Source organism: Paenibacillus sp. SC116, assembly GCF_024733555.1.
GTDB lineage: Bacteria > Bacillota > Bacilli > Paenibacillales > Paenibacillaceae > Paenibacillus_B.
Genome location: NZ_JANIOF010000002.1, coordinates 346,028 through 403,698, shown reverse-complemented (window position 1 = coordinate 403,698; position 57,671 = coordinate 346,028). Strand labels below are relative to the sequence as shown.

Genomic DNA, 57,671 nt, shown 5'->3' with positions numbered 1-57,671 from the left:
ACTATAAAGGAACCACCAAAATGCATGCTAAGAATCAAGATATGGCATTCGTCAATGATACGCTGGAACAAGCGAAAACAGCCGTTCCCTTTCAACAAAAACCAAAGAAGACGGATTAGTTGCATCGAACTCTAATCTCGAAATTGCTGCCTCAACGTCCAACGATAGTATGCTTATTAGGCGCATAACGAAAAAACCTCGAACGTCTACTTATCACGTTCGAGGTTCCTTTTTATTCGTACCTACCTACAATTAATGAATTGTAGCTGCCGCCGTAGGCAAAAGAGCTGATCATGGCGTGACGAACCGTCACATCATGCCGCTCGCTTGTAACAAAATCCACATCGACGCCTTGCAATGGCTTATTCAAATGCAGCGTAGCCGGTATACGACCGGTTTGTATGGCATTTAACGCTGTCCATAAACCGATAGCTCCCGCTGTGCTATGTGTTTCACCAAAGTAAGACTTAGGCGCACTAACAGGAACCGAACCAGCAAACATACGATTAAGTGCATGTGCCTCCGCATAGTCAAAAATACGGTGTCCACAAGCTGCTGCTGCCACGTAGTCTATGTCCGAAGCAGACAATTCCGCATTATGAAGAGCAACGCGGAAGCTATCGGTCCATTCTGTGCCTCGTGGATTGATACCCCCTAGCAAGCGAACATCTGATGTCATGCCAAAGCCCTTCAATTCAGCTCGCACATTTGCCTGCCGCTCTAGAGCCGCTTCTTCACTCTCAATGACGTAACAGAAGCTGCCGCTCCCTAATACAGCTCCGTCTCGATGTTTATCAAACGGACGAATGACACTTTTACTCAAATAACCCGAAATACGCTGGTATCCTGCCAATAATGGTTCATTGAACTCATCCGATGAAACAACAAGCACCGTCTTGCATTGGCCGAGCTGGATCATGGCATTCGCATAATAAAGCGCATTGATAAATGAAGTACCGCCTGCCGCGATCGTAGAAGTGGGCCCTTTTATGTTGAAATTCAATCCAATATGGCCTGCAGGAGCATTCGTTACTGTATTCGGGAACAGCTTCGCATTTGCTGCTTTAATACCATCATTTATAATAGCGCGATTAAAGGCATCGACCGTCTCAATGGGACCTGTCCCCGTCGCAAATATAACGCCAATTTGCTCCTGATTCGCACGATTGACAACAATCCCCGCGTCCAGCAGTGCCATTTTCACAGCCGCTACAGCTTGCTTGCTAATCGTATCCATTTTGCGAAGTAGATTAGGATTGATCATCTTCGCATAAGCAAGTTCAGGGACTTGGCCAGCCTCATGAAGCTGATAAGGACTTGAATCGAACAATCTAATCGGACTAATTCCACTTTCTCCACGGTCTACAAGGTCCCCCATTTGCTGAAGGTTAGCAGCATTTCCTGCTAGTCCGCCAACCCCTGTTATAAGAACCTTTTTGCGTGTAGATGATAAACTTTTTCCAGATGGATCTTTAGACTTCCCTAGCAAAATGGTTGCATTATTTCCACCGAATGCAAATGAATTGGAGAGTGCCACCTGTACCTCTATTTCACGGCCCTCATTGGGAATAAAGTCCAAATCAAATTTTTGATCGGCAGCGTTAAAATTGATCGTAGGCGGTATAAAGCCATCTTGTATGGCCAATGCCGACACAATGGATTCAGCTGCTCCAGCAGCACCAAGCATATGCCCTACCATCGACTTGGTAGACGATATGGGAACGTGCTGATCCTGAATGAGGGAACGCATAGCTTTCGGTTCAGAAGAGTCGTTGGCAGGCGTCCCTGTGCCATGTCCGTTAATATAGCTAATATCCTCTACCGTAACACCAGAACGCCTAAGCGCACCTTTCATAGAGCGCAACGCACCGGCCCCACCCGGTTCAGGCGCTGTTTGATGATAGGCATCAGCGGAAAGATCATAGCTGAGCACCTCGGCAATAACGGTAGCACCCCGCTGCAAAGCGATATCCATACGCTCTAGCACAAGGATGGCGCCACCCTCACCCAAGTTCAATCCCGCACTCGTACTGTATGGCGCACAAGCTCCAGCACTCAATGCCTGCAAGCTATTGAAGCCGCTGTAGGACAGACGAGCCAGCGGATCAACGCCGCCAGTAAGCATAATATCTGCCGTCCCCATACGAATCATGTCAGCTGCATATCCGATTGAATTCGTACCAGCCGCACAGGCGTTGGCAATTACGCTTCGCGGTCCTTTTAATCCGAGATCATGAGCAATATTATCGCAAGGAGCATGCATCGGATATTTCATAAGTAAATGTTCTTCTGTATGTTCTAACCCTTGGCGAATCCATTGTTCATGAAACTCTTCCCCGCTTCTCAACCCACCCAAGCATGTGCCTAATACGATGCCAAGTCGGTAAGGATCATAGCTTGCTATATCGAGCCCCGCTCTTTGCACGGCTTCACGTGCTGCAATGACTGCGAACTGACCTGAACGATCCAAGTGCTGAAGTTCTTCCGCAGAAAAATAGTCTTCAGGACGAAAACTATCCACCTCGCCGCCTAGCTTAGCATCAAGCTCTGCCGTATCGATCGTCGTAACGAGCCGTATCCCGCTCTGACCAGCTGTCACATTGCGCCAGAACTGATCAATATTTTGTCCATTTGCACAGATGATGCCTACACCAGTTATCGCAATCCGAACCTGATCGTTTGCCATAGGATCACCTCATATCATCTTAATGGACCATGATTTTGGAAGTACATATGGAGAAGATACTGTATTTAGCACAACCGATTCTCCAGCTTCATTGATACCTTCCAACTCAATTCCGGATACAGCACATGCATCATCCAGCAAAGCCAAACCAAGCTTCTTCTCAAGTGTAGGACTATAAGTGAGCTGAACGATACGACCCACCTTATTACTGGACAACATAACAGCGTTCCCGATTTCAATAGTTAAAGCATCGGCTGCTGTAAAACCAACGAGATGCTGCTTGTTCTCCTGTTGGAGCTGCTGCTGCAAAGCAGCATGACCTACATATTCTTCCTTATGATAGCTTACAAACCATTGCACAGCGGCTTCATATACCGACAATCCGTTAGCTTCAATTTGAGCACGAGGTTGACGCACTTCTAGCATGGCAATCTCAAGCGCCTCGAAACCAACTGGCTCTACCAATACATCTTCCTCTTTCCACTCTTTCAATTGTTTCCACGTAGGAATCGCTTGATCATGCGGAACGATGATCTTATATCCATATTCACCTGTGAATCCACTGCGGATAAATACGATCGGCTCTTCCTCCAGCTCGATTTCTACGAATGCTTGATAAGGCAGCGAAGAAATATCAAATGGTACAATGGTTTGCGCAAGCTGCCAAGCGTACGGCCCCTCGAATCCGATCATCGTTCTTGTAGCATTCCAATTCTCAATTTCAACGCCATCACTTTTACGCTCAGCAAGCCAAGCTCCAACTTTATCCCTTCTTGCTGCAGATGTCTCAATAAGAATGGACTGTTCCAAACGATATACACTTACCATATCGATGATATGACCATCTTCATCCAACATGAGACTAGTCAATGTTTTTTCTATATCAAGGAAATCAATATCCTTTGTTAACAAAGAACTGACAAACTCAACAAAGTCTTCCCCACTTATCAAATAAAGACCTGATGCGGACAAATCAATTAGGCCAACATGATTGCGCAATGCACGATATTCATGCTCTGCACCTTGGAAGGCAGCAATTACACCGTATCCTGATTCATCACGAAGTACCCCGTGCTCAGCTAAACTTTTTGTTAATTCGGACATGTTCAATACATTTATCATGTGATCACCCGATTTCATCATAGTATGAGCGTTAATCTGTTACCGTTGGAAGACTGCATAATTTTCTATTAAGAAGCAGCTTTCGTATTAGATACAATATAGTCAGCCACTTTATTTACAGATCCAAAAACCGCCATGTTATCATCAAATATCGTTACGCCAAATTCATCTTCAATGGCTACTAACAGTTCTAGAGCATCGATAGAATCTAGACCAAGGCCACGCCCAAAAATCGGTTGATCATCCGTAATAAATGCCGGGTCAATATCCATATCAAGTCGCTGTACGATAATCTCTTTAATTTTGCTTGTGAGTGCCATTCTCTCCGCTGCCTGTGCAAAGCCAGCCTCATACGTATTCATCTATGCATTCCTCCCTAGGCTATATACACATATTCAATCCATTTACTGCTTCTGCCATAGCGTGCCGTTATGATACTGCTCAATTCGTTCTCTCATTGTTCCTGGCAATTGATAGATCGTTTGACCATCTGTATTCATCAATGTGTGAACAGAACGTCCTTCTGCCAACAGCTCGCGACCATATTTACGCAGAATACGATATTCAAATTCAAGCAGCGCCTTATCCGGAGTCTTCAATATCGTTTCGATAATGACCGTTTGACCGAAGCGAGCAGATGCTTTGTAAGAACATTGAATATCAATGACAGGGAAGACAAAGCTATTTTTGTTAACAAATGCTTTTCCCCCGATCACACGTATAATTTCAACGCGCCCCAACTCAAACCAAACTAAATACGTACAATGATGCGCTACTCCCATGAGATCGCATTCAATGTAACGGACAGGAACTTCCATCGTTACCGGCTTATAAATAGGAATTCCTCCTTCGTGGAATGAACGATATGAATGCAAACCTGCACGAAAATAGATACAGAAAAATAGAACAGCAAAGTCGAGTACAGGAGTAATCGCTTACAATTCGCCCAATTCATAAATGTGGTGTGTTTCTTAAACATAAAAAGATATAGGGCAGAAAGAAGAAATGAAAAATGAAAAGAATGAATTCGGAAAACTAGATATTAAAAAAGTGTGGACTTGCTTATAAAACGATGTTAGCGATGATGTATGTAGACGTGAAGTAGGTTGGTCTAGCATGAGTGATGATTAAATACAAAATTACATATTGAAATGATTAGGAATATTTCCCCTCCATTCAGATTACAATTGATGACAACATCGGTCATTCAACCCTTTTTTCTGATTAAATAGTCGCATTTTCGACATTTCTTTTATATTCGCTTCTTTCTTGATTTTTCCTTCTCCTTTCAAAAAAATTTTAACGTTTCAACTTTATAGAATGTGGTGATTAATCAGTAGCATGTTCCCCTTAAATATATATAGCGAGCAACCTTGGTCACTTCAAGCGGCTAAGGTTGTTTGTCTATGCACCCTGTGGTCCAATTAAGCCTGATCAACGCGGTGAGAAACGTTCAAGCTGCCTTCAGCTACAGCTTGCTTATCCACCATAGCAGACACCTTTACTTGATAGAGTGCGCCTAACGATCTTCCCACTTGAACTTTCAATAACAACTGGTCACCTGGCACAACTGGCTTCATAAATTTGAAATCCCTTATCGAGGCTAAATAGCCCACTTTTGAAGAAATATCTTCACCTTCTCCAGCCAACAACTTCTGTATACTTTCGCGGCTAACTACTGGTTCACTATTGCCATCGCCCTGCTGCATTTCATATAACGCACCTGTTATGTGCACGAGTGCCGTCATCTGGGCCAATGCCTCTACGATAAGAACGCCCGGCATAATCGATTCTTTTGGGAAATGCCCCTCGAAAAACGGTTCGCTCACTGTAACGTTCTTAATTCCAACACCACTCACGCCTGGCTTCAATTCGACTATGCGGTCGAGCAATAGAAAAGGCCAGCGATGCGGCAGAAGCAAACGAATATCATCAGCATTCAGTATCGTTTTCAATTATGAATCCCCCTTGTATGTATAACAATTATGGTTAGTTGCTCATGTCGTGCGTCTATCCGTTAACCATCCCGCCATCCACCGTGTACACTTTCCCGGTAATATAGGAAGCTCGGCTTGAGGCTAAAAATGAGACCAAATGTGCTACTTCTTCCGGACGCCCCATACGCTTGAGCGGAATATGCTCCATGTATTTTGCTAGTACCTGCTTGTCCATTTTTTTCGTCATGTCCGTCTCGATAAATCCAGGAGCAACTACATTCGCTCTAATTTGGTATGCCGCCGCTTCAGCAGCTAAGCTTTTTGTAAACGCTATCATTCCACCCTTTGAAGCAGCATAATTGGTTTGCCCAGGTGTGCCTGTAATACCGCTAGTCGATGCCACATTTATAATAGAGCCCGACTTATGCTTCATCATTGCTTTGAGCGCCTCACGCGCGCACAAGAATGTACCTTTCAAGTTCACTTGCAGCACTTCATCCCACTTCGCTTCGCTCATGACCGCCAAAAAGCCATCTTGCGTAATGCCTGCATTATTAACCAAAATATCGAGCCTGCCGTACTCTGTCTTCACGATTTGAAACAGTCGTTTGATATCCTGTTCATAGGCAACATTCACTTGTACAGCCTTTGCGTGGCCACCAGCGGCAATAATGTCCGCTTCAATATTTATTGCTGCTTTTTCATTGCTAGAATAAGTGAAAACAACCGTTACCCCTTGGCTAGCCAAATCTTGAACAATCGCTTTGCCAATCCCCTTCGATCCGCCGGTGACAACCGCAACCTGCCCTTGCTCAAACCATGCCATCCTTATGCCCCCTCTTTAAACTTCCGCATCAGTTGCAATACTTTCTCTAGCTCCATAGGAGAGTTTGTAGATTGCCCTTTCCAATGGCCCCCGAATGAGCGCATCATCCCCGTGAGCGTATTTCCAGCGCCTACTTCGATGACATGTTGGACTTCATATTGACCAATAGCTTCAATCGTCTGTCTCCAAGCTACGGGCTGCGTGCATTGTGCTCGAACATCCTCCATAACATCTGCTGCTGTTGTTGTTACTTTTGCCGATTTATTGAGCACAACAGGTATTTGAGCATCGCAGAAGGATAAACCTGCAGCATAGGCCATCAATGGCTCTTCCATCTCAACCATAAGTCGAGAATGGAACGCATGCGATACGGCCAACGGCTTCGTTTTTATTCCTTGAATCGCTTGCAGCTGCTCCAATAGCATAGAAACGATGTGATTTGCGCCCGATACGACGATTTGGCTCGGTGTATTCATCCCGGCAATATCGAGATCCATTTCCTTGATTAAACTGGTCACCTGCGACATATGCTCTGGTTGTGATACAACAACAGCAGCCATCGTTCCAGGTGTCCGCACAGCGGACATGAATTCACCACGCTTGCGTACCAGTTTCACCGCATCTGTAAATGATAGAACACCAGCAGCTACTAAAGCTGAAAATTGGCCTACACTATGACCAGCCACAATATCAGGACACAGCCCTTCTCGAACAAGCACCCGCAAAATACCGCTACTAACTGTCACAATAGCCGGCTGCGCAAATTCAGTCTTCATTAGATCACGTTCCGGACCTGCATAACAAAGCTGCCTTAAATCAAAACCGAGCGCATCACTAGCCTCTTCAAAAATGGATTCAAAGTCTTTGCCAAATCTTCTAGCGTAGTTTTTACCCATTCCTACGATTTGAGATCCCTGACCAGGGAACAAGAAAGCCACTTTTCCCATAGCGCCCCTCCGTACTATGCATTTAGAAATAGGCGTCTGCTTCCTATCTTTCAGCAGCGCTTGTGTATGGCATTAAAGAAGATATGACGAATGAAAGAGAAATGAAGTGAGTTTAGCTTATAAAGAGTACTAGTTGCTCTCTCGAAAATTAGAAAAATGGTTCATGCGCAGGAAATATAAATCCGATAGGTTCAAATCATGTGGATAATATACAGATATTAAAAACTTCTGATCTTGCTTTCCACCTCCTTTATTGCGATTGCATTATAAATGACATAATCGAGAATTCGACAATATTTGTATTCGGCGTCTTCCTTTTTTATCCTCCTATTGAATCAAAAAAATATTCGAAAATGAATATTTTATCCTATTGACAATAAGTTCTATCTTTCGTCAAACGAAGACATGTTTCAACATCGCTATAAGCGGTTATTCCTATATTGAACGACATTCTCCCTTTTTTTATACAAGAACACAAACAACCCCAGCTGCTAATAAGCGACTGGGGTTGTTTGTGTTCTTTGTCTTATTTTACTGGTTCAGGTAGCACAACAATTACATAAGCACTGCTTTGCGCAGGAATGGAGAATGTAGTTGCCAGAGAATGATAAGCAGCTACCTTCGTACCTTTCTTGATCTCTTCTGGCTTCACTGGTGTGCCAACAATGTTAATAATGGAAGTATCCTCGTTGATATGAAGAATCATATCGTTCTCCATTTTCTTGTCGCCTGCCGTATCGATATGGATGCTCTTCGCATCTTTGCTCATATCTTTCGCGACAACACCTTCTACGCGGCTTGTTTCACCCAAGACAACAATCTTTTGAGCTGGGCTGATTGGCGGCAAACTTGCTGTCATCATCGGGCCATAGTGAGCTTCAATACGCTGACCAGCCTTCAGATCGGACTGCTTAAGCACTTTGCCGTTCTTATCTGTGATCACTGTATCTTCAGACAAGTTCAGTACAATTTTGCTATCGCCAACCATAACGACACGATCTTTTCCTGTGGAATCAACGATACCTGTAGATACCATCGCTTTAACCTCCGGACGCTCAACTACGAACTTCTCCGCATTGCCTTTAGCTGGCAAGCTCTTCGTAATTGCTGGGTTATAATAGGCAGTTACCGTCCATTCTTGCTGCAAGGCTTCCACCAAATCAGCTGGTTTGCCATGTTGGTCAACAACTGGCACACTGCTATTAATATTTAGGATAATCGTATCTTGATCTACTGGGCGTACGCCTTCACCTTTAACAAGGACTTGGCTGCCTGTCTTTGTATGTTTAATCTCTTCCAATAATCCTTTTGTAGCAGCTTGTTCAGCTTGGTCTTTCTTGTTTTCGATAACCTTTGCAGTAGGAACTGGTCCTGTTGCATTTACGCTGCTAAGAGCGGATGCTGACAATGGTAGTGCTAGAAGTGTAACGGCTGTTGTAGTTAGGAGAAGTTTATTCCATGCTTTCATAACTAGTACCTCCTCAAAGTTGTGTTGTTGTTTTTGTTCATGCTTCAGACGGGCTATATATGTCGAAGGTTGCACATACACACATTTATTATTTATGGTAATTTTTCTCAAACTAATTTTTGAATAAAAAAAGCAAACCTCCCATACGAAGAAGGTTTGCTTTCTATGTTTTCTTTTCCTACTCAACTAACTCTTAAATGATTCCTGCATACTTGAGGAAGATAAGCACAATTAGAATTGGGGCAATATAGCGCATCGAGAACATCCACGCTTTAAGCCACCATCCTTTCAAACCTGCTTCTTCCCCTGCGCCTTTCCAGACAAAGCCGACTAGAATGGTCACAAACAAGCCACCGAGCGGGAGCATAATATTAGACGTTACGAAATCCAACCAGTCAAACAAATTGCGACCACCAAGCTTGACATCCGTCAACACACCACCTGCTGCTAATGTTACAGGAAGAGCCACCACGTACATCGCAATCATTACAGTTATCGTTGCCTTCTTACGACCATGACCGTACTTGCGCATTAAGTACGCAGCAGGCACTTCAATCAAAGCAAGACAAGACGTGATCGCGGCAATCGCTAATAAGATAAAGAAGAGACCCCCGAACAAATTACCGAATGGCATCGCAGCGAATGCGGCAGGTAGCGCTACGAAAACAAGTCCTGGACCTGAATTCGGTGCAATTCCGAATGTAAATGTCGTCGGGAAAATGATGAGGCCTGCAATGAGTGCATATGCCAAATCTCCTGCCCCAACCGCAAGCGTCGCTGCCGTTAAAGATTGATGTTTTTCCACATAAGCACCGTACGTAAGCATAGCACCCATACCAAGCGAAAGCGAGAAGAATGCTAAGCCTAATGCTTCAAGTGCAGATGTGAAAGTAAGCTGTGAGAAATCGGGGTACAGGAAGTAACGAATACCTTCCGCAGCACCATCCAATGTCAATGTGCGCATGAGCATAATGACAAGAATAATGAGCAAACCCGGGATGACAATTTTATTGAACTTCTCAATACCGCTTGAAATTCCTTTTGCAATGACAACACCCGTTATCCCAAAGATAACGATTTGCCACCAAATAGGAGCTGAACTTGCTGTAAATGCATTAAATACTGCTTGATAATCTGAACTCTCAAATAAAGCGCCGCTTATCGACTGCACCGCATAATGCAGCGTCCAACCAGCGATGGTACTGTAAAAAGTCATAATGAGAAAGGCAGACAGAACGGCAATAAAGCCTAGGGCGCCCCACCACTTCTTTCCTGAAAGCTTAGTAAAAGAGATAACGGCATCGCCGCGTCCCGCACGACCAACTGCTAATTCTCCTAATAATACGGGTAAGCCAACGATACACAAGCAGGCAATGAACAATAGGAAGAAGGCACCTCCGCCATTCTGTCCTGTTACGTAAGTGAATTTCCAAATGTTACCCAAACCTACAGAACTTCCGATCGCCGCCAAAATAAAACCTGCGGAACTGAATCGTTCTGTTGTGCCAGCCTTCTTGTCTACGGTAGAAGGACTTTCTTGCTTGTTTGACATGCTGCTGATGGACACCCTCTCTACTCTATATCCGATTGTGATCTGGTCGTAGGACCGATAAGTATAAAGACCATTTTAATCACAACATACCACTAATTGCTAAAGGTAATTGTTACCGGTATCCAAAGTCTATACTGGCAGTACCTGTTTGCGATTATTCTTTACCATTTACTGTTCCCATAATGATCTTTACTACTCTTACCTGCACGTACTGCTTCTTACTTTCCTTACTATATCTTACTGTCTACTTCTACTTCTAATCGGAATTTATTGACTTGCTCGTCGAGTCCGAATGCCATTTCATACAGCTCGTCTAAAATTGTCGATATTCGACTCATCTGATCCAGCTGCGTGGTCGTCATCGTTGTAACAAGCTGAACTTCTTCCGCAGCATTCTGAGACAGAGCAGCCATCTCCGAGCTGGCAGCTGTAATTTCCTCTGTGCAAGCACTCATCTCTTGCACAGACGCCGATACAGACTCTGTTTGCTCCACCACTTGGCTAATCTGCTGATGAAGATCGTTGAACATCACACCCGCTGCAGTTACGGTCTCTTGACCCGCTTGCGTCTGATTAGATACTTCAGACATTGCCTCTGCCATATACCCTGTATTGCGCTGAATGGCATCAACCATACTGCTTATTCGTTTTAGTGAATCTCCAGATTGTTCTGCAAGATGGCGAACTTCATCCGCAACGACACTGAATCCTCTGCCATGCTCACCTGCACGAGCTGCTTCGATGGAGGCGTTGATTGCCAATAAGGAAGTCTGCGAACTAATTTGCTGAATAATCGTAATCACATGAACAATTGCTTTCGAATGCTGCTGCAGCTCTTGTAACGTATGATCAGCGCTCTGAACGGCTTGATGGACACGATCCATTTCCGTAACGGCCTGCTCCATCGTTGTAGCTCCCTGCGCTGCATGCTGGCTTGCATGTTGTGTAATATCGGCAACTTCAGTCGTAGCGTGAACAATATGCTGGATGCTGTTTGCCATATCCTCCATCGCGCGCAGCGTTTCTCCAGCAGAAGACTGTTGGCGCTTGGCGCTTTCGTCTGTTCGCTGCATTGCCGCTGCCGTCTGTTGAGCGCCTTGCTGAGACTGTACCGCAAATTCAGCAACGACAGATACATTATCCATTAGCACACTGGTACTCGTTTGAATGAGTTCAATCAGCTGCTTCAGGCCTTGAATCATTTCGTTGTAGCTTACCGATAGACGACCTAACTCGTCAGTGCCTATATCCGTACTTGTAGCACTCGAATCTCCGCCTGCTGCTCTAGCCATCAAATGCTGAAGCGAGTCAATTGGCTTGCGGATCGCCTTACTTGTTGCTATTCCCATCCATATACAACTGATAGCCATAACAATCATAATGAAAATATTTAACGTGCGACTTTGAATCGCATCCGACTTGTTATCCAAATAAATTTGTTCCGCTGCCCTTACACTGCTTTCCTCAATAAGCAGCATATCAGCGAAAACTTTTTTCTCAATCGGTCTTATTTCCGCTTCGATTTCTGCTTTAAATTGTTCCAACTTACCGTCAGCAATATATCCTTTCATCTCTGCAGCCAAATATTCCAACTTAAATAAATGTGTCTCGATCGCTTCCAAATACTTTACCGCCTGCTGCCCATGTCCACTCTTAACGATTTCCTGCAGCGGCTGTCGAATCTCCATAATGAAGCGCATGTAGTCATTGACATGCCCCGTTGCCTCATCCATCGTTTCACTTTCAATCGTACGTTCCAAGTACAACTCAGACTGCTTGAAGGCAAGCATCATTTTCTCTGCGCGAATGACATTTTGCATATGTTCGTTGTACATTTGATCCATGCTATCGACAAGTGTCCTCGAATGAAGATTAGACACCGTTCCCGCAATAATAAATCCAACCGTAATAATGCTTACAAGAATAATGAATCGCTGCTTAATGGACATTCTCTTCTTTTGAAAAACAACTTGCATTGAACGAGTGATAGTTGCTACCTTTTGTTTCATGCTGTCAGCCCCCGATGTAAAAGATCCAGCCACTCTACATACATATCCCGGCACTTCTAGCCAATTAATCAATGAAGTACACGGTCAATTACATATGCACTAGTACTCTGATGTATATGTAGTTAAATACTCATATAAAATACAACATATAATAGCCGTAATTTCAAAAAGCCGATACAGCGGTCTATCCGCTGTCATCGGCTCGTTAGAACTAAGCAATATGAACTTACTTATGCTCCTGTTATATCTTTTTCAAAAGACGTTTCGTATGGCGCAGCTCCTCGATCGTACGTGCCCCAATGCCGAACATCGTTACGCGAAGTTCGAACTCAATCTGAGCCAACACATCATCAATCGCTTCATCGGAATCAACAGCTGCCTGCAACAGCGATCGCCCGAAGCCCGCAGCATCCGCACCCAAAGCAATAGCCTTAGCTGCTTCAACCCCATTATGCAGCCCACCGCTCGCGACAATCTTCATTTCCGGTAACGCTTCGCGCACTTGAATGACACTATCAGCGGTCGCAATACCCCAATCCGCAAACGCATCAGCAGCTCTGCGCTTCATCGCATCGTTGGAGCGATACTTTTCCACCTGAATCCATGAAGTACCGCCTGCACCCGCGACGTCAATAAATTCAACACCAGCATTAGCAAGCTGTACCGCTGTATCAGCAGCGATCCCCCAGCCCACTTCTTTCACACCCACTGGGACAGAAAGTTCACGGCATATTTGTTCGATCTTGAACAGCAATCCGCTAAAATCAATATCCCCTTCAGGTTGAAACACTTCTTGAAGTGCATTTAAGTGAAGTATCAACGCATCAGCCTCTACAATTTCTACAGCTCTTTGGCATTCTTCAATACCCATGCCTGCATTGAGCTGAACAGCTCCGATGTTTGCGAAAATAGGTATAGTAGGCGCAACATCTCGCAATCGGAACGTAGAAGCCACCTCTGGATTCTCCACTGCCGCACGTACAGAGCCTACTCCCATTGCCCATCCACGCGCCTCAGCCACCTCAGCTAATCGGCGATTAATACTGCCTGTTCCGTAGCTGCCGCCTGTCATTGAGCTAATTAGCAAAGGAGTAGCGACTCGCTTGCTAAACCATGACGTAGACAGGTCAATGTCATCGAAGCTTATCTCGGGCAATGCCTGGTGAAGGAAACGATATTGCTCCAGTCCCGTTAATACACCGACACTGTTTACTGCTTCATCCAAACATATGCGAACATGCTCCGCTTTCCGCTGCTCGGTTGCACCGTGCGCGGGCGCAGCCTGACTATTCCGTTCTGACATCGGTTACGACCTCCTCGGCAGCACGCTGCTCCAGCTTGGATTTATGCGCAATTAGGATAGATGAAGTGAGCAATAGCTTATATCACAGTTTTACACGCTGTTTGCATGCTATAATCACTTATTAGATAAGCTTGTCCACTATTCCCTTACGCGAGTGCATATCCAAAGGAAGCATTGGAATGCACATATACTTTGTAACATTTAGAATATCAAATATTTATTATACCGTATATGTTCAGCTGTTTAACATAGCAATATTCAGTCGGATAACATATCCTCATCATGAAACCTGCTACTGCATAATTTGCTTTTTCAACCGTTCACCTGTAGGTGTTGCAGCCAGCCCGCCTTGCGCGGTTTCTTTCAAAGCGACCGGCATCGTTTGACCGATACGATACATCGCTTCGATAACCTCATCACATGGAATAACGCTCTCAATACCTGCAAGCGCCATATCTGCCGCCATCATCGCCACGGCTGCACCCATCGCATTACGCTTCACACAAGGAACCTCAACCAATCCTGCTACTGGGTCACAGACAAGCCCTAGCAAGTTCTTAAGGGCAATTGCCATCGCCTGTGCGGATTGCTTCGGAGTACCTCCTGCAAGAGCTACAATCGATGCCGCCGCCATACCTGAAGCAGTGCCCACTTCCGCCTGACAGCCACCAGCAGCACCACTAATAGATGCATTATTCGCCGCCACAAGCCCGAATGCACCAGACGTGAACAAATAATCAATCATTTCATCTCGGCTTGGGTTCAGCTTCTCACGCAAAGCAAACAAAGTACCTGGCACAACCCCTGCGGAACCAGCCGTTGGTGTCGCACAAATCATACCCATTGCGGCATTGACTTCATTTGTCGCGATTGCCTTGCATACAGCATCAAGCAGCGTATCTCCACTTAAGCCTCGGCCACTGTTCATATATGCTTTCAGTTTCACAGCGTCTCCGCCCGTCAAGCCAGAGTGCGATTTAACACCAGCTAAACCACGTTCCACTGCTTGCTCCATCACATCCAGATTGCGGCCCATCTGGGCACGAATCTCTTCCCTCGTTCTATCCGTGGCTTTCATCTCCAGCTCGATCATAATCTCTGCGATCGAACAGGAATGCTCCTCCGTCAATGCAATTAGCTCCGCTACATTGCGAAACATAGTGTACCCCCTCAGCTATTTAGCCAACATTAATCTTCCATTCGAAGCACACGAATGACGCCCGCCAGCTCATTGATCTCATCCAACAGCGGCTGCTTCATTCGTTCATCGGTTTCTATAATCATCAGTGCACGCTCGCCTTTTTCTTTGCGCGATACTTTCATATTGCCGATATTTACTTGCTCTCTGCTTAACAACTGTGTAACTGCAGCTACGACGCCAAATCGATCCTCATTCACGATTAAAATAGCAGGACACGTACCAGACAGCTGAAGCGGAAATCCGTTCAGCTCACATATCTCAACTTTACCGCCGCCAATCGAGATCCCGACGATTTCCATATTATCGCGTTCATCCTGCATGCGTATACGAGCCGTATTGGGATGTTCAGGTATCGCATCCTCGGTCGTAATCGTAACTGCCATTCCTGCTTCTTCTGCATAGCGCGGTGCTTCTGGCAATCTCGTATCATCCGGCTCATAATCCAGCAACCCGCCGACTAAGGCTACATCTGTTGCGTGACCTTTATACGTTTCAGCAAATGATCCGTACAACGAGATGTGCACCGACTGCGGCTGACGCCCAAAAATACTACGAGCAAGCCTGCCTATCTTTGCAGCTCCCGCAGTATGTGAACTTGATGGACCTACCATAATGGGCCCGATTATATCAAAGACGCTGCGATATTTCATAAAGCGCACCTCCGTCTTCTATTCAATATGATTTCTCTATCCACTGTGTGCGTAAAATGCACGAACAACCCTAATTGTACGCCACAACGATACATTCTCCAACTTCAATTTTTCAATTTTTATTTGAAAATGTTGACATGGATAATTATAGAACTCGAACAACACTGCCTAACTAAGCCAAAATTTCAGCAGCAAGGCACACCCTCTAAGCTGAAGAAAGGGATCTGCGATTAACCCTCCCTCACCGTATACCTGGAAAAACACAAAAAAGCCCACCCTTCTCAACTGTAAATGTGTGAAAAGGTGGGCTATGTATGATCATTTTTAAAACATTGCTGCAACTATTTCGCTGCTGCCAAAGCGGAATAATCAGTAGCTACAGTACGCAGCAGATCAGCATTTTGCTTGAAAGTGAATGCATCTTTGATGCAATTACGTCCTTTTCCGTGAGGCACGCACATCGGTGTGCCAAAGATCGGATCGCAGCAGATCATGCAATCCATCTGAAATACATCCTTCACAAGTTTTGGGGACAATATTTCTTCTGGAGCGCCTTCTGCGTAAATGCCTTTATTTTGCACGGCAACGATATAATCCGCGTAGCGGCAAGCCAAGTTCAAGTCGTGCAGTACCATGACAACCGTACGGCCTTCTTCACGGTTCAAATCATATAGCAAATCGAGGATCTCAATTTGATGGCTAAGATCCAAATAAGTCGTAGGTTCATCCAACAGGATAATATCCGTATTTTGAGCCAATGTTAGCGCAATCCATGCACGCTGACGTTGGCCGCCTGATAGCGCATCAACTGGACGATGCTTCAGTTCTTCCATCCCTGTTACTTTCAAAGCGTGATTGACACAGCGCTCATCTTCTTCCGACCACTGCTTAAGCCAGCTCTGATAAGGATATCTGCCCTGCTTCACCAGCTGTTGTACTGTCAATCCTTCCGGAGCAACAGGTCCTTGAGGCAAAATAGCGAGCTTGCGTGCAACTTCCTTCGTCGAAGAAGTATGAATATCATGTCCATTCAAGAGGACAGAGCCTTCGTTTGGCTTGAGTAAACGAGCAAGCGAGCGCAGCAGCGTTGACTTGCCGCATCCATTGCTGCCGATTAGTACTGTAATCTTCCCCTGTGGGATATTTAAAGACAACTGATCTACGATGACCGTGTCATCATAGGCTAACGTTATCGATTCAGTCTGTAATCCTGCCATAACGGCCCTCCTCAACGTATGGGCCCAGCTCGAATTCCAACCCCATACCTATATTGATAAACTGCAAGCATTAAAAATAATGATAATCGTTCTCATCTTTCCTCTATGATGACATATGCCCATTAGATAGTCAATCGTTTCCATGGCACAATATAGGTTGAATTTTTTCGGATATCGATAACAAAAAAAAGGGGCTTGGCATACTCCGCTTACTAAAAGCATGCCAATAACCCTTTTTGAATCGAAAGTTTCTACTATAATAACGGAGAGAATAAACGAGCTAAAGATTCCAAAAACCTCGTTCTCTTCTTCCTCTTTTTGAATTGTTCTTCATTAATACGAGCTGCAGATTGAAGATCGCGTTCAAAGTCTGTCACAAGCCGCTCTATGCTATCTGTACGTACAAGCAGCGCATTCACCTCAAAGTTCAAATAAAAGCTGCGCATATCCATATTCGTCGTGCCAATAGTCGCAATTTCCCCATCCACAATGACAAGCTTAGAGTGCAAGAAGCCCTTTTCATATTCATATATTTTGACTCCAGACTCAATAAGCCCTGGAAAATAGGAATGAGACGCAAGAAATGGCAGCCAGCGATCCGGCTTCGCAGGAAACAGCAATCGAATATCAAGCCCCGATAAAGCAGCAACCTTAAGTGCAGTAAGCAAGTCCTCATCTGGTACAAAATATGGTGTAGCGATCCAAATCGACTTCTGTGCAGATGTAACCATTGAGAAGAATAAGTTCTTCATCGTTTGGAATTCTTGATCAGGTCCACTCGCAATGATTTGGACAGCCCCATGCTCTGCTTCTGGGTTCAACGTGTTGCAAGATACAAAGTATTTCGGATCTACAACCTTCTCCTTCGTCATATGACGCCAATCTTTGAGGAAAATAGCTTGCAGCGTTTGTACAGCTTCCCCTCGAATAATCATGTGCGTATCCCGCCAAAAGCCGTACGTCTTGTTGCGGCTCAAATATTCATCACCAACATTTAATCCGCCCATAAATCCAACGCTACTATCGATAACGACAATTTTGCGGTGGTTGCGGTAATTAACCTTGTTGGACACAAGATGGAACCGTACGGGACCGAATGCAGCCACCTGAACACCTGCTTCACACATTTCTCGCACGAAGCTCTTTTTCAAATAAACACTGCCTACCGCGTCATACATAAAACGAACATGTACACCAGCTTTTGCTTTTTCAATAAGAATTTGCTGAATCTCTCTGCCAATATCATCATCGCGGTATATGTAGTATTCCATATGGATGTGATGCTGAGCCATTCGCAACTCATGAAGCAAGGCGGAAAAGGTCTCTTCCCCATTTGTCAGCACCTTCGTCTCTGTAGAGAAACTAACTGTGCTGCTGCTAATCCGATTCATAAGCAGCAGCAGCTTGCGCTGTTCTGTCGTAAATTCTCTGGCTGTGTATTGACTTTCGATCCACTGTGCCTTTAAAAATGTATATTCTTCCTTATCACGCTTGGCCTTCTTCGAGTATTTACGCCGTTTGCGATAATTTTGCCCGAACAACAAGTAAAATACGAAGCCTAGCACAGGAATAAGTGCTAGAATTAACAGCCAAGCCATCGTACTGGATGGATGTCGATTCTCCATGAAAATAATAATAGCAAGCGTTAATACCGCCAAAGTAGTCAAAATACTTAGCGTCGTGGCAATTGTTCGACCAAATGTATCATTTATGTAGTAGCCGAGCGTTAAGAGCATTATTAGAAATAATGTAATTTGCATGCCCCTTCTCATTACGTGTGCCCTCCACTTCGATGTCTATATGTTTATTATGCCCTTATCTCACTTCACTTGCCAATCTACTTTTGGACAACGATCATTACACGCTGTGCCTACCGCCCAAACGCTGCTTAAGAAAAATAATCCAAAAAGATTTTTTAATATATATTGACAGACATATCCCCTTGTGAAATAATAACAGCATATTAACTAACGACCGTTAGGTAGTTAAAAATAACTTCCACAACATCGTTTTTAATTAAGGTAAGTGAACAGCCAGATGCATACAGAATTCTCTAGCTTGTTTATCCAGTAGGAACAGCATCATTGGAACAAAATAATGATAATAAGGAGGCCTCCTTATATGACAGCTAACCGAATCCAACAAGTTGCACTTACCCACTTTGCGGAGCATGGCTATGCAGAAACTTCGCTCGCCATGATTGCTGAAGAGGTCGGCATTAAGAAGCCTTCGATATATGCACATTTTAAAAGTAAAGATGACCTCTTTTTGCGGGTCGTGCAAAATGTATTTCAATCAGAGCTTAACTACATTACAAAGCTGGCCGAAGAGAAACGTGAGCTGCCGCTGCAGCAGATGCTGCCGTTAATGCTAAGCACTTATCAGGAACGGTATGATACGCATCCAGACATGAAATTCATGTTACGTACTTCCTTTTTCCCGCCTTCGGGGATGGAACAAGAAGTAATGGAACGGCTGTATACGTATTTGGACACCTTGGAGAAATATGTAGATTCACGTATTACCGCTGCAGTACAAACGGGTGAGATTGGTGATGTGGACGCAGAGCAAGCTGCTAGGGCGTTCCTATGCTTGCTCGATGGATTTTTCGTGGAACTGCTGTACGGTGGTCCTGAACGGGCATCACGAAGGCTGGAAGCAGCGTGGTTGATGTTCTGGCGAGGATTGAGCAAATAGCAGCGCTAACATTAGCGTCCATTTATGGATTGCGTTCAACAGGAATTTATTCTGTAGAGCTAATAACATTTATACAAATTGATAAGGAGTAAAGGGGAGAATCATCATGAACAAGCATTGGGGATTGGTACTCTTAGCCGGATTTCTAGAAATTTTCTGGGTATCCGGACTAAAATATTCGACGGAATGGTGGCATTGGGCACTGACCATTGGTGCCATTGGACTCAGCTTTAAGGTGTTAATTGAGGCAGCTTCTAAGCTTCCGCTGGGCACGGTGTATGCTGTGTTTGCAGGTATCGGTACAGCTGGTACCGTATTAATGGAGATTCTTGTATTCGGTGAACCTGCCAACCCAGTTAAACTATTCTTCATTGCAACATTGGCAAGTGCCGTTATTGGCCTTAAGCTGGTGACGAAAGACGAAAATGAAGAAGCGAAAGAAGGTGCAGCATAATGGCATGGTTGATTTTGATCACAGCAGGTTTGTTTGAAGTGGCAGGCGTATTCGCGATAAAGCGTGTTACAACGCATCGCAACTGGCAGTCTTACCTGATGCTGGCCGCAGCCTTCGGAATAAGCTTCTCGATGCTTTCATATGCAATGGAGTCCATCTCCATGGGTACTGCTTATGCAATCTGGACAGGTATCGGTACAGCTGGTAGTGCCGTATTAGGAATGACACTGTTCAAGGAACAGAAAGATTGGAAGCGCGTCTTGTGTATCGCGGTCATTGTCGCATCTGTTGTTGGTCTAAAGCTGTTAGCGTAGACGATGCAATATAGTAGGTATTCGTACTGCATAAATTCGAAGCACTACTACCATTTATATAAGCAAAAGACCTGCCTCAATGGCAGGTCTCACGGGCTGTCTCGGTCATATGTACATGACTGTGGGCAGCTCTTTTATTATATAAACGTATATACTCACTATGTCCTACGTCAAATTTCCTTAGTAATACTGGACCCACACACCTATAAGTGTATCGTATGTCTAGCTAATATACGAAATCAAGCTCACCTTTGTAGTTGAAAAGGTTGTTAACAGCCAATGTTCTATGCTGCATCCCCATCTACTGCCCAATGCGCTTCACGTGCTACAAATTCTTGCAACATCGTACCGATCGCACCGTACAATGGATGTGTCGTGTACTGCTTCAAATCATCAGCGAAGCTTGCTGCCCAACATTGCAAATGCTCCTTCACAAAACGACGCTGCCCATTCATATAGCGGCTGAATCTTTCTTCGGTCATCACCGTATTCAGCATTTTCTCAATTAACGTAATCATAAATTCCAGTTCAATCGCAATATGGTCATCCGTCTCGCCTCTCAGCTTCTTGAAGTGAAGGCTGAACTGTTCATATTCCTTGCAGACCTCTTGTGCGTAAGACTTCGGCAGCATCTGCTCGTTCGCACGATACATCGTCTCACATGGAGATACAGGTAGCTCGCCTCCACGGTTGAACAAACGTGCATATTCATCACGCAAGCGAGCGAACAAATGATACATATCCTCTGCTGTCATCTTGCACAATGTCTCATGAACGATACGTGCTCCTTCTGAGATCTGTGACAATCTAATCAGTTCTGGATGATTGCGCCAAGACATTATCACTTCAAGTGTTGGTGCTTCTCCAAGAAAATCAACCAACAGTTGATAACCGGCCTTTCGTATCTCTAACTGTTCTACGGTTTGTTCATTCCAATGGACTGGCTGTACTGCCACTGTCGACATCGTCGGTCCCCTCCATAAAATCATCCTTTTTGCTATCCTTACATTTCCATTTTCCCATAGATAAAGATGAAATAGTGTGGCAAAAATCAAAAAAAAGAGCTAGTTTTCGAACATTATGTGAACCTCATCTCAAGGCAAGAACGAACTGTTCTCAGTTCGGCACTAGTCGGGAAATGATGCCACAAAATTTCCATTTTGTTAGTTAATATAATATCTATCTCCAATAAGGATTCATCTCTGTGTATTTTTCAAACTTTCTCCCGAAGTCGAATATAGTCGAAAATTGTTCCACGAGGAACGTGTAACATTTGGAAATATACTTACTGTACTTACGACATAAACGTGGACAATAGCATAGGGTCTCTAACGGTCGTCATTGACGTTATTTCTACAAAATCATTCGATTTCATATTGTAACGGTCATAGGAGCGCTTATTGCAGCAAGGCTGCTGAATGATACCGCTCCCTCTGAAAAATAAGCTCACTGGCACCCTTTACATTTTAAACGAAGGAAATTTGAACTGAATAACCTCTGTGGCAACCGTTGCATGAATGCAACAGATCTTGCCTAAAAGTCAACCACTCCTTAAACCCATGTCAATTTCCTTTTACATAAGCAAATCCCCTTGCTTTCTAGATGAAATTCGCATTTATCAGTTAAACATGATATGGTCGATATATGATCGAATTTAGAACGGAAGGATGACTACACCATGAACAACCTCGTACAACAACTCTATAAAGCAATGGAGCGTCACCAATGGGATGCTATGCTTATTACGGATCCTAAGCATGTTTACTATTTTACAGGCTTTGCTTGCGACCCGCATGAACGCTTTCTCGGCATCGTACTTGCACAAGGACAAGAACCCGTGTTGATCGTCCCTGCTCTAGATGGAGACAAAGCTGCTGCTGATTCTTCCATTACGCGCATCGTGACACATAAAGACACGGACAACCCTTATCTAATTCTACGTGAACAATTGCCTGCATCCCTTCACTCATTTGGAATTGAGAAGGCGCATATGACAGTACAGCGCTATGAAGCACTGCAAGCTGTCGTGCAAGCTGCGAAGGTTGAAGACATTGGTCAAGAGCTGCAAGCATTGCGAGTTGTAAAAACAGACGCAGAGATTGAACGCATGCAGGCTGCTGTTGATTGCATCGAAACGGTGCTTGGCAACGTTGTAGAACGCGTTCGTGTCGGCATGACAGAAGCAGAAGTTGTAGCAGAACTGGAATATGAAATGAAGAAGCAAGGCGCGGAAGGTCCGTCATTCTCTACGATGGTACTTACAGGTGATAATTCTGCATTGCCGCACGGCATTCCAGGTACACGCCGTATTCAAGAAGGCGACCTGCTCTTGTTCGACCTTGGCGTTTATTTGGACGGCTATGCTTCCGATATTACGCGTACGTTCGCAGTCGGTGAAGTAAGCGATGAATTGAAAGCTATCTATAATACCGTGTTGGCAGCAAATGAAGCTGCAATTGCAGCAGTGAAACCAGGGGTTACATTCGGTTCCCTAGACCGTACAGCACGTGATCTCATTACAGAGAACGGCTACGGCCAATATTTCACGCATCGCCTAGGCCACGGCCTCGGTATTGATGTGCATGAATATCCTTCTATTCATGAGCAAAATGAAGATACGCTTCAACCAGGCATGGCATTCACGATCGAGCCGGGCGTATATGTACCAGGCGTTGGCGGCGTGCGGATTGAAGATGATGTCGTCGTTACGAAAGATGGCGTACGTGTATTGACTTCCTTCCCTAAAGAATTGACCGTTATCGGCGTATAACAGCAATAAAGTGTGCGGAATCCCTTCGAATCCGCACACTTTTTTATATACGTAGCCCCGCTTCTATATCCATGATCCGTTGGGCAATCGACTCCAATTGTTAGAATGGCATGCCTAAACATAAATCCAATAAATATTTATTAATAACCTAGTTGACAAGTTGGTTTACTTTGAAATAAAATAATGGAAATATTAGTATTAGATTCAATGATTTGAATCAGACATAGCTGACCGTACGGACGGAAGCCCTATTTCTGAACTATGGATGCACCCCACGCAGCCCTAGTTCGAATATGGGCTTTTTTTATACCCTTCTTGTGAAGGAAGTCCACCTAGGTTCCTACCCTGCAGCCATGCTCCTGCCCCCGCACCCTCCCTCGTCGTCGCAGGAGCGCGCGGGAGTAGGAACCGATTCACTATCCTAAGAGGTGATAAGATGAAGCTTGATACTGCCTTCATGATCGAACGCATTCCCGACTTTATCCAAGCCGCTCTGCTTACTGTTGAGATCGCAACTATCGTCATTGCTTCCTCCCTGCTCATAGCGAGCATATATAACGTTATTTTGTATAACCGCGTACCTATCTTAACCATGCTTGTCCGCATCCATGTGGAGATAGCTCGCAACACACCGCTGCTTATCCAACTATTCTTTTTGTATTTTGCTCTTCCCTCAGTTGGTATTAAGCTGTCCAACTATGACACCGCAATTATCGCAATGACCTTCTTAGGTGTTGGCTATTTAACAGAAGTGATCCGCTCGGGCATAGACGCCGTACCTACAGACCAGGAGGAATCCGGATTAGCAATAGGCTTAAGCAGAGCCCAATTATTCCGCTATATCATTTTGCCACAAGCATTACGCATAAGTACCCCAGCTCTATTTGCCAACTTTATATTTTTGCTCAAAGAAACGACCGTCGTCTCCGCTATTGCCATTCCTGAAATTTTATATACGACAACAAACTATATCGCACTCTATTACAAAACATACGAAATGCTCCTCATGATGACTGCAATTTATCTCCTACTGTTCCTGCCGCTTTCATGTCTGCTCTCTTGGGTTGAAAGGAGGTACCAGCATGGAACTATCGGGACTTGAACTACTCTTTCAATCTTTGCCGCAACTCGCAAAAGGACTCACACAAACTTTATTAATCGCCTTTTATAGTATTGTAATCAGTACGATTGGTGGTATTTTGTTCGGGGCACTGCAAACGATTCGTATATTATGGCTAAACCTACTGACGCGCTTCTATTTGGAGCTGTTTCGTTCCCTGCCAATTCTAGTTTGGCTGTTCTTCGTTTATTTTGGTATCCCGCTATTTTTCGATGTTCACTTATCCAGCTTCGCCTGTGCGGTACTCGTTCTTTCCCTATGGGGCATTACAGAGATTGGCGAAGTAGCACGTGGGGCTTTTCAATCCATAGCTCGCGGACAAAGTGATGCAGGACGTTCAATAGGTCTCAGTACATTTCAGCTCTATCGATACATTCTCTTTCCACAAGCAATCCGCAGAATGATACCGCCATCTATCAATGTGTACACACGGATTATTAAAACCACTTCACTAACGGTACTCATTGGAGTAACTGATGTCGTTAAGGTAGGACAGCAAATTATTGAGCGAACTGGCGAAGCCGTTATGATTTACGGCAGTCTGTTCTTCTTCTACTTCATACTTTGCTATCCTTTGTCTGTCCTGTCGCGCAAGCTGGAAAAGCGGATGACCTAATATGAAGATGAAGATAAAGCTGAGACCCTACTGTTCATCCGACAAAAGGAAATAACCTCGTTACTTCTTCATAAAGAGAAAGGAACAGATGAATGACACATAACGCTGCTTCTAAACCAATCTTGAAGCTGATGAATGTCGGCAAGTCATTTTGCAAGCAAGTTGTCCTGAAAAATATTCATCTTACTATCCAACGAGGCGAAGTCACCGTAATTCTTGGACCGAGCGGCTGCGGCAAAAGCACCCTGCTTCGCTGCCTGAACGGACTTGAGCTCATAGATGAAGGAAGCATTCGTTTTAATGAGCTGGAGCTTACACCGAAGGTTCAACAATGGCAGGCTGTGCGCGAGCGCATCGGGATGGTGTTTCAAAGCTATCATTTATTCCCTCATATGAAAGTAATAGATAATATTTTGCTCGGCCCCCTTAAGGTCCAGAAGCGCAGCAGAACGGAAGCCCTTGCGCAAGCGGAACAGCTTCTCGAACGCGTCGGCTTGCTCGACAAGCGAGATGCTTATCCACGCGAGCTGTCTGGTGGACAACAGCAGCGAATCGCGATTGTTCGCGCACTGTGTATGAATCCAGAAGTCATGCTGTTTGATGAGGTGACCGCTGCCCTCGATCCAGAAATGGTGAAGGACGTCCTTGAAGTAATGCTTCAGCTGGCACGACAAGGAATGACGATGATTATCGTCACGCATGAAATGGGCTTCGCACGAGCCGTGGCAGACCGAATTGTGTTTATGGATAAAGGCTCCATTATAGAACAGGGAAATCCAAAGAGCTTCTTCTCAGAGCCGCAGACGGATCGCGCCAAGCGATTTTTGCAGCAATTTTATGAGGTAGAGACATGGAAAGAGAGAGATATCATATGAAAAGGACATTTCAATCATTTGCAACCATACTTGCAGCAGTCTTACTTATAACGGCGTTATTGGCAGGTTGCAGCGGACAGAACAGCAAGCCGTCGAATGGTAAAGATGCTGCGACTGACCAATCGAACACAGCAGGATCGAGCGCAAGTGGATCCCTACAGCAAATTAAAGACCGTGGCAAGCTGATCGTTGGTATCTTTACCGATAAACCTCCCTTCGGCTTTGTGGATGAGAAAGGCAACTATGTCGGCTTCGATACCGATCTGGCAAAGCGTTTTGCCAAAGACTTGCTTGGCGATGAATCGAAGATTGAATTCGTGACTGTAGAGCCAGCCAGCCGTGTACCTTACTTGCAAAGCGGAAAAGTCGATCTTATTCTCGCTAATATGACGGTTACTGAAGAGCGCAAGCAGGCCGTTGATTTTACAAATCCGAACTTAAAGGTAGCCACCCAGCTCATCGTGAACGATCAGAGCGGCATTCAATCGCTAGCAGACATTAAAGGCAAGAATATTATTGTTACGAAAGGTACGACTGCCGATATTTATTTGACGAAAAACTATCCAGATGTTGAACTTATCAAATTCGATAAAAATACGGAATCTCTACAAGCGCTCAAAGATGGACGCGGAGATGGCTATGCACAGGACAACATTATCCTTTATGCATGGGCACGCAAAAATGCTGGCTACACCATACTCGTAGATAAATTAGAGAAAGAGGCACCCATTGCTCCAGCGGTGCAAAAGGGCAATGACGAACTACGTGAATGGGTGAATCAGGAGTTAACGAAGCTCGGCGAGGAAAAGTATCTGCTAAAGCTATACGATCAGTATTTACGCAGCGAGCTTGGACCTGATGTGAATCCGAATGATGTTATTGTGGAGGGTGGAAAGTGGCAGTAATGAGCGAGGTTATTGAGCTGTCTGTGGCTAGCAGCATACAAAGAGACAAAAAACGAAGAAATGCATATGCAATCGTCAGAAAAAAGATGTTTTTTGTATACAATTGCATCAATTTCGTTTAATACACGAAACACCCCTTATCCTACTCATAGGACAGGGGATTTTGTGCTGTCGATTTTCACTATTTCGTAGGTTTACGGAATAAATCCTTGAGGTTATAATAATCATAGAAAAAGAGAGCCATGCGTCAACATGGCTCCGGCACAACACCGCAATAAGAGCGGCCGGCTGCAATAAGCAACGGTACAGAAATAGACCGAACCTTTGCGGGGGGCGGTCTATTTCCGTTTATTAACGGATATCAGCGCGATGAGAAGCGTCCCAAAGCTTATCATAAGCGTAAGCGCTTCGTACACTGACATGGGGCATCACCTCCCTCTGGGGAAGCTAGCCGACCGCGCCCTTATGGCCCTTTTTGTGCTTGTCTCATTATATCATGATTTACGCGCTGGAATTAACAAATGTTTCTCATATGAACTACTTTTGGTAAAAATTTATCCAACTTTAAGATTCACGTTCGAGCTTGCACAAAGTTGCACTCTCCTGCTCACTGCTTTTCCCCGTATTAACAATAAACAGCTATTCAGCTAACGCAGAGCAGCAGCGTATTCTAAAAATCTCCTGCTTAATTTGATTGCAACCCTTCGATTGAAACTTGATTGACGACATAAGCCATGATGATATGGACAAAAGTACAGGTATTTTAAGTAGAAATCATCATTTTCAGATTAATAAGGACAAATGTGCAGGTATTTTTCTTGATAATGCACGGTAAAGGTCAAAGTGGACAAAAATAAATGTATTTTTGACGATAATGTCCCAAATAAGCATGTTTTCAGATTAAATAACTGCATAATTGTCCGTTAAAGCATTATGAGTTCTTATAAAATCGATTAGAACCAATTTAACAATGCATCAATTAAAAAATAACGATTTCTAGTTAAAATAGCTGCACTTTAGTCCATACTCTGCATGTAAAAAAGGTTGGCTGCCTCTCTGCGTGAACACAGAGGGCAGCCAACCTTTTCAATTTATTTCATGCCGAGCGTGAAGATTTCCGCTGCGCCAAGGTCAATGTTAGCGCGCTGCGCGTCTGCGCTGGCGATTGCTTCGCCTGCGCGCTCCAGCACGTCCGAGCGGTAGAAGCCGCTCTCTGCTGCTGGCAGCTTAACGCTAAGCGCGCGCGGTTCGTGCGCGAGGTTGTACCAGCGCGCAACCATGTCGCCGCTCTCTTCCGCCATCTTCAAGGAAGAGAACGCGACGCCTTCGCCTTCCCATGCCAAGAAGGCATGGTCTGCCGCGAAGCGGCCTTCGTGCACGTCCGTTTGACGCACGAGGAACGGCACTGGGAAGCTGTAAGCTTCCGCGTATGCACCCGACGTCACAACGTCGCCCGCATGCGGGATGATGCTGTAAGAAGCGGTATTCGTGCCAAGGCACTGCGCTTCTGGCGTTGGGAAGTAACCCCAATCGCCAAGCTCGCCCGAAGAGCGAAGCAGTGTCACCGCAATCGTGTTCTTGTTGTCTTGCGATACTTCGTATTCGCACAGACCAATGTTCGCAACCGTCAAGCCGTGCGCACCGTCGCTTACGCTGACGAATGTTTGCTGGTGCTGGTCGTTGCTTGGATTTTGCCATTCTTTCTCCAGCACGTTATTACGGCGTGCCACTTCGAAGATGGAATCTGCCACATGCGTTTCAGCCGTGAAGCCTGTTGGGAACAACGCACGTACACGATGATCCTTCGATTGATTCTCCATCGTCACATTCACATCAATACGCTTTGCACCGCGGTCAAGCGTATAGCGCGTTACGATCACGAATGGAACCATCTCTGTGGAGCGCTGTGCCTGACGTTTCGGGAAGTCCACGATGTCCAATATCTCTTGCTTCAACGTTTCATCCGCAGATACCGGAATGCTCCAGTTATGCGTAACTTCGATCACCGCACGGAATGCTGTATTCTCGATTAGCTTGCGCTCAGCCAGAACACTCTTCGTCGTTAGCGGTGTAGAACCTTGCGGCATACGGAACATGTACTCGTTGCCGATGTCACCCGCGTCTTCGTAGACGTTAAGGCCATCATACACGTGTCCTGTGCGCTTATCCGTCAGCTTCAATGCACCGTCAATTTGAACCTCTGCTTGCAAGAACTCGTTCTCCAGCATGAACTCGCCTGTAACGAGGCTTGCCTTAGCTTCTGCTGCTGCACCCGCTTCTGCAGCAGGCACCCATGCCAACGTCTTGTAGCCGAACGCTGGAATATGCTGCGCCTGTACACGCACTTTAATAATGCGTGCCATATATGGCTGGCGGAACTTATCTTTCGGCAGATCATAGCCGAACATCACGCCTGCATCTTCCCACTCGCAATCGATCACATTGCCGTTTGCATCAATAACCGCACCTGGCTCGATCGGCTCTGGCTTCATTTCCGCCGCCAACACCGTTGGATGCGCTTCGCTGAAGTAACGACGCTTCAGTTCAAGCGTTACTTCTACAACACCGTTGCGCTCATAGCCAGCTGTGTTGAACACTGTGAACGGTACTGCACGCTTGCCGTCAAATGCCATCGTATCGATTTGCGGCAACAAGGAATCCAAAGACTCGTTCACGATCATTTCAGTCATATGCTTCGACTTCTCAAAGCGCGTCACCATTTCGCGATGAACCTCATCTACAGAACAGCCGCAAATGCTGTCATGCGGATGGTTCTGCATCAATGTCTTCCAAGCATAAACGAACAAGTGATGCGGATAAGACTTGCCTGCTTGATGAGCAAATGCTGCCAACGGCTCCGCTACTTTTTCCAACAATGTCTGGTTGTCCGCATTCATCTGCTTCAAATACACACGAGAGGATGCCGTATTCACCAAGGTGTACCAGCCATCTGTACGCTGACTGCGCAATTCGCCTTCTACTGTCTTCAAGTTCTCAGGCAATTCCTCACGCACACGGTCTACATACTCGTTAAAGTTGGAGTGTACGAAGTCTACGTCTGGGAACAGCTTTTTCGCCACTTCGATCGCCTGTGACAAATCCGTTTGAATCGGTTGATGGTCACAACCATTCATGAACAATAGATGATCCGTCGAAGCAAATTTCTCTGCATCTGGAATACGCTTCTCCCAATATGCTACTGCTTGCGCTTCATCTACCGGCACTTCCATTCCGTTGCAGTACCAGTTCGCAAATAGAATACCGATGACTCGGGAACCGTCTGGCGATTGCCAGATCATTTCAGAGAATGGAGACTCGTAGGACGCATCTTCAGACACTTGGTTGTTGAAGCCTGTTGGCTTAACGCCGCGACCGAACATCGCCACGTCAATATCAGCTTGCTTCAAAATTTGCGGTGCCTGCCCCATATTACCGAAGGAATCTGGGAAATAGCCCACTTTCGAAATTTTACCGCCATATTGCTTCGCATCACGGTGACCGATCTGCAAGTTGCGAATATTCGCTTCGCTGCTCGTCAGGAACTCGTCCTGTAGGATGTACCACGGTCCAATATGAATACGCTCTTCCGCAATATATTGCTCCAGCTTGCCTTTCATTTCTGGACGTACTTGCAAGTAGTCCTCAAGCATAATCGTCTGTCCATCGAGGTGGAAGCTCTTATAGTTCGGATCGCGTTCAAGTGTTTCTAGCAATGTATCCATCAATTCTACTAAGAGTGCATGATGATATTCATAAGGCATATACCATTCACGATCCCAATGTGTATGGGAAATAATATGAGCTGTTTTTTTCGTCATCATTGTCTCTCCTCTCCTATGGAAGGGCGTTTCAATTCGTTACTGCTCTCTTTTCAGAGCAATTTATTTCATAATCTATTTCTTCAACCAGAACTCACGGTGGATCAACTCAGAGAACAAGCTGTTGGACCAAGCGAACCATTCACGCGTGAACTGCTTTGCATCGTCTTTGTGGAAGCCTTCATGCATATAGCCCAACTCTGCATCTGTATCAACGAGCATCGCGATAACCTCTTTAATTTCTTCATCCGTGCTAGCCGTCAAACCTTGCATCGACAAAGCGATATGCCAGATGTAATCTTTCGGCGTATGCGGACTGCCGATACCACGTGCTTGCTTACCAGCGTAGTAGTAAGGATTATCTTCGCTCAAAATGAGCTTTCTTGTATTTTGATAAATTGGATCATCAGCAGACGTATAACCGAGGTACGGAATCGCTAGCAAGCTCGGTACGTTCGCGTCATCCATCAAGTTGTAGTTGCCGTACCCATCTGTCTCATAAGCGTATACTTTTCCGTATTTCGGGTGATGGAAGATACCATAGGCTTGAATGCCTTCATCAATCTCTGTGCCTAATCGACCCGCCTTCTCTGCGAACAGCTCATCCTGATACACATCGCGTGCAATCTCCTCCAAATAACGAAGGACGACAACCGCGAACATGTTGGACGGGATCAAGTAGCCGAACGTACATGCATCATCACTTGGACGGAATGCAGACCAAGTCATGCCTGTATAGTTAACTGGCATACCCATACCATTGTTTTTAAGCGTATCTGTTGGACGGCAATCTTGACGCTGGAAGCGATAAGGGGACTGCTCGAAATGGCGCTGCTCTGTCGTCCACAAGTTCATAATGATATGTGCAACATGGCGGAATTCGCTATCAAACAGCGAAGCATCGCCTGTTGTCTTCCAGTACAAGTATCCTAGTTGAATCGGATAGCAGAGTGAATCAATCTCATATTTTCGCTCCCACACCCAGCCATTCAACTCCGTAATATCACGGTGATGAATTTCTTCTAGTGGAACAGGAGTCTCATTGAATGCATTTGCATACGGATCGATCTGAATATACTTCATTTGCTTGCGTACAAGGCCCGCAATAATGCGGCGTACGTCTGCATCTTCTGCTGCCAAGGGCAAGTACTGACGAACTTGGGCGCTGGAATCGCGCAGCCACATCGCAGGAATGTCACCTGTGAACACGTAAGAAGTGCCATCCTCATGCAGCTTTGTCGTCGTTTTCAGCGTATTAGGGAAACAGTTGAGGAACAACTGCTTCAGTTTCTCATTATCGTTCAATCGAGTTGATGCTTCTTCCATCACGCGAAGCACGGCTTGGGGTAGACGTTCCATATCGTTTCTCTCCTTCTCTCCTAAGGCAAAAATGAAAAGATGATGCTCATATAAGACACAATCAGGTGAAGCCGATGCTCCACCTGATTGCATAGATCGGGCTATTCACTTCGCTTCTGCGGGATGTTGCGTTCTTGTTGTCAATGCTGCAGCAGACGAAGGTTCGCCCCAATCACATCGAAACTTATTTTTTGGACGCTTTCCATGCATCCAATTGCTTTTGCATTTCAGCTTGTACTTTATCCAAGCCAGCTGCTTTGAACTTCTCGATTGCTTTTGGCACGTAAACTTTAGGGTCTACTGTACCTGTGAACAAGGAAGCGTAGAACTCTTCTTTTACGTTCTGCAATGCTGCCACTTCAGATTTCACGCTATCCGCGTTGAAGTGGAAGCCCAGCAATGGTGCATTTTCAGCAGAGTTGTTGAACTTCTCGAATTGCTCCCATTTGTCTTTAGGGTCTGTAGGCAGCTTATCCAAGAGGAAGAAGTTACCCAATGTGAAGCCTGGCATATCGTAGCCTTCTGTTTTAGCAGGCAAGAATTCGATTGTTTCTGCATCAACACGTTTGAAGTGCTCGCCTTCGATACCATGGTTGATCATGTTGCGAAGTGTCTTGTCAGAGTTCAGCAAGTTCAAGAACTCTACTGCTTTCTCTGGGTATGCAGAGTTAGCAGATACCGCATGCATAGCACCCATTACAGACCAGTTGTATACATATGGCTTCGTGTAAGGTGTAGAAACAACTTCATAACCCATAGATTGAGACCACAATGCGTCAGCAAACGGCTGTGTATCTGGCATATCAATGAGCCAGTTACCTGTTTTCATTTCATCTCCGCTGGAAGCAGTAGAAGCATCTTTCTTCAGGTAACCTTTTTTGTAGTACTCATGCATTGTTTCCAAGTCTTTCATCGTATCAGGCTGCTCAAGAACGTTCACAAGCTTCAGCTCATTTGTGTCATTCAAAGCAACACCGATCGGCAAGTTCTCAGAGATCAAGTCATAGTTCAAACCGAATTTGAACTGCTTATCCGCAGATAGCGGATACATACCTGGCTCGCCTGCTTTTACTTTCGCAAGGATCGGCTCAAGGTCTTGAAGCGTTTTCACGTTTTTGTAGTCGATACCGTATTTATCTACAACCTTCTTGTTGAAGCGGAATACTTTCTGTGCAGGCAACTCTTTGTTTACTGGAATTGCATACGTCTTGCCATCAATCTTCGCACCTTCTAGGAAGGATGGGTGAACGTTCTTCGCGATATCTTGGCCTTTTGTTGCCATAAGATCATCAAGCGCTAGGAAAGCACCTTTCTTCGCGTTTGTTACATAGTCGAATGCCCAAGAAGCTGTGAACGCGATGTCATACGGCTCACCGGAGTTCGCGATTACTTGCATCTTCTCGTTGTACTCGCCCCAGTCATACATTTTCATCTTGACGGTTACACCGATTTTTTCTTTCGTATACTCGCTGACTTTTGCCATTACTTTGTCTACGTCTTTTTGTGGAGTACCGATTGTGTACCAGATCAGCTCAACTGGCTTTTCAGCTGTGCCTTCTGTGCTACCGCCAGTTGCTTCTTTTTTACTGCCGCAGCCTGTGAGAACAAGAGATGCGACCATTACGAGACAGAACGTCATCATGAGCAATTTTTTTGCTTTAGCCATTCTTGTCAACCCCTTTGTATAAGCGTGATGAATTGCATATATGGTGTCTGCTCTGACCACCTATGACCCTGAATCCCCTATCAATCAGCGGCCAGAGCAGGAATACCCGGCATTACTCTTTTACTGCACCAATCGTCAAACCTTGAACGAAGTAGCGCTGGAAGAACGGATATGCACAAGCGATAGGTACTGTTGCCAGTACGACAAGTGCCATTCGCGTTGCTTCTGCAGGCAAGGAACGCATCAGTTCCAACGATTGACCCGATGCACTTAGCTGAGCATTGTTCATCAAGAACTGCATACTGTTCTCGATTCGCATCAGCATCGCTTGCAATGGAACGATGTTCGGATTGTCGATGTAGAGCAAAGCATTGAACCAGTCATTCCAATAGCCTAGCGTCGCGAACAATCCGATCGTTGCGATACCTGGTAAGGAAATCGGCAGCACGATTGTGATGAATGCTCGCAGTTCGCCCGCACCATCAATTTTCGCAGATTCGATGATCGCATCTGGAACTGAGGTGCTGTAGAACGTACGCATAATCAAGATGTAGAATGCGTTTACCGCCAATGGCAGAATCAATGCCCAAATGCTGTCTTTCAAGTTCAGCACTTGTGTAGCGACCATGTACGTTGGTACAAGACCACCATTGAATAGCATGGTGAAAAAGGCCATGAAGGAGAAGAATCCACGATATTTGAAGTTCTTCCGAGATATCGCATAAGCGAACAAACAAATCGTAACTAAGCTGATAAGCGTACCCACAATAGTAATGAAGATGGTTACCCCGTAAGAGCGAAGTAATTGATCGCCTGCTTTGAAAATGTACTCATAAGCAGCGAAACTCCATTTTTCAGGCCAAATCGAATATCCATTTTTGTTCAACGCCGCCTCATCTGTAAACGAGATAATGACAACGAATAAGAACGGGAATACACAGAGTAAAGCGAATCCGCCTGCGATAATATTGAACACCACATTCATCATTGGTGAGAGATGGTGGACGTCGCGATGTTTTTTCTTGCGCATAGTTAGTCCTCCCTACGTTAGAACAACGCGTTGTCTTTGTTGGATTTGCGTACGATCCAGTTCGATGTGATGACGAGAATGAAACCGATGAACGACTGATATAGACCTGCTGCCGTACTCATCGTAATTTCCCCTGTCGCCTTCAATCCACGATAGACGTACGTATCGATAACGTTCGTAACTGGGTACAGCGGACCAGAGTTCCGCGGTATTTGATAGAACAAACCGAAGTCTGCGTAGAAAATCCGACCAATCGCTAGCAGCGTCAAAATCGTAATCAGTGGTGTAATCGATGGAAGCGTAATATGGCGAATTTGCTGCCATTTGCTCGCTCCATCAATCATCGCAGCTTCATAATACGTTTTATCGATACCAACAATCGCTGCCAAGTAAACAACGCTGGAGTAACCGACGCCTTTCCAAATGTTCATAAAGGTTAAAATGTAAGGCCAATACTTCGTCTCGGAATACCACGAGATAGGTTCCGCGCCGAACCAAGCAAGAATTTGGTTCATAACCCCTTTGTCTACACTCAGGAAGCTGAATGTAAAGTAGCTGACGATAACCCAAGACAGGAAGTGCGGTAAAAACATACCTGTTTGATAAACCTTTGCTAGACGCTTGTTCACAATCTCGCTTAGGATGATAGCCATTGCGACGGAACATACCAAACCTAAAATGATAAACACAAAGTTATACAAGATTGTGTTCCGTGTAATTAAGAAAGCATCATTCGTACTAAACAGATATTTGAAATTCTCGAAGCCTACCCATTCACTCTGCATCAAGCCTGCAAAGAATCCATCCCGATGTATTCGGTAATCTTTGAAAGCGATAACAGTTCCGAGCATCGGTAGGTAGGAGAAGAACAAGAACCATAGTGCTCCCGGGAGTACCATGAGAAGAAAGATCCGGTTGCGATAGAGGTTCTTTAAGCTGTTCGTAATCGTTTGCATCCGATTCATCCCCCGTTGCTTTAATGTAAATTAAGCGTACAGGATCTGATGTATTTTCTATAGTTAACAAACTTTAGATTTGGTGTACAAAATAAAGAAAGGGCTTACATTGGCTATAATTAGGACACCAAATGATGAATACCCTTATTACATATAGCTTAGTAAGCCTTTTATTACGTCTGTTAATTACTCAAATATTCAAGGTCAGTCATGTCCGTTAGTCGATTTCTTGCTCTTCAATAAGCGAGCTTTATTACTTTGGTACTCGGCCAGCCTAGCATGAGAAGGCGCGAATAGCGAATAGTGCGAAATAAGGAAGCTGCTCATTGCACATGTACATCATGATTTCACTAACGGTTGCCACAGAGGCTAACCAGCCTTTATTCACTTATTTTGAAATGTAAGGGATGCCAGAGAGCTTATTCGTCAAATGAAGCGATGACATTTGCCATCATTGCTAGAATAGGCGCTCTGACGACCGTTAGAATTCTAATATGGACGTTTTCATTAAAATAACGTTATTGGCGACCGTTAGAGGAAACATCATCGTACAATAGCGACTTTACACAAGTCCTATTGAGATGCCATACCATATTGTTAGGAAATAGACCCTAACATCGCAACCAATCAAGGATGTCAAGTTCGAGCACGTTCAAGACCTTCCCATTAGGAACGGAGTTCTTGTTCCACACCGCTTCGCATTTCCCGATATTCTTTAGGCGAGGTGCCTACATACTTTTTGAACTGTTTATAAAAATAACTTTTATCCCAATAGCCGACTTTCTCTGCGATTTCGGTCATGCGATAATGCGTCTCTATTAATAGACGCTTCGCATTTTTAATACGCGTTTTGTTCAAATAATCAGAGAACGTGCCGTTCATCTCTTTCTGGAACAGCTGCCCCAAATAAACAGGGTTGATATTGTACACCTGACTTAAGGTCTTCAACGACAGCTCTTCCGCATAGCGTTCCTCCATATGCTGCAGCACCTGCTTCACAACTGGAGACATATCTTGCGGCTGCGTAAGCAAGTCGATCAGGTGATCGGCTATTTTCGCTACATGCTCCCTAATTGCATCTAGGGAATGAAGGCGATAGACTTCACTAAACCAATCAATATCCTTGACAGGCAACTGGATCGCCGTCTCCTTAATAGACTGCTTCCATACCATTAACAACTCAACAGCAAAGTTGTGCACATCACGTGGCTCTGCTCCATCCGATTCCGTCAGATGGAGGAAGTCCTGCTCTAGCTGCTCATGCAAATGCTCCCTATTTTTTGCGTACAACAGCCGCACATAAGACTCAATATCAGGCTGCAAAGACGATGGTCTTGAAGAACGATAGCGCATGGCTTCCTCGTAATCCAAAATATTTTCATCCATACGCACGAGATGATACGGCTGAAGCTGCTTGGCATGAGCATAGCTTTGCGCTGCTTTCGTGTATCCTGCCTGAATACTGCCTGTTGTTACTTGCAGCGGAATACCGCCCAGCTTTTGTTCCATCTCCTGCTTCCAGCTCTTTAATGCTCCTAGCAGCAGCTCTTTATCCGCTTGTTCATCCCCAAGGCCAAATACAAATACAACTTCACCGTCCCATTCACGCACAATGAAGCTGTACTCGAAGGAACGCATAAATTCATTGGCAGCAAACCATAGCTGTTCCTGCTGAATCTGTTGAATGTCAGGCGTATATTCCCCCTCCATACGCACAAGTACCGTCCAGTAATACGCATGCTTAAATTGCAAATCCAGCATATCTGCGCGCTGCTGCAGCTCTTCCATATGAATCTGATCCCGTACCCAGCGATACAACACATTTTCACGCAAAATGTCACGATTATGCTGTTCGACCAGCTGACTGGAACGAGACTGCTCCATCTTTTGCACGGTCGTTTCCAATGTAGCGCGGAATTCCTCCAAGTTAATCGGCTTCAGCAAGTAGTTCTCTACCCCAAGCTTAATGCCTTCCTTCACATAGCCGAACTCATTGTAACCGCTCAAAATGATAAAGCGCGTATGAGGATGTGTATGCTTCATCCGCTCAATGAGCTGCAGCCCTGTCATTTTCGGCATCATAATATCGGTGACAACCAAATCTACCGGCCGCTCCTGCAAAGCTTGCCAAGCAGCCTCCCCATTTTCAGCCTGACCTACAATCGTTAAACCATAATCGTTCCATTCTAAAATGCTTTGCAGCCCTTCTATGATGAACGGTTCATCGTCTACTAGAAATACTTCAAACAAGTCGTATCCCTCCACTTCAGATGCGTGAGTCACTAGCCTATTGGAATGCGTATTGTTACGGTTGTTCCTTCTTGATAAATGCTGTCGAGCTCTATACCAGCCCGATCACCATACAGAATTCGAAGGCGGTTATGAACATTTTTAATGCCTAGAGAGCCATGATCCTGCAAATCATCGCTGTTCAATTCTTCTTGCAGCTGCTGCAAGCGCTCAGGTAGAATACCCGAACCATTGTCACGAATGCGAATGATAAGTTCGTCTTCCTCGCGCAGCGCATGAATCCAAATATGATTGTCTGTCCGCTCCAAGCCCAAGCCATGGACAAGATAGTTCTCAATCATTGGCTGTACGGATAGCTTCATAACCTGATAACCACCAATACCAACATCCATATCAATCGTGTATTGCAACTTGTCTCGGTAGCGAATACGTGTCAACTCCAAGTAGCGTTTGCAGTTCTCGATTTCTTCTTGGAGGGTAATATGCGTCTTATCCTTAACCATATGTCGGAAGATGGAAGCCAAGTTATAAATCATATCGCCCACATCATGCGCGCCTTTTGCTACAGCACGCATACGGATTACTTCAAGCGTGTTGTATAAGAAATGAGGCTTAATCTGTGATTGCAAGGCCACGAGCTCGGCATGCTTCTGCTTTAACTCCGACTTATAGACACGATTAATGTAATCCGATAAGTCGTTCACCATATGATTGAAACTATGCGCAATATCAGATAGCTCATCTTCCTGCTGGAAGTTGATGCGTGTGTCCAACTTGCCTGCTGGTACTTGCTTCATCGCTTTCACGATCACTTGCGTACGTCTCGAAATACGAATGACTGTGACGTAAGCGATTACAACGACGAGAATAACGCACAGCACCGTCACTACACCGATCGTTGTTCGTACACCTGCCAACCGATCTGTCACTTCATGCGATGGAAGCATGGAAATGACCGTCATCCCCAATTTATTCGTTTGCGATAACGTCACATACGCTTCACCGATGCCATCCAAATTCAGCTTCAATGGTTGGTTGCGCTTCATTGCCAACAGCTCAGCTCGATTACTTTCATAAGCGGACGCCATTTCTTTGTTATTGAAATAAATGACCTGATCCTGCTCATTCAATACGATAACGGAATCAAGCTGCTGAGCATCCACCATCCTGTGGCGAATGCCATCGATGCCGAAATCGATCATAATCTCACCAGATGTCGTTAGCGTATCTGGATTGTTAATCCGATTGGTTACCGTAAAATAAGGAAGCGCTGATGGCTCTTTGTCTGTCTCTAATGGAACCTGTTCCTTTGCCTCTTCACTGTGTTGAGATGGAGTTGAGTTATCGATATCCATCGCTGCATCCTGCGCTTCATCTACATCCGAGATCTTTGATTCATTGCCCTGCTGTGGATAACGATCCCGGAGAAATTGAGGATCGGGAGTCACTTCCCACGGGTACACTTTACGGAAAACGCCGTTATCGCTATACATAAAAGCAAAGCCTTGTCTTGGGCTTACTAGGACAATATTTTTCAGATCGGAATCTTTCCAAAATTGATTCGCATAGAACGTGTGAAAGTCCCGCACAAAGAAGCTATTGCTCTCGCTGTACGTATCCAATCGATACCGCAAGTAAGACTCATAGCCATTTTCCAAAAAGTATACCGTATCTCTAATAAGAACGTTGTCTTGATAAAGCTGCTGTAGAAGCAGCTGCGATGTTTCGTACTTCTGGTCAAAATAGCGATTCATCGCATCAACCGAGCGCTGCTGTTCTAGCAGCATCGAGCTCATATCTTTTCGAACAAAGAACTGATAGGTAAAAAGAGACAAGGTTACTAACGATATAAGAGCGATACAAGAGTATACAACAATTAATTTATTAAATAGCCTGCGTTTAAAATGAGTCTGATAGATTCTTTTAAGCATCAAACAAAGCCTCTTTTCCCCGTACACTCGATACGATAAGTGGCATTACTCTTTATCAAATGTAAGCGCATACGATTATAGCTAGCGCCTGTCTTTCTAGTATTAATATAAATGATATATATGTATATAACAAATAAGGAATACCATACGATTCGCTAAATAAACACGTAAAAACCTTGTCCGAAACCTTTTTATTACCTTTTTGTAATCTTTACCTTTCCCCCTTAATCCCCCAATATAGCGGGCATTACAGGCTTTATCCAGAATGTGGGTGAAGCCTATATATGGTTTACTGTTTGACATGGTTACAATTTTGTAAGACAATAATCCATGTATTAAGAAACTGTCATAACTGATACTGCTTACATACATTCACTTATTAGTGATATCGGTCTTACAAGTTACGACAACTTGATATGAAATTCAAAATACTTATTTAGTTACTTACAGGAGGCGATGATTTGAAAACGGCAATTAAGACAGTTCTCCTAGCGGGAGCGGTCTTCGGATGCATGCTCTTTACGGATGGCGCGCTCGGAACGAAAGCTTACGCCTATGACGGAGACAAAAAAGCTTCAATTACAATTAATGGTCAACAACTTACCTTTACTAATACAGTACCTGTGTTGGAAGATGGAGAGACAATGTACGTCCCGCTTCGCGATTTCGTGAACAAAATGGGATGGACGATGTCCACATCTGACATTAACAGCAATCATATGAAAATTATCGTCAAAAGCGCTGATACGACAATTGAATTCCGCACAGATTCCGCTACAGTGAAAGTAAACGGAAAATCGGTCAAGATGTCGGATAAGCCTTGGATGTATAAAAATACAACTTATATTCCATTGCGCTTCTTCGTTGATGAAATGGGTGTAAAGTTCACGTGGGATGCGAAATATTTAAAAACACTTCCATCTGTAGATCGCAACAAGAAGGAAGTTTCCATCCAATCCAGCAAGCAAGACTTGAATAAAGCAGATGCTGTCATTAATACAGCTTACAGCTACATGGGCGTACCATACGTATGGGGTGGAACAACTCCATCAGGATTTGACTGCTCCGGCTTCTTGAATTACGTATTTGGTAAACATAATGTGGATCTTCCACGTACCGCACATGATATTTACAAAAATGCAGGTACAGCAGTTAAGGCCCCTCAAAAAGGAGATCTTGTATTCTTCTCTTCGAGCGGTTCACGTATCACGCATGTAGGCATTTATGTTGGAGATAACCAATACATTCACGCTTCCTCTGGTAAAGCGAAAAGTGTAACGGTTTCCAGCCTTGGTTCCAGCTGGTCTAAACAGACTTATGTTGGGGCGAAGCGCGTTCTATAAAATTTAATAAGAAGCTATTTTTATCTGAATGTCCAAAATGATAAGGGTTGCCCACATGTCACACTCGTTGACTGGGCAACCCTTTTTTTATGATACGCTTTTCAATTTCTATAACCTGCGTTCCAAGCGACTAGCAAGTAGTAGACCCAAGCCAAATTAATAACGTTCTTTTTCTTCTACAATTTCTTCTTGGTGCAGCTTATAGCTAGATTGCGGCAGCCTCTCTTTATTAACAACGACGCCATTCCGCTTCTTCAAGCGATAAGAATCAACGATAATTCTCGACTTTTCTGGCGCTATCTTTTCCGTAATTTGATTACTTATCTTTAGGACAGGGCTATTACGCTGTTCGGTAATAACATCATAGGTAATACCAGGGAGCTGTTGACCGTACACTTGTACCTTTAAGCGATTGCCATTTACTTGCGTCGTCCAGACGATATCACCGCCTGTTTCATTAGACAACACGAGATCGGGGCCACCTGTTGAATACGTAGCATCCCTTCCGAGCGGCACATACGGAACAGGCAGCGAATGCGAGTTGCGTTCCACTATCCCCATACCCGCAAACAAAGCTGCATTATACATCGTCGTAGACGTTTGGCATATCCCCCCGCCGATCCCATCTACCATGCGGCCATTCTCGATTACAGGAGCGATTTGAAGTCCGTATTGCTCCTCTGTCTCCTTTACAATGTCGCTGTAACGAATTTGCTGATTTGGACTAACAACGACGCCATTCAATGCTTTGGCACTTGCACGTACGTTGTGAGCATGGCCGTCACCACGATCCGCAATCAACGTTGTGTATTCGCCAAGCAGTGCATTGGGCTTGCGCTTCTTCAATGTTTTGACTGTCAAATCCGCTGGTATCGTGACAAGCGGCATCCGCACAGTCACCGGCTGTTTGACATCGGGATGTGATTTCAATTTGCTAACAAGCTGTATTAGTGACTGTTCCAGCTTATCTTCATCCAATTCCCAACCATCTACTTCTTGTTCATATGTAACTTTAAAAGGTGTTATGTATTGGGCTTGCGCATTTTTCGGTTTGCGATCAATCGTAGTCCCGAACGATTTACGAACAGCGCTCGTCATTTGATTCACATGAAGACTAGTCTCGATATCCAAGCTTTCCTCTGCTAATTCACGACCTAGCTTCCATTTGTGTGCGATGTTACCTTCTTCCCATTGCTGCAGCTGTTTAGTGGCTTCTTCGTTTGCGAACGTAAAGCCAAGCTCTTTTAATGTAAACGTCTGTTCCATTAAAGGATCCAGTCTATTATCTGTACGATCTGGAACAAATTGCACGGTCATTCCTTCAAACGCAGCAATTTGTTCGTTCATCTTCGCCAATACTTCAGCAGGCTGCAATCCTCCTGCATCTATGCCCATCACGCGATATCCATGCGGAAGCGGAGCTTCGTCCAGATGCATCGCAAGGTAAGTTCCTAAGCCAATGATTAAAATCGAAATCATGCCAAACGCAGCAACAATCTTTCGTTTATGGGATTTGACCCAACCAAAGAAGCGGCTGTACCAAGAGGATGAAGGTTGGGTTGAATTTACAGGTTCATGCTGTTTCTGAGAATCCCTGTCCAACGGTTCTTTATGCTCGTTCATGAAGTCTCAATCCTCCTTTGCGCTTACCACTATAACGGAATATCCATTCAGAAGGGTTACAACGTGTTTACGTTTTGATATTTTCCTTCTCTTATCGTGCCTTCCTTCCCCCTAAAAGTATACAGAAGTCGTCGTAATTATGAACCTTTTGCTGAAAAGTACCAAAAAGGCAAGGAATACTGTATGGGCTCCAACATATAAAAAAAGCCTTTTCCTCCACCAAAAGGCAGGAAGAAAAGGCTCTTCAGCAAAAATGATATTTAGTTCTTCGGCAATTGGAAGGAACTCTTCAACGATACGATTAAGTTAAATACGATCTTACCGTCCTTCGTATACTTCGAATCAGCATTGAAGTAGCCGTGACGGAAAAATTGCAACTTATCATGCGGCTGAATATCCTTCAAATTCGGCTCTATGAAACCTTGGTCAACAACCATCGAATTCGGGTTGATGCGATCAAGGAATGTTGTCTCTTCAGTAGCTTCTTCCTCAGTTTCATCAAGAATAAGCGGCTCATACAAACGGAACTCCGCTGGTACAGCATGCGTCGCTTCAACCCAATGAATCGTTCCTTTTACTTTACGGCCAGTAAATCCGCTGCCTGACTTCGTTTCTACATCATACGTACAGTGGATTTCTGTTACGTTGCCGTTCTCGTCTTTAATAAAGTCGTTGCACTTAATGAAGTAAGCATGCTTTAGACGCACTTCATTACCAGGGAACAAGCGGAAATATTTCGCTGGTGGGTTCTCCATGAAATCATCTTGCTCAATGTAAATTTCACGTGAGAACGGAATTTGACGCATACCCATTTCAGGAACTTCAGGATTTACTTCAGCATCCAACCACTCCACTTGGCCTTCTGGATAGTTTGTAATAACAACTTTCAACGGTTTCAAAACACCCATCGTACGAGGAGCTTTTAGCTTCAAGTCCTCACGGATAAAGTGATCCAAATACTTGGAATCAACCGTGCTGTCAGACTTCGTTACACCGATCTCGCGGCAGAAATTGCGAATGGATTCTGGTGTGAAGCCACGGCGACGCAAGCCGGAAATCGTAGGCATGCGCGGATCGTCCCAACCGTCAACAACACCCTCATCAACGAGCTGCTTCAACTTACGCTTACTCATGACGGTATTCGTGATGTTCAAGCGAGCGAATTCATATTGATGCGGTGTGCTCACCATTTCTGTTTCTGCAACAACCCAGTCATAGAATGGACGTTGATCTTCAAACTCCAGTGTACAGATCGAATGCGTTACGCTTTCGATTGCGTCTTCCAATGGATGAGCGAATGCATACATCGGATAGATGCACCAAGCATCACCTGTATTGTGGTGCGTTGCATGTGCAATTCGATAAATAACAGGATCACGGAAGTTGATATTCGGTGAAGCCATATCAATCTTCGCACGGAGCACCTTTTCACCATTGCCGAACTCGCCGTTACGCATACGTTGGAACAGATCAAGATTTTCTTCTACTGAACGGTCACGATATGGACTGTTCTTACCTGGCTGCGTCAATGTACCACGCATTTCACGCATTTCATCCGCATTCAAATCACATACGAATGCTTTTCCCTTTTTAATAAGAAGAACCGCACGTGCATACATTTCTTCGAAGTAATCAGAAGCGAAGAATAGTCCGTCCCAGTCAAACCCGAGCCACTTTACATCTTCCTTGATGGACTCTACATATTCTGTATCTTCCTTCAATGGATTCGTATCGTCGAAGCGTAAATGCACACGGCCCTTGAACTCTTTCGCTAGTTCAAAGTTCAAGCAGATCGACTTCGCGTGGCCGATATGCAAATAGCCGTTCGGTTCAGGCGGGAAGCGAGTAACGATGCCGTCCACGTTGCCTTCCTTCAAATCATTTACGATAATATTGCGTATAAAATTCGATGCGCTCGGAGTTTCCACCATAAATCAACCTCTCTGTCTAATAAACCTTTGTTACATAAATATAACGTCAAACCCCCCTCAGTTCAACTCTGAGGGGGATAACGATCAACCTTTTATACGAGCAAATCAAACAGAAGCGGATTTTTGTTCAGCTCAACGTAATCGAGCCCCTTCTTATTCATCCGATCAATCAGCAATGTATAATCATCGGCATGCTTCAATTCAATGCCCACAACGGCTGCTCCATTATCTTTATTATGCTTCTTATGATACTCAAAACGTGTAATATCATCATCTGGACCTAATACATGTTGCAAAAATTCACGAAGTGCACCTGCACGCTGCGGAAAGTTAATCGTGAAGTAATGCTTCAATCCTTCATAAATAAGTGAACGCTCTTTAATCTCTTGCATACGATCTATATCATTATTGCCGCCGCTAATGACACAGACGACATTTTTACCTTTAATTTGATCCTTATACAGATCAAGCGCCGCAATCGACAGTGCACCCGCTGGTTCAACGACGATAGCGCTCTCGTTATACAGCTTCAGTATCGTTGTACATACTTTACCCTCAGGAACATGAATGACATCATCCAATACATTTTCACAGATATCGTAGTTCAGTTGTCCAACTCGTTTCACGGCTGCACCATCGACGAACTTGTCGATCTGATCCAAGGTAACGACTTGCTTCTCTGCAAGCGATGCTGTCATTGAGGCAGCACCCTTCGGTTCAACACCAACGACCTTTGTATTTGGGCTTATCATTTTCACATAGGTACCGACACCTGCTGCTAAACCTCCACCGCCGATTGTAACGAACACGAGGTCAGCAGGAACATCTAATGACTCCATAATTTCCATACCGACGGTACCATTGCCCGCCACAATATGGGTGTCATCGAATGGATGAATAAATGTCATTCCCTGTTCATTGCAAATGCTCATTGCATTTTCGTAGGCGTCATCATACGTATCTCCAGTTAGGACAACGGTAACATAGGAGCCACCGAATCGCTTTACTTGGCTGACTTTTTGACTAGGTGTCGTACTTGGCATAACAATCGTTCCTTGAATCTGTAGGGCTTGACAGGAGTATGCTACTCCCTGCGCGTGATTGCCCGCACTAGCACATACGATGCCTCGATCCAGCTCATTTTGGGAGAGATGGCGAATTTTATTATAGGCTCCACGAATTTTAAATGAACGTACAATCTGTAAATCTTCACGCTTTAAATACACATTGCAATCATATCGAGCGGACAATATCGAATCCCGCTGAAGCGGAGTCCGTACAATTACTTCTTTTAATACGTGATGGGCACGTACGATATGTTCCATCATTCCAGTCGTAGTCGTCATCTTCTGTCTCTCCTTCTCCATCCTATATCTGTGTATGCCTGCCATCACATTTTGAAATGCCTAGTTCTTTGCCTTTGCTGCATAAAATACGTACATTATCTATATAAAAGAGTACAAAAAAACTCGCCCCTAAAAAGGGACGAGCTGATCTCGTGGTACCACCCTTGTTCCGCACATCTCCAACTTCAACATAAGGAATCTAGCGTTCCAGCATAGCCAGATATTCTAGGTTCCATGAGATGAAGCTGCCGTTCCGATCTGCGACACTCCGTTGCGCATTAGCGCTATCCCGATAACGTGGGATTTGCCGTCTGCACTTACTGTCTTCCTTATACAGGTACGACTCATTCAGCGCAGCATGTCAGAGAGGATATGTATCTGCTTCCGTCACCGACTTACACCAACCGTCGGCTCTCTGTAGACTTCCCGCTGACACACCTAGTCTCTTCAACCATATTGAATCTCCAGCGCAGTTCATCACTGCGGGATGTTGGGTTATCATGGACAACCGATAGTACATGCAACTATAAAGGTAATTCATTCCTGTTTTACTCAAGTTATTAATCCCTATTATGTGCTCGCTGGCGCTAAAAAGTCAATCGTTCCTTGTGGAAATTTGTCTTCCTAGAGTAGACATTACTCATAAGCACACAGCAGAATGCCATCACAAATGCCGATTACTTATTACTTTGTATTTGCGATGGCAGCCTTCCCTGCCAGCTCCTCTACTTGCACTGGCGCTCGCATACGTAGAATAGAAATAATAGACAAGATACCGATAATAAATAGCACAGATGAAATGGCGTACATAGCAGACAATGGCAGCACACTCTTTGCTACACCCGCCAGCGACATCGTAATAACCATCGCTCCCATAAACATCGGACTTAAAATACCGTTGACTCGGCCTATAAAACTGGACTCTGTATTTTTAAGAATCAACGTATTGATACCGATCTGGATTGCAGGAAGAAAAAGTCCACTTAAGAACTGCGCAGTTAAGGTCAGCCACCACAGATGAGATACACCGATAACAACTAACACAATCGAGCTGACCGCCATGCCGATTGCAAGCATATGCTGCGGCTGAAGGCGCTTAGACATCATCATTGCTAATGCTCCACCGATTAGCATCGCACCGCCATTGACCATCAATAAATATTGCAAGTGCCCTTTTGGAAGCCCCAACTGCTCTGTAACGACTAGGATACCTAAGGGTTGAATTAGACCAATCGCCAAACCAGCCATCGCAAAGCAAGCCATTAAAGGTTTAAGAATGGAGCTATTCCATACATAACGAGCCCCTTCCATCAATTCATAACGCAGGGACGTATTCGCTTCCTTCTTTTCTTCCTCACGATCAGCTGGCAGAAATAACAGCGCCACCGCTGAAAGTAAAAACAAGAAACCGGTAATAATTAATGAAGTTTGAATGCCATATTGTTCATATATAATGGTACCAATAGCAGGCCCAGCAACCATAAACAGAGCAACCATGGTCTGAAAGATGGACATTCCTGCTTGCAATAGCTGCTCAGGTACGTGCAGCTTGAACAGCTTCATGGATGAAGGTTGCGAGAACTGTGAAAGAATCGCTGATACAAAGGTTGTGAAAAATACAGCTTCCCATGAGCCGTTTATGATCGTAAACAATACAACAAAAACAGAGATCGCACTTAATACGTCACACCAAATCATCGTTCGTTTTGGACGCCACCGGTCTGCAAAAGCACCACCAATGAAAGAAAATATAAAAATAGGCGCAAATTCCACCACCGAAACGAGTGACAACGCTATCGGGTCATTGTTCGTCTTCTCGACGACGTATAGCAGAACAGCAAAGTTCCGTATCCATATTCCCAACTGCATAAATAACCCCGCCAGCATAATCGCCTGCACGAAGCGATTGCTAAACAAACTAGCTGCTGAAGGTGCTGCTGCTTGATTCATTTGAGTCCCCCCACTCTATTTCCAATAACAATAGAACATAAGTTTACCCATAACATAAATAAACATCAATACATCGATAGCATCGTTTCTGTCTCCATCTCTAGACGTATATGGGTGTGTGCATTTGGCATTATCTGTGCTTAAAAAAGGAGATTGGAGAGATAATAAGTAACTATAATCATATTCCACCCTTTACTTCATCTTGGTAAAGTGGTAATGTATTAGCAAACAAACGCGAATCTCAATTCTATTTCCATGTCGTTGAATCTTTTATTTTATGTATACATGACCTTCATACTCTTACAAGACGGGTGATTTTCTATGAATGCTGTACTATTATCACTAGCTGTTCTTTTCATTATAAGCTTATTCCGAGTCCAAGTCGTATTCGCACTCTTGATCGCAGCGGCTGTTGGCGGCATTGCAGGAGGCTTATCCTGGGCCACTACCATTGAGACCTTTACGACGGGCCTTGCTGATAGCGCCACGATAGCTGTAAGTTACGCTTTACTTGGCGCTTTCGCTGCAGGCTTAACCGAGACAGGTCTACCTTCCCAGTTGGTGCATGGAGCGCGCAAGCTGCTCGGACGCTCTACCCAACAGGGAAGTTCACGCCGTACGACAACCATCGTACTCATGCTGCTCGCCGTTGCCTTTATTGCGAGCCTATCGCAAAATGTCATACCGATTCATATCGCCTTTATTCCGATTCTCATTCCACCGATGTTAGTTATCTGGAATGAAATGCGCGTGGATCGACGCGCTATTGCATCCGCGTTGACGTTCGGCTTAATTATGCCGTATATGCTAATTCCAGCCGGATTCGGGGCGATCTTTCACGACATTGTTGCGAAAAATATGACGCAGAACGGTCTCGCTGTAGACGCCAGCTTGCTGCCGCAGGCGATGTGGATTCCGGCGTTGGGCATGGTCGCCGGGCTGCTTGTCGCGATCGGCGTGTCCTACCGCCGTCCGCGCAGCTATTCGTCAACAGCGGTGGCACAGCCTACTGACGCTGTTGACGAGCGCGACTCGAGCGCAGCGCAGCTGCCAGGCGCTCGACGTCGCACGGTGGCAGGCCTCGCATCCATTGCCGCGATGCTTGCCACGCAGTTGGCGACCGGCTCTATGATTGCCGGAGCCGGAGCTGGGCTTGGCGTGCTCATGTTGGCACGCCTGATGACGCGTCAACGTGCAGAGCGCGTCTTCACGGACGGCATGCGCTCGATGTCTTACATCGGCTTCGTCATGATGTCCGCCGCTGGCTTAGCTGCCGTCCTGCGCGCGACAGGAGACATCGACGCGCTAGTAGAAACATCTGTCGCTTATGTAGGCGACAACCGCGCCATTGCAGCCATTCTGATGCTGCTCATCGGCCTGCTTGTAACGATGGGGATCGGCTCGTCATTCTCGACGATCCCGCTGATCGCGACTGTATTTGTACCACTGTGCATGGAGCTGGGCTTTAGCCCGCTGGCTACGATTTCGCTTATCGGCACAGCCGCAGCACTTGGCGATGCGGGTTCCCCTGCGTCAGACAGTACGCTCGGTCCAACCGCCGGCTTAAGTGCCGATGGACAGCACGATCACATCTGGGATACCTGTGTGCCAACTTTCCTGCACTACAATATCCCACTGCTCATCTTCGGCTTTATTGCCGCAATGGTGCTGTAGAATAATCGAATACTATTGCATTTATACAAAATAAAAAGTGCTGAGTCCCAAGATACGATTCAATCTTCTCGGGACTCAGCACTTTTATGTTTAGATCTACCTATCAGTGTTGTACATGATAAGCAAGCCAGCTTCGTTATTTGCGTTAATACATTACATTATTGCGTTAGATTTTGTTAGCTAACGTTAGATGCCTTAGCTCTCTTGTCACGCTCTGGCTTCTCCGCCTGAATGTGTTCTCCGCCCATAAGCGCAATCGAGATAAGCGCAAGGACAACAGGAACGAGAATCCATCCGAACGTACCGCTAATCGACTCTGCCAAGCTGTTAATCAACTGCTCATACACATCAGGCGGAATTTGCTTGCGCGTCTCCTCCGCCAACAATACTTGAGCATCGATCCCTTGCATCGCCTCTGTACTAGGCATTGCTTGTGAAATGCTGCGATTAAACAAAGCAGACTGCACCGCTCCAAATAACGTAATACCAAGCGTCATCCCCAACGAACGGAAGAACGATTGCGTTGCATTTGCGGTTCCACGCTGATTAAAGTCCATTCCATGAACGGAGGCCAAACTGATAAGTGAAAATGAGAATCCAACCCCCATCCCCGTCAGTACCATGTACAACGTCATCAACGTGCGAGGAGTATCAGGCGACAACGTACTTAACAGACCAATCCCTGCTGCCAATAAGATACCCGATACGACCATAAGCGAACGGAATCTAAGTCTAGACAAAAGAATGCCTGCTGCTGTACTCGTTACAACCGAACCGAGCATCATCGGTGTCAAAATGAGGCCGCTATTCGTAGCTGTCCCTCCATACACACCTTGAACAAACATCGGAATATAGACAACAGCGAATACGAAAATCATCCCATACAAGAAGCCAATGCATTGGCTCGTTGCAAACAGCCTTCGTTTAAACAGCGAGAACGTAATAATCGGTTCCTTTGCCCTTGTCTCAATCCATAGAAACAGAGCCAAAAACATCGCAAATACTACGAACAAACTAATAATCGGCATAGAGTTCCACGCATAGGTTTTACCGCCAAGCTCAAGCGCGAACATGAGGCTGACCACTGCGATAATAAGCGTAAATGCGCCTGCCCAATCGATCTGCTGCTTCTTTGTCGGTGAAGTTTCCTTGTAGAACTGCATAATGAACCAGAACGAAACAATACCGAGCGGTAAATTAATATAGAAGATCCACTCCCAGCCCCAGAAGTCCGTAATGTAAGCACCAAGCAGTGGACCCATCACACTAGAAGTACCGAACACGGCACCAAAAAGCCCTGTCATTTTACCGCGCTTCTCTGGTGGGAATATATCAAAAATAATTGTGAAAGCAATCGGTACGAGCGCACCGCCGCCAATCCCTTGAATAACACGGTATACCGCCAACATCTCGATGCTGTTAGCCGTTCCGCACAATATACTACCTAACAAAAACATCAATAGACCAAATATGTAAAATCGTTTGCGGCCAAACATATCAGATAGTTTGCCGAATATCGGCATCCCCGCCATTGTAGCAACAATATAAGCCGAGGTTACCCAGACAAACTTCTCCCAGCCACCTGCACCGCCGATATCAGCCAGAATCGTTGGCATTGCGGACGCGACGATTGTGTTATCCATCGCAGACATTAATATACCAAGCAGCAATCCAGCCACGACGAATGGGAGCTTATTGTGACTTTGATTCATTACCATATTTCTCGACTATCCCCCTTTATTTATTGACCCTCTGCACCGATAAATCTATTACACACCTTTTCACCAAGCTTAACTGACCCCTAATCACCAATCACCGAACATTTCCCTGTATGCAGTGTTGATGCAATATCGACATGATTATTTTTCTATTTTCTGTTATCATTTCTTATAACACTACAACTATACCATAGTTATTGAACCACCAGTCAGTTAAACGAAACCGTTTGTGATACCATTGAATATGTTCAACCCTATATATCCAACTCCTTCAAGCAACCTTCTCTTTTCATTTACACCAACCTTCCGTAAGCATTCCCGTCACAGATTAAATTTGCCCAACCATGTTTATTTACTAATAGAATGCAGCGAATCACATTAAATCAAAAGGAAGCCCTTTAAATAAGATTTCAGTTACGTTACTGATACATTCCATTACCTGATTACATCAATCATTACATTCATTTTCGTAGTAAAGGAGAAACGTACGCATGTTAAACTCAGCACATCCATACGGTCGCGACCGCTTCATATATAGAGGCTTATTCATTCTTCTCGTTGTTGCAGGCATTGCTCTGACTGGTTGCAGTGCTAAACAGGAGCTCCTCGTTCCTACCTTTGTAACGCTTCCACAATGGGGGCATATTCCTATCCCTGAAAAAGTGAAAGAAGATGAGTCTACGGACGACCGTCTGAACTATTTAATTACATACGAATACAAGGCTTTTGTAGATTACTATTTAAAAGAACTGCAAGCACTTGACTGGAGCTTGGAGGAGTTTGAGGCGAACAAATTATTTCATGCCAGCAAAGGGGACGATGACTTCGTCATTATTATGACGAAAACAGATAAGAAGGATGTCGTACGACTCACCATTAAGCGAAAAGAAGTAACAGGAAGATAGATGACGAAATAAATGATACATGCGGCTATTTGATCCATCTAAAAAAGCGTATTGGATCAACCAGGCTGGGGGAAGCCCCAAGTATGGTCCCAATACGCTCTTTTCGTTATTCACAAAATACCAATCAGCATCGTGTACATGTGCACATACGCAACAAGATAATACGCTAAGCTATGAGATATACTCCTATCCATTTCTACCGAAGCAGTGCCTGAACGTCTTGCTTCAAGCGCAAAAATTCTGGATCATTCAGCAGTTCCTCACGACGAGGACGTGCGAATGGCACATCGATTCGCTGCAGCACACTAGCAGGCCGTGCGCTCAATACATAAATGGCATCAGACAGCAGCAGCGCCTCTTCGATGCTGTGCGTAATAAACAGCACAGAGCGGCGATGACGCTCCCACAGCTCCACGAGCCAGCGCTGCATGTCGCTGCGCGTGAGCGCGTCCAAGGCGCTGAAAGGCTCATCGAGCAGCATCAGCTCATGCGGGCTAAGCAGCGCACGTAGGAAGGCTGCCCGCTGCTGCATGCCGCCAGACAGCATGTGCGGATAAGCCTGCTCATAGCCTTCAAGTCCGACATTGCGCAGCCATTCGCGCGCCTCAGCCCGCAGCTCCCGTTTCCCGCGCCCCGCAATCTCTTGACCGAGGATGACATTGTCCTCAATCGTTCGCCACGGGAACAGCGCCGCCTGCTGGGGCATGTAGCTTACATGGCCAGTCTCTCCTACTACCGACTTACCATGAATCGCGATATTACCCGCTTCTGGCTTTAATAGCCCACCAATCAAGTGAAAAAGCGTACTCTTGCCGGAACCAGAAGGCCCCAGTAAGGATACAAACTCACCCTTATGCACAGATAGCGAAATACCATCCAATACCTGCACTCGCCCTTTCGCTCCCTTGAACGACATATCAACCTTATCCAGATGCAGCGCTAATGGAGTGTTGTCGTTGGCAGCGGGTTGTTGTGCACGCACATCTTGTTGGCTCTCTTGTTTAAACGTTGTATGTTCTACATGCGGCATGTTCATCGCCTCCCTCTACTCTTCATCCTCGGAACGCTGGCCATGCCAATGTATCAATCGACGCTCGATAAATTGGATGACTTGGAACAACATTACGCCAAGAAGTACAACGATAACGATAGCGACAAACATCCGATCTGTGCGGTATGCCGCTTGTTGCAGCAGCATATAATGGCCGATCCCTTTGTCTGTTCCGATCCATTCCGCCACAAGCGCACTCATGACACTATATGCCGCCGCGATCTTTAATCCGGAGAACATGGATGGCAGCGCATGAGGCAGTTCCAGCTTCCAAAATAACTGCATCCGGCTCGCTCCAGCCATTTTCATATAAGTAAGCATCATCCGATCTGTACGAGCTAATCCGTCCATCGTTGCAATGGTAATCGGGAAGAAGCAAACAAGTGCAATAACAATGATTTTAGGCAGCAAGCCGAAGCCAAACCAAATCATAAGCAGTGGCAGCAGCGCAATTGTCGGTACATTTTGACTAATAATAATTAAAGGATAAACGGCCCGTCTCACGATTGGTATAGGATGCAGTACCATGGCAACGAGCAAGCCTACAGCTGATCCAATTCCGAATCCGACCAGTGTCAGTTTAAGCGTCGCCCACGTGTGGCCCAATAACGTCTCCCAATTATTTTTCGCCTCTCGTACGATATCGTACGGGCTCGGCAGCATCCATTTTTCAATATCGAATACCGATACAGCCGTTTGCCAGACAAGTAAGAGCAGAAGAACCGCCACGAAGGGCGGTCCAACTTGTGCAAATTTACGACGCAGCATTAACGGTACTTCTCCGTCAATTTATCCATAGAGATGCCAGTCGGATTGTACACGATTTTCACTTGTGACATGACACTCGCACAGCCCATCTCCACCATTGCTTCGCTCATCTGCTCAATCACGCGCAGCAAAGTCGAAAGTTCGCCTTCCATCGTCGTCTCCAACGGGTTCACTTGATAGTTCACACCAGATGCTTCAATAATAGCAATTGCACGGTCTACATAAGGGATAACGTCTTCACCATTTGGTGTCTTCGGAATAATTTGAACGCTAACTAAACTGTTTGCCATGTTCATCTTCCTTTCCTCATTAAGGGTAGGCTGCCCTATTTTCCAATAAGGCCTACTATATATTCAACTGCAAGATTACTTCGCTAAACTTACTTGGCGCTGGGCAAAAAATCATTCGTAAATGCCTTATCCACATCAATGGATTTCTCCATCAACTTGTTGTCCACAAGCCACTTCGTATAGTTATCCCACACTTCACGCTTCTGCTCACCCCAACGCGGTGCATCATCTTGATATTTTGTGGATAACCATTTTTGACTCGCCTGTACAAGCTCTTTGTTCAAGTCTGGCACTGCCTTAAGCAGTAAGTCTGCCGCCTCTTCTGGTTTCTCAATCGCATCTTGATATCCCTTCGCTGTAGCCTTCATAAAGGCTTTAACTAGCTCAGGATCATCGGCAATCAACTTCTCATTCGTTGCAATGACAGGCGTATAGAAATCCAGCTCTTTCGCAAATTCATTCATATAAAGCATATCAACTGGCTCGCCACGAAGCTCTGCCTCAATGCCTGTCCAGCCATAGAACACCCATGCGAAATCAATATCACGCTTCACGGCTGTAAAGTAATCCGCCTCGCCGATATTCATATTTTTCACTTTCCCATAGTCAGCACCTGCTTGCTCCATTACGGTACGCAAAATTGCTTCTTCTACTGGGGAGCCCCAGCCACCGTAATTTTTTCCTTCGAAGTCTTTTGGCGTCTTGATGCCTTTGGACTGCGGAGCAGCAAATCCAGACGTATTATGCTGAAGGATCGCAGCTAGCGACACGATCGGTACGCCTTGCGAACGAGCTTGCGTCAATGATTCTTGTACAGTAATACCGAACTGAACTTCTTTTCCTGAGCCGACTAGCGTATTTGGATCACCAGACGTAGATTGAATAATATCCACATCCAATCCCTCTTGCTCATAGTAGCCTTTTTCCTTCGCGACGTATAAACCTGTGTGATTCGTATTTGGGGTCCAATCAAGCACAATCTTCACATTACGCAATTTGGCAGTCTCGCCAGCTTGTCCGTTTGATTCAGAAGCTTGCTTTTCTTTTGCTCCACAAGCCGCCAAAGTTAATCCCATGATCATCACTAGAAAAAAAGCAATTGCACGTTGTTTACTTGAAAATTGCATCGTATTCCTCCTCAGACAGATTGAATTGAATATTAATCACCCGCTGTATAACGGGTCATGCTTGTTCGTACACAACTTATACACATCATGCACCATATCATCTGGGCGTCATTCTATTTCTATCCACATGTGGACAACAAAAAAAGACGTCCCACTGGGACGCCATCGCTGCGTAATTGAAATTCAGTGTATGGTCATCAAACCATCGCGCATATGATTTCCTAATGTGACTGCTGTGTCCCTTATCTAGCTAACACGTGTATGTCTGGAAAGTCATGCTCTTAGATGCTGATGTTCGGACGTATAACGATAACGCCCGTTCCCATGTTCACTGAATCCATGTTTCCTACGCTGGCATTACCCAGATCAGGTTATAAGGGTCGGTATCTTCAAGGGATACATTCTCAGCCGGCCATATTCCAGCTCCCCAAGTGCTATTGTCACGTTCGAACAAACGTTTACAACACGTAATTATAGACTTCACTGTTTGGATTGTCCAGATATTTCAACATCATTCGACTCATGCTATTATGATAGTACTAGGACTTTGATCGTTATTGATCGTTATGAGGCTTCACTGTAACCTACTATCGTTATACTGTGGTGCAGACCTCTGAAAGGAACATGTAGAAAGCGATGCGTGATGCTAAGAACAACTGGCATGCAAGTTCGGAACAAATAGCGCTGAAACAGATCAAGAAGCAAGCCGAACAGTTCTGGGCAGCTAGCAAGTATGATGTGATGGCACGTGGGTATGCTTCCTATAAACAAATATCAGCTCGCTATCGCGATGCCTCTACTGCAGCAGATTATGAAGCAGCTATGCATAGCATATCCCATACTCTTGACGCTCTTCCTTATACGATGAAAGGTCTTCGAACTTCAATCGAGCATATGTGGGGATATGTGAGCAAGTATGTGCATGAAGAAGAGCGCACAATGTTCCAGCAGCTGTTCGATTCATTAGAATGGAAGCCAGACGCTAACGATCTAGATACTTTTGAAGCAACTACACCGTTGTTGCTCCTTATTCAGGAGTTTGCTGTAAAATACGATGTAACTTATATCGAAAAGACGATGGCTAACAGTTTTCCGCGATTAGCCGAGAGCTGTCAGCTAAATCAAATTCAAGATCATTAATAAGCGGTATAACCTAACAGTTATCCGGTCACTAGTTACTATTTAATCCAAATCCAATCTATCTATAACCACATACATGCAGAATTTGTACAGACAGGAGGGTTATTACAACGATGCAAGATGTACTTATCGGGAGTGCCGTCTCCGCGATGTCGACGGGGCTCGGAGCTATTCCTATATTATTTATGAAAAATGTTACCCATCGCTGGCGGGATATTTTGTTGGCTTACACGGCAGGTATTATGACTTCCGCTTCGATGTTCAGCCTGATTCCAGAGGCATTAAGCTTATCCAACACATGGGTTGTTGCCTTTGGCTTGATGCTCGGCTGCCTGACTTTATTATGGCTGGAGCGTATTGTGCCTCACGTGGATCTTGAAAAAATGGAGCATGCGCTAGGCAATAGCAAGAACAACCATGCGCCAATCGACCATAAGTCGATGCTAATTATTGCGGCAATTACGTTGCACAATCTCCCTGAGGGATTGTCCGTAGGAGTCAGCTATGCAAGCGGCAGTGAAGCGCTTGGGCCGCTAATAGCCTTCTCCATCGGCTTGCAAAATGCACCGGAAGGTTTCCTAGTCGCTCTCTTCCTCGTCACGCAGAACGTGAACAAATGGAAAGCACTAGGTGTAGCTGCCTTAACAGGCGGTGTAGAAATCATTACAGCATTGATCGGATTCTTCTTAAGTTCTTTCGTAAGCAATCTCGTGCCGTACGGATTATCATTCGCTGCTGGAGCGATGATGTTTATCGTCTACAAAGAGCTAATACCTGAAAGTCATGGCGATGGACATCAGCGTGCTGCTACCATTTCTTTCGTGGCAGGTATTATTACGATGCTTGCGCTGACACAATGGGTGTAATTAAAATTTCAGATGGCAAGTAAAAAGACGAGGCGCTTAGCCTCGTCTTTTTTTATAACCGACCATTCTAACAAGCCACATCATAATAGGCAGTAGTAAAAGCGTTCCACGTACGGTAGGTAGTTGTACTCGCACCATTCACCGTTCTCATTGTTTGCCTCTCGTCCTATCCTCTCACTGCTAAATCGCCTTAAACTTCACTGGGGATGAAAAATTGACTAACGTCGTAGATACCGAATACTCTGAAACCTCATCAATAA

At 45.0% G+C, this 57,671-nt stretch carries 48 protein-coding genes, 1 riboswitch and 1 other annotated feature (2 of these 50 running past the window's edge); of the genes, 14 read left to right on the top strand and 34 right to left on the bottom strand.

The annotated features are described in order from the left end of the window. A protein-coding gene (locus NQ117_RS13530) for a hypothetical protein (RefSeq protein ID WP_186786116.1) crosses the window boundary here: on the top strand, positions 1-119 show its 3' portion. The gene continues 25 nt to the left of window position 1, outside the view; the window shows 119 of its 144 coding nt (coding positions 26-144); its start codon lies off the left edge, out of view; the stop codon is at positions 117-119. Positions 120-232: 113 nt separating this feature from the next. Here NQ117_RS13530 and NQ117_RS13525 read toward each other — a convergent pair whose 3' ends face one another. The 15 genes from NQ117_RS13525 to cls form a co-directional block, all read right to left on the bottom strand. Next, entirely contained in the window at positions 233-2,686 is a 2,454-nt protein-coding gene (locus NQ117_RS13525; RefSeq protein WP_258278557.1) for a beta-ketoacyl-[acyl-carrier-protein] synthase family protein, read from the bottom strand. Between the two features lie 9 nt (positions 2,687-2,695). Next, the gene (locus tag NQ117_RS13520) at positions 2,696-3,808 is read right to left on the bottom strand and encodes an aminomethyl transferase family protein (protein ID WP_258278556.1); all 1,113 of its coding nucleotides are present in this window, start codon (positions 3,806-3,808) and stop codon (positions 2,696-2,698) included. Positions 3,809-3,876: 68 nt separating this feature from the next. Continuing rightward, positions 3,877-4,170, bottom strand: coding sequence for an acyl carrier protein (locus NQ117_RS13515; RefSeq protein ID WP_028593862.1), 294 nt, complete (start codon positions 4,168-4,170; stop codon positions 3,877-3,879). Between the two features lie 42 nt (positions 4,171-4,212). Beyond that, positions 4,213-4,683, bottom strand: a complete 471-nt coding sequence (locus NQ117_RS13510) for an acyl-CoA thioesterase (protein ID WP_258278555.1) — start codon at positions 4,681-4,683, stop codon at positions 4,213-4,215. Between the two features lie 549 nt (positions 4,684-5,232). Further along, the gene (gene fabZ / locus NQ117_RS13505; protein ID WP_258278554.1) at positions 5,233-5,763 is read right to left on the bottom strand and encodes a 3-hydroxyacyl-ACP dehydratase FabZ; all 531 of its coding nucleotides are present in this window, start codon (positions 5,761-5,763) and stop codon (positions 5,233-5,235) included. 55 nt (positions 5,764-5,818) lie between these two features. Further along, a complete protein-coding gene (gene fabG / locus NQ117_RS13500; protein ID WP_258278553.1) occupies positions 5,819-6,571 on the bottom strand; it encodes a 3-oxoacyl-[acyl-carrier-protein] reductase in 753 nt (250 codons plus the stop codon). Between the two features lie 2 nt (positions 6,572-6,573). After that, on the bottom strand, positions 6,574-7,518 hold the full coding sequence (locus NQ117_RS13495) for an ACP S-malonyltransferase (RefSeq protein WP_258278552.1): 945 nt from the start codon (positions 7,516-7,518) through the stop codon (positions 6,574-6,576). Positions 7,519-8,044: 526 nt separating this feature from the next. Then, entirely contained in the window at positions 8,045-8,986 is a 942-nt protein-coding gene (locus NQ117_RS13490) for a hypothetical protein (RefSeq protein WP_258278551.1), read from the bottom strand. Positions 8,987-9,179: 193 nt separating this feature from the next. Then, entirely contained in the window at positions 9,180-10,538 is a 1,359-nt protein-coding gene (locus NQ117_RS13485) for a sodium-dependent transporter (RefSeq protein WP_258278550.1), read from the bottom strand. Positions 10,539-10,768: 230 nt separating this feature from the next. After that, positions 10,769-12,547: a methyl-accepting chemotaxis protein gene (locus NQ117_RS13480; RefSeq protein WP_258278549.1), complete on the bottom strand. Its 1,779-nt coding sequence runs from the start codon at positions 12,545-12,547 to the stop codon at positions 10,769-10,771. Positions 12,548-12,788: 241 nt separating this feature from the next. Further along, positions 12,789-13,850, bottom strand: coding sequence for a type 2 isopentenyl-diphosphate Delta-isomerase (gene fni / locus NQ117_RS13475; protein ID WP_258278548.1), 1,062 nt, complete (start codon positions 13,848-13,850; stop codon positions 12,789-12,791). Positions 13,851-14,142: 292 nt separating this feature from the next. Further along, positions 14,143-15,009, bottom strand: coding sequence for an L-serine ammonia-lyase, iron-sulfur-dependent, subunit alpha (sdaAA, locus tag NQ117_RS13470; RefSeq protein WP_258278547.1), 867 nt, complete (start codon positions 15,007-15,009; stop codon positions 14,143-14,145). 29 nt (positions 15,010-15,038) lie between these two features. Beyond that, positions 15,039-15,701, bottom strand: a complete 663-nt coding sequence (sdaAB, locus tag NQ117_RS13465) for an L-serine ammonia-lyase, iron-sulfur-dependent subunit beta (protein WP_258278546.1) — start codon at positions 15,699-15,701, stop codon at positions 15,039-15,041. A 341-nt stretch (positions 15,702-16,042) separates the two neighbouring features. Continuing rightward, entirely contained in the window at positions 16,043-16,918 is an 876-nt protein-coding gene (locus tag NQ117_RS13460; protein WP_258278545.1) for an ABC transporter ATP-binding protein, read from the bottom strand. Between the two features lie 254 nt (positions 16,919-17,172). Next, complete coding sequence (gene cls, locus NQ117_RS13455) at positions 17,173-18,690, bottom strand: cardiolipin synthase (RefSeq protein WP_258278544.1); 1,518 nt, start codon at positions 18,688-18,690, stop codon at positions 17,173-17,175. Positions 18,691-19,039: 349 nt separating this feature from the next. Here cls and NQ117_RS13450 point away from each other — a divergent pair, with 349 nt between their 5' ends. The 3 genes from NQ117_RS13450 (at position 19,040) to NQ117_RS13440 (ending at position 20,383) form a co-directional block, all read left to right on the top strand. Continuing rightward, the gene (locus NQ117_RS13450) at positions 19,040-19,615 is read left to right on the top strand and encodes a TetR/AcrR family transcriptional regulator (RefSeq protein ID WP_258278543.1); all 576 of its coding nucleotides are present in this window, start codon (positions 19,040-19,042) and stop codon (positions 19,613-19,615) included. Between the two features lie 106 nt (positions 19,616-19,721). Then, complete coding sequence (locus NQ117_RS13445; protein WP_258278542.1) at positions 19,722-20,069, top strand: DMT family transporter; 348 nt, start codon at positions 19,722-19,724, stop codon at positions 20,067-20,069. Beyond that, on the top strand, positions 20,069-20,383 hold the full coding sequence (locus NQ117_RS13440; RefSeq protein ID WP_258278541.1) for a DMT family transporter: 315 nt from the start codon (positions 20,069-20,071) through the stop codon (positions 20,381-20,383). Before NQ117_RS13445 ends, NQ117_RS13440 begins: the two co-directional genes overlap by 1 nt. Before the next feature lie 284 nt (positions 20,384-20,667). On the opposite strand, the gene NQ117_RS13435 is transcribed toward NQ117_RS13440, so the two are convergent. After that, positions 20,668-21,348, bottom strand: coding sequence for a TorD/DmsD family molecular chaperone (locus tag NQ117_RS13435; RefSeq protein WP_258278540.1), 681 nt, complete (start codon positions 21,346-21,348; stop codon positions 20,668-20,670). 713 nt (positions 21,349-22,061) lie between these two features. Between NQ117_RS13435 and NQ117_RS13430 the strand changes: the two genes are divergently transcribed. The 5 genes from NQ117_RS13430 (at position 22,062) to NQ117_RS13410 (ending at position 26,669) form a co-directional block, all read left to right on the top strand. Then, positions 22,062-23,153: a M24 family metallopeptidase gene (locus NQ117_RS13430; RefSeq protein WP_258278539.1), complete on the top strand. Its 1,092-nt coding sequence runs from the start codon at positions 22,062-22,064 to the stop codon at positions 23,151-23,153. A 436-nt stretch (positions 23,154-23,589) separates the two neighbouring features. Further along, positions 23,590-24,255: an amino acid ABC transporter permease gene (locus NQ117_RS13425; RefSeq protein WP_258278538.1), complete on the top strand. Its 666-nt coding sequence runs from the start codon at positions 23,590-23,592 to the stop codon at positions 24,253-24,255. Further along, positions 24,236-24,889, top strand: coding sequence for an amino acid ABC transporter permease (locus NQ117_RS13420; RefSeq protein WP_258278537.1), 654 nt, complete (start codon positions 24,236-24,238; stop codon positions 24,887-24,889). The genes NQ117_RS13425 and NQ117_RS13420 overlap by 20 nt, the downstream gene beginning before the upstream one ends. A gap of 92 nt (positions 24,890-24,981) precedes the next feature. Continuing rightward, positions 24,982-25,764 carry an amino acid ABC transporter ATP-binding protein gene (locus NQ117_RS13415; protein WP_309137877.1) on the top strand — a complete coding sequence of 261 codons (783 nt, stop codon included), beginning with the start codon at positions 24,982-24,984 and terminating at the stop codon, positions 25,762-25,764. After that, positions 25,761-26,669, top strand: coding sequence for a transporter substrate-binding domain-containing protein (locus tag NQ117_RS13410; protein WP_258278536.1), 909 nt, complete (start codon positions 25,761-25,763; stop codon positions 26,667-26,669). Before NQ117_RS13415 ends, NQ117_RS13410 begins: the two co-directional genes overlap by 4 nt. Before the next feature lie 338 nt (positions 26,670-27,007). Here the strand turns inward: NQ117_RS13410 and NQ117_RS24190 are convergent, their stop codons facing one another. The 8 genes from NQ117_RS24190 to NQ117_RS13375 all read right to left on the bottom strand — a co-directional run bounded on the left by NQ117_RS24190 (position 27,008) and on the right by NQ117_RS13375 (position 39,679). Then, positions 27,008-27,091 carry a putative holin-like toxin gene (locus tag NQ117_RS24190; protein WP_222429819.1) on the bottom strand — a complete coding sequence of 28 codons (84 nt, stop codon included), beginning with the start codon at positions 27,089-27,091 and terminating at the stop codon, positions 27,008-27,010. 669 nt (positions 27,092-27,760) lie between these two features. Then, positions 27,761-30,487, bottom strand: coding sequence for an alpha-mannosidase (locus NQ117_RS13405; RefSeq protein WP_258278705.1), 2,727 nt, complete (start codon positions 30,485-30,487; stop codon positions 27,761-27,763). A gap of 75 nt (positions 30,488-30,562) precedes the next feature. Beyond that, complete coding sequence (locus NQ117_RS13400; RefSeq protein ID WP_258278535.1) at positions 30,563-31,846, bottom strand: glycoside hydrolase family 125 protein; 1,284 nt, start codon at positions 31,844-31,846, stop codon at positions 30,563-30,565. 184 nt (positions 31,847-32,030) lie between these two features. After that, positions 32,031-33,512 carry an ABC transporter substrate-binding protein gene (locus NQ117_RS13395; RefSeq protein WP_258278534.1) on the bottom strand — a complete coding sequence of 494 codons (1,482 nt, stop codon included), beginning with the start codon at positions 33,510-33,512 and terminating at the stop codon, positions 32,031-32,033. A gap of 112 nt (positions 33,513-33,624) precedes the next feature. Beyond that, entirely contained in the window at positions 33,625-34,542 is a 918-nt protein-coding gene (locus tag NQ117_RS13390) for a carbohydrate ABC transporter permease (RefSeq protein ID WP_258278533.1), read from the bottom strand. A 17-nt stretch (positions 34,543-34,559) separates the two neighbouring features. Then, entirely contained in the window at positions 34,560-35,507 is a 948-nt protein-coding gene (locus NQ117_RS13385; protein WP_375163071.1) for an ABC transporter permease, read from the bottom strand. Between the two features lie 657 nt (positions 35,508-36,164). After that, positions 36,165-37,748 (bottom strand): response regulator transcription factor, encoded by a 1,584-nt coding sequence (locus NQ117_RS13380; protein WP_258278531.1) that lies wholly within the window; start codon positions 37,746-37,748, stop codon positions 36,165-36,167. Positions 37,749-37,780: 32 nt separating this feature from the next. Next, positions 37,781-39,679: a sensor histidine kinase gene (locus tag NQ117_RS13375; protein ID WP_258278530.1), complete on the bottom strand. Its 1,899-nt coding sequence runs from the start codon at positions 39,677-39,679 to the stop codon at positions 37,781-37,783. Positions 39,680-40,140: 461 nt separating this feature from the next. On the opposite strand from NQ117_RS13375, the gene NQ117_RS13370 reads away from it, so the two are divergent. Continuing rightward, a complete protein-coding gene (locus tag NQ117_RS13370; RefSeq protein WP_258278529.1) occupies positions 40,141-41,022 on the top strand; it encodes a C40 family peptidase in 882 nt (293 codons plus the stop codon). Between the two features lie 156 nt (positions 41,023-41,178). Here the strand turns inward: NQ117_RS13370 and NQ117_RS13365 are convergent, their stop codons facing one another. From NQ117_RS13365 to NQ117_RS13350, 4 genes are all read right to left on the bottom strand, one after another. After that, the gene (locus NQ117_RS13365) at positions 41,179-42,645 is read right to left on the bottom strand and encodes a VanW family protein (protein WP_258278528.1); all 1,467 of its coding nucleotides are present in this window, start codon (positions 42,643-42,645) and stop codon (positions 41,179-41,181) included. Between the two features lie 260 nt (positions 42,646-42,905). Further along, positions 42,906-44,576, bottom strand: a complete 1,671-nt coding sequence (locus tag NQ117_RS13360) for a glutamine--tRNA ligase/YqeY domain fusion protein (protein ID WP_258278527.1) — start codon at positions 44,574-44,576, stop codon at positions 42,906-42,908. Positions 44,577-44,668: 92 nt separating this feature from the next. Further along, a complete protein-coding gene (ilvA, locus tag NQ117_RS13355; RefSeq protein ID WP_258278526.1) occupies positions 44,669-45,922 on the bottom strand; it encodes a threonine ammonia-lyase IlvA in 1,254 nt (417 codons plus the stop codon). Between the two features lie 132 nt (positions 45,923-46,054). Beyond that, positions 46,055-46,382, bottom strand: a binding site (T-box leader). Positions 46,383-46,606: 224 nt separating this feature from the next. Then, on the bottom strand, positions 46,607-47,872 hold the full coding sequence (locus NQ117_RS13350) for an MFS transporter (RefSeq protein WP_258278525.1): 1,266 nt from the start codon (positions 47,870-47,872) through the stop codon (positions 46,607-46,609). A 321-nt stretch (positions 47,873-48,193) separates the two neighbouring features. Between NQ117_RS13350 and NQ117_RS13345 the strand changes: the two genes are divergently transcribed. Beyond that, entirely contained in the window at positions 48,194-49,546 is a 1,353-nt protein-coding gene (locus NQ117_RS13345; RefSeq protein WP_258278524.1) for a Na+/H+ antiporter family protein, read from the top strand. Positions 49,547-49,722: 176 nt separating this feature from the next. Here the strand turns inward: NQ117_RS13345 and NQ117_RS13340 are convergent, their stop codons facing one another. Beyond that, entirely contained in the window at positions 49,723-51,258 is a 1,536-nt protein-coding gene (locus NQ117_RS13340) for an MDR family MFS transporter (RefSeq protein ID WP_375163077.1), read from the bottom strand. Between the two features lie 497 nt (positions 51,259-51,755). On the opposite strand from NQ117_RS13340, the gene NQ117_RS13335 reads away from it, so the two are divergent. Beyond that, positions 51,756-52,169: a hypothetical protein gene (locus NQ117_RS13335; RefSeq protein WP_258278522.1), complete on the top strand. Its 414-nt coding sequence runs from the start codon at positions 51,756-51,758 to the stop codon at positions 52,167-52,169. 196 nt (positions 52,170-52,365) lie between these two features. Here the strand turns inward: NQ117_RS13335 and NQ117_RS13330 are convergent, their stop codons facing one another. The 4 genes from NQ117_RS13330 to NQ117_RS13315 all read right to left on the bottom strand — a co-directional run bounded on the left by NQ117_RS13330 (position 52,366) and on the right by NQ117_RS13315 (position 55,405). Then, on the bottom strand, positions 52,366-53,205 hold the full coding sequence (locus tag NQ117_RS13330; RefSeq protein ID WP_375163070.1) for an ABC transporter ATP-binding protein: 840 nt from the start codon (positions 53,203-53,205) through the stop codon (positions 52,366-52,368). 9 nt (positions 53,206-53,214) lie between these two features. Then, positions 53,215-53,988 (bottom strand): ABC transporter permease, encoded by a 774-nt coding sequence (locus tag NQ117_RS13325; RefSeq protein WP_258278520.1) that lies wholly within the window; start codon positions 53,986-53,988, stop codon positions 53,215-53,217. Continuing rightward, a complete protein-coding gene (locus NQ117_RS13320; RefSeq protein WP_258278519.1) occupies positions 53,988-54,278 on the bottom strand; it encodes a thiamine-binding protein in 291 nt (96 codons plus the stop codon). The genes NQ117_RS13325 and NQ117_RS13320 overlap by 1 nt, the downstream gene beginning before the upstream one ends. Before the next feature lie 89 nt (positions 54,279-54,367). Then, the gene (locus NQ117_RS13315) at positions 54,368-55,405 is read right to left on the bottom strand and encodes an ABC transporter substrate-binding protein (RefSeq protein WP_258278518.1); all 1,038 of its coding nucleotides are present in this window, start codon (positions 55,403-55,405) and stop codon (positions 54,368-54,370) included. A 325-nt stretch (positions 55,406-55,730) separates the two neighbouring features. After that, a riboswitch (TPP riboswitch) is annotated at positions 55,731-55,845 on the bottom strand. A 196-nt stretch (positions 55,846-56,041) separates the two neighbouring features. Here NQ117_RS13315 and NQ117_RS13310 point away from each other — a divergent pair. Together NQ117_RS13310 and NQ117_RS13305 are read left to right on the top strand one after the other, a co-directional pair. Further along, entirely contained in the window at positions 56,042-56,545 is a 504-nt protein-coding gene (locus tag NQ117_RS13310) for a YbgA family protein (protein WP_258278517.1), read from the top strand. A gap of 113 nt (positions 56,546-56,658) precedes the next feature. Further along, a complete protein-coding gene (locus NQ117_RS13305) occupies positions 56,659-57,411 on the top strand; it encodes a ZIP family metal transporter (protein ID WP_258278516.1) in 753 nt (250 codons plus the stop codon). A gap of 180 nt (positions 57,412-57,591) precedes the next feature. On the opposite strand, the gene NQ117_RS13300 is transcribed toward NQ117_RS13305, so the two are convergent. Beyond that, positions 57,592-57,671: the 3' portion of an Lrp/AsnC family transcriptional regulator gene (locus tag NQ117_RS13300; RefSeq protein ID WP_258278515.1), read on the bottom strand. The gene runs 340 nt beyond the window's last position; only the last 80 of its 420 coding nucleotides appear in the window; its start codon lies off the right edge, out of view; its stop codon occupies positions 57,592-57,594.

Excerpts from the sequence above, each read along its gene's own strand:
- NQ117_RS13440 (WP_258278541.1), top strand. The coding sequence starts at position 20,069 with ATGGCATGGTTGATTTTGATCACAGCAGGTTTGTTTGAAGTGGCAGGC.
- fabG (WP_258278553.1), bottom strand. The coding sequence starts at position 6,571 with ATGGCATGGTTTGAGCAAGGGCAGGTTGCGGTTGTCACCGGCGGATCG.
- NQ117_RS13460 (WP_258278545.1), bottom strand. The coding sequence starts at position 16,918 with ATGGCAGGATTACAGACTGAATCGATAACGTTAGCCTATGATGACACG.
- NQ117_RS13365 (WP_258278528.1), bottom strand. The coding sequence starts at position 42,645 with ATGAACGAGCATAAAGAACCGTTGGACAGGGATTCTCAGAAACAGCAT.
- NQ117_RS13325 (WP_258278520.1), bottom strand. The coding sequence starts at position 53,988 with ATGCTGCGTCGTAAATTTGCACAAGTTGGACCGCCCTTCGTGGCGGTT.
- NQ117_RS13305 (WP_258278516.1), top strand. The coding sequence starts at position 56,659 with ATGCAAGATGTACTTATCGGGAGTGCCGTCTCCGCGATGTCGACGGGG.
- NQ117_RS13435 (WP_258278540.1), bottom strand. The coding sequence starts at position 21,348 with ATGTCGACAGTGGCAGTACAGCCAGTCCATTGGAATGAACAAACCGTA.
- NQ117_RS13425 (WP_258278538.1), top strand. The coding sequence starts at position 23,590 with ATGAAGCTTGATACTGCCTTCATGATCGAACGCATTCCCGACTTTATC.
- NQ117_RS13345 (WP_258278524.1), top strand. The coding sequence starts at position 48,194 with ATGAATGCTGTACTATTATCACTAGCTGTTCTTTTCATTATAAGCTTA.
- NQ117_RS13410 (WP_258278536.1), top strand. The coding sequence starts at position 25,761 with ATGAAAAGGACATTTCAATCATTTGCAACCATACTTGCAGCAGTCTTA.
- fni (WP_258278548.1), bottom strand. The coding sequence starts at position 13,850 with ATGTCAGAACGGAATAGTCAGGCTGCGCCCGCGCACGGTGCAACCGAG.
- NQ117_RS13520 (WP_258278556.1), bottom strand. The coding sequence starts at position 3,808 with ATGATAAATGTATTGAACATGTCCGAATTAACAAAAAGTTTAGCTGAG.
- NQ117_RS13450 (WP_258278543.1), top strand. The coding sequence starts at position 19,040 with ATGACAGCTAACCGAATCCAACAAGTTGCACTTACCCACTTTGCGGAG.
- NQ117_RS13335 (WP_258278522.1), top strand. The coding sequence starts at position 51,756 with ATGTTAAACTCAGCACATCCATACGGTCGCGACCGCTTCATATATAGA.
- NQ117_RS13315 (WP_258278518.1), bottom strand. The coding sequence starts at position 55,405 with ATGCAATTTTCAAGTAAACAACGTGCAATTGCTTTTTTTCTAGTGATG.
- NQ117_RS13515 (WP_028593862.1), bottom strand. The coding sequence starts at position 4,170 with ATGAATACGTATGAGGCTGGCTTTGCACAGGCAGCGGAGAGAATGGCA.
- NQ117_RS13395 (WP_258278534.1), bottom strand. The coding sequence starts at position 33,512 with ATGGCTAAAGCAAAAAAATTGCTCATGATGACGTTCTGTCTCGTAATG.
- NQ117_RS13480 (WP_258278549.1), bottom strand. The coding sequence starts at position 12,547 with ATGAAACAAAAGGTAGCAACTATCACTCGTTCAATGCAAGTTGTTTTT.
- NQ117_RS13495 (WP_258278552.1), bottom strand. The coding sequence starts at position 7,518 with ATGGGAAAAGTGGCTTTCTTGTTCCCTGGTCAGGGATCTCAAATCGTA.
- NQ117_RS13405 (WP_258278705.1), bottom strand. The coding sequence starts at position 30,487 with ATGACGAAAAAAACAGCTCATATTATTTCCCATACACATTGGGATCGT.
- NQ117_RS13415 (WP_309137877.1), top strand. The coding sequence starts at position 24,982 with ATGACACATAACGCTGCTTCTAAACCAATCTTGAAGCTGATGAATGTC.
- NQ117_RS13330 (WP_375163070.1), bottom strand. The coding sequence starts at position 53,205 with ATGAACATGCCGCATGTAGAACATACAACGTTTAAACAAGAGAGCCAA.
- NQ117_RS13375 (WP_258278530.1), bottom strand. The coding sequence starts at position 39,679 with ATGCTTAAAAGAATCTATCAGACTCATTTTAAACGCAGGCTATTTAAT.
- NQ117_RS13420 (WP_258278537.1), top strand. The coding sequence starts at position 24,236 with ATGGAACTATCGGGACTTGAACTACTCTTTCAATCTTTGCCGCAACTC.
- NQ117_RS13310 (WP_258278517.1), top strand. The coding sequence starts at position 56,042 with ATGCGTGATGCTAAGAACAACTGGCATGCAAGTTCGGAACAAATAGCG.
- sdaAA (WP_258278547.1), bottom strand. The coding sequence starts at position 15,009 with ATGTTTCGCAATGTAGCGGAGCTAATTGCATTGACGGAGGAGCATTCC.
- NQ117_RS13320 (WP_258278519.1), bottom strand. The coding sequence starts at position 54,278 with ATGGCAAACAGTTTAGTTAGCGTTCAAATTATTCCGAAGACACCAAAT.
- cls (WP_258278544.1), bottom strand. The coding sequence starts at position 18,690 with ATGAGAAGGGGCATGCAAATTACATTATTTCTAATAATGCTCTTAACG.
- NQ117_RS13445 (WP_258278542.1), top strand. The coding sequence starts at position 19,722 with ATGAACAAGCATTGGGGATTGGTACTCTTAGCCGGATTTCTAGAAATT.
- NQ117_RS13430 (WP_258278539.1), top strand. The coding sequence starts at position 22,062 with ATGAACAACCTCGTACAACAACTCTATAAAGCAATGGAGCGTCACCAA.
- NQ117_RS13390 (WP_258278533.1), bottom strand. The coding sequence starts at position 34,542 with ATGCGCAAGAAAAAACATCGCGACGTCCACCATCTCTCACCAATGATG.
- NQ117_RS13485 (WP_258278550.1), bottom strand. The coding sequence starts at position 10,538 with ATGTCAAACAAGCAAGAAAGTCCTTCTACCGTAGACAAGAAGGCTGGC.
- NQ117_RS24190 (WP_222429819.1), bottom strand. The coding sequence starts at position 27,091 with ATGTCAGTGTACGAAGCGCTTACGCTTATGATAAGCTTTGGGACGCTT.
- NQ117_RS13490 (WP_258278551.1), bottom strand. The coding sequence starts at position 8,986 with ATGAAAGCATGGAATAAACTTCTCCTAACTACAACAGCCGTTACACTT.
- NQ117_RS13525 (WP_258278557.1), bottom strand. The coding sequence starts at position 2,686 with ATGGCAAACGATCAGGTTCGGATTGCGATAACTGGTGTAGGCATCATC.
- ilvA (WP_258278526.1), bottom strand. The coding sequence starts at position 45,922 with ATGACGACTACGACTGGAATGATGGAACATATCGTACGTGCCCATCAC.
- NQ117_RS13340 (WP_375163077.1), bottom strand. The coding sequence starts at position 51,258 with ATGAATCAAAGTCACAATAAGCTCCCATTCGTCGTGGCTGGATTGCTG.
- NQ117_RS13400 (WP_258278535.1), bottom strand. The coding sequence starts at position 31,846 with ATGGAACGTCTACCCCAAGCCGTGCTTCGCGTGATGGAAGAAGCATCA.
- NQ117_RS13385 (WP_375163071.1), bottom strand. The coding sequence starts at position 35,507 with ATGAATCGGATGCAAACGATTACGAACAGCTTAAAGAACCTCTATCGC.
- sdaAB (WP_258278546.1), bottom strand. The coding sequence starts at position 15,701 with ATGAAATATCGCAGCGTCTTTGATATAATCGGGCCCATTATGGTAGGT.
- NQ117_RS13360 (WP_258278527.1), bottom strand. The coding sequence starts at position 44,576 with ATGGTGGAAACTCCGAGCGCATCGAATTTTATACGCAATATTATCGTA.
- NQ117_RS13350 (WP_258278525.1), bottom strand. The coding sequence starts at position 47,872 with ATGAATCAAGCAGCAGCACCTTCAGCAGCTAGTTTGTTTAGCAATCGC.